At 64.6% G+C, this 57,025-nt stretch carries 49 protein-coding genes and 10 pseudogenes (1 of these 59 cut by a window edge); 30 read left to right on the top strand and 29 right to left on the bottom strand.

Features of this window, described 5'->3' with window-relative positions; translation table 11 throughout:
* Window positions 1-100, top strand: the final stretch of a protein-coding gene (locus ACFYYF_RS35025) for a S8 family serine peptidase (protein WP_388781948.1). 3,539 nt of this gene lie to the left of the window's left edge; the window shows 100 of its 3,639 coding nt (coding positions 3,540-3,639); the start codon falls outside the window, past its left edge; the stop codon is at window positions 98-100.
* Window positions 101-200: 100 nt separating this feature from the next.
* A pseudogene (locus tag ACFYYF_RS35020) lies at window positions 201-998 on the top strand (IS5 family transposase); the annotation flags it as partial.
* Window positions 999-2,847: 1,849 nt separating this feature from the next.
* Here the strand turns inward: ACFYYF_RS35020 and ACFYYF_RS35015 are convergent.
* Entirely contained in the window at window positions 2,848-3,471 is a 624-nt protein-coding gene (locus ACFYYF_RS35015) for a TetR/AcrR family transcriptional regulator (RefSeq protein ID WP_388781945.1), read from the bottom strand.
* Between the two features lie 61 nt (window positions 3,472-3,532).
* Here ACFYYF_RS35015 and ACFYYF_RS35010 point away from each other — a divergent pair, with 61 nt between their 5' ends.
* Window positions 3,533-4,195 carry a hemerythrin domain-containing protein gene (locus ACFYYF_RS35010; RefSeq protein WP_388781942.1) on the top strand — a complete coding sequence of 221 codons (663 nt, stop codon included), beginning with the start codon at window positions 3,533-3,535 and terminating at the stop codon, window positions 4,193-4,195.
* Window positions 4,196-4,541: 346 nt separating this feature from the next.
* On the top strand, window positions 4,542-5,111 hold the full coding sequence (locus ACFYYF_RS35005) for a sigma-70 family RNA polymerase sigma factor (protein WP_388781939.1): 570 nt from the start codon (window positions 4,542-4,544) through the stop codon (window positions 5,109-5,111).
* On the opposite strand, the gene ACFYYF_RS35000 is transcribed toward ACFYYF_RS35005, so the two are convergent.
* Window positions 5,063-5,311, bottom strand: a complete 249-nt coding sequence (locus ACFYYF_RS35000; protein WP_388782211.1) for a hypothetical protein — start codon at window positions 5,309-5,311, stop codon at window positions 5,063-5,065. The two genes, ACFYYF_RS35005 and ACFYYF_RS35000, sit on opposite strands and share 49 nt — an antisense overlap.
* Before the next feature lie 404 nt (window positions 5,312-5,715).
* Entirely contained in the window at window positions 5,716-6,876 is a 1,161-nt protein-coding gene (locus ACFYYF_RS34995) for an IS701 family transposase (RefSeq protein ID WP_388781936.1), read from the bottom strand.
* Window positions 6,877-7,528: 652 nt separating this feature from the next.
* On the opposite strand from ACFYYF_RS34995, the gene ACFYYF_RS34990 reads away from it, so the two are divergent.
* Window positions 7,529-8,029: a hypothetical protein gene (locus ACFYYF_RS34990; protein ID WP_382796817.1), complete on the top strand. Its 501-nt coding sequence runs from the start codon at window positions 7,529-7,531 to the stop codon at window positions 8,027-8,029.
* A gap of 131 nt (window positions 8,030-8,160) precedes the next feature.
* Window positions 8,161-8,406: pseudogene (locus ACFYYF_RS34985) on the top strand (transposase); the annotation flags it as partial.
* 338 nt (window positions 8,407-8,744) lie between these two features.
* On the opposite strand, the gene ACFYYF_RS34980 reads toward ACFYYF_RS34985, so the two are convergent.
* Window positions 8,745-9,347 (bottom strand): TetR/AcrR family transcriptional regulator, encoded by a 603-nt coding sequence (locus ACFYYF_RS34980; RefSeq protein WP_388781932.1) that lies wholly within the window; start codon window positions 9,345-9,347, stop codon window positions 8,745-8,747.
* Between the two features lie 78 nt (window positions 9,348-9,425).
* Here ACFYYF_RS34980 and ACFYYF_RS34975 point away from each other — a divergent pair.
* Window positions 9,426-10,205 (top strand): annotated as a pseudogene (locus tag ACFYYF_RS34975) (SDR family oxidoreductase).
* A 145-nt stretch (window positions 10,206-10,350) separates the two neighbouring features.
* Here ACFYYF_RS34975 and ACFYYF_RS34970 read toward each other — a convergent pair.
* Entirely contained in the window at window positions 10,351-10,800 is a 450-nt protein-coding gene (locus ACFYYF_RS34970; protein ID WP_388781929.1) for a hypothetical protein, read from the bottom strand.
* Window positions 10,801-10,870: 70 nt separating this feature from the next.
* Between ACFYYF_RS34970 and ACFYYF_RS34965 the strand changes: the two genes are divergently transcribed.
* Window positions 10,871-11,752 (top strand): IS701 family transposase, encoded by an 882-nt coding sequence (locus ACFYYF_RS34965; protein ID WP_388781926.1) that lies wholly within the window; start codon window positions 10,871-10,873, stop codon window positions 11,750-11,752.
* Window positions 11,753-12,392: 640 nt separating this feature from the next.
* Here the strand turns inward: ACFYYF_RS34965 and trxA (ACFYYF_RS34960) are convergent.
* Window positions 12,393-12,746 (bottom strand): thioredoxin, encoded by a 354-nt coding sequence (gene trxA / locus ACFYYF_RS34960; protein ID WP_388781923.1) that lies wholly within the window; start codon window positions 12,744-12,746, stop codon window positions 12,393-12,395.
* 661 nt (window positions 12,747-13,407) lie between these two features.
* Here trxA (ACFYYF_RS34960) and ACFYYF_RS34955 point away from each other — a divergent pair.
* From ACFYYF_RS34955 to ACFYYF_RS34945, 3 genes are all read left to right on the top strand, one after another.
* Window positions 13,408-14,235 carry an alpha/beta fold hydrolase gene (locus ACFYYF_RS34955; RefSeq protein ID WP_388781920.1) on the top strand — a complete coding sequence of 276 codons (828 nt, stop codon included), beginning with the start codon at window positions 13,408-13,410 and terminating at the stop codon, window positions 14,233-14,235.
* Window positions 14,236-14,910: 675 nt separating this feature from the next.
* Window positions 14,911-15,354, top strand: a complete 444-nt coding sequence (locus ACFYYF_RS34950) for a VOC family protein (protein ID WP_388781917.1) — start codon at window positions 14,911-14,913, stop codon at window positions 15,352-15,354.
* 131 nt (window positions 15,355-15,485) lie between these two features.
* Complete coding sequence (locus tag ACFYYF_RS34945) at window positions 15,486-16,121, top strand: VOC family protein (protein ID WP_388781914.1); 636 nt, start codon at window positions 15,486-15,488, stop codon at window positions 16,119-16,121.
* 273 nt (window positions 16,122-16,394) lie between these two features.
* On the opposite strand, the gene ACFYYF_RS34940 is transcribed toward ACFYYF_RS34945, so the two are convergent.
* Complete coding sequence (locus tag ACFYYF_RS34940) at window positions 16,395-17,840, bottom strand: aldehyde dehydrogenase family protein (RefSeq protein ID WP_388781911.1); 1,446 nt, start codon at window positions 17,838-17,840, stop codon at window positions 16,395-16,397.
* A 906-nt stretch (window positions 17,841-18,746) separates the two neighbouring features.
* On the opposite strand from ACFYYF_RS34940, the gene ACFYYF_RS34935 reads away from it, so the two are divergent.
* Window positions 18,747-19,529 carry a ZIP family metal transporter gene (locus ACFYYF_RS34935; protein WP_388781908.1) on the top strand — a complete coding sequence of 261 codons (783 nt, stop codon included), beginning with the start codon at window positions 18,747-18,749 and terminating at the stop codon, window positions 19,527-19,529.
* A gap of 694 nt (window positions 19,530-20,223) precedes the next feature.
* Here ACFYYF_RS34935 and ACFYYF_RS34930 read toward each other — a convergent pair.
* The 3 genes and pseudogenes from ACFYYF_RS34930 to ACFYYF_RS34920 form a co-directional block, all read right to left on the bottom strand.
* Entirely contained in the window at window positions 20,224-20,871 is a 648-nt protein-coding gene (locus ACFYYF_RS34930) for a hemerythrin domain-containing protein (protein ID WP_388781905.1), read from the bottom strand.
* Between the two features lie 456 nt (window positions 20,872-21,327).
* The gene (locus ACFYYF_RS34925; protein ID WP_388781902.1) at window positions 21,328-22,089 is read right to left on the bottom strand and encodes a pirin family protein; all 762 of its coding nucleotides are present in this window, start codon (window positions 22,087-22,089) and stop codon (window positions 21,328-21,330) included.
* A 924-nt stretch (window positions 22,090-23,013) separates the two neighbouring features.
* Window positions 23,014-23,510 (bottom strand): annotated as a pseudogene (locus tag ACFYYF_RS34920) (transposase); the annotation flags it as partial.
* Between the two features lie 849 nt (window positions 23,511-24,359).
* Here ACFYYF_RS34920 and hutH point away from each other — a divergent pair.
* Entirely contained in the window at window positions 24,360-25,973 is a 1,614-nt protein-coding gene (hutH, locus tag ACFYYF_RS34915; RefSeq protein WP_388781899.1) for a histidine ammonia-lyase, read from the top strand.
* Between the two features lie 1,394 nt (window positions 25,974-27,367).
* On the opposite strand, the gene ACFYYF_RS34910 is transcribed toward hutH, so the two are convergent.
* A complete protein-coding gene (locus tag ACFYYF_RS34910; RefSeq protein ID WP_388781896.1) occupies window positions 27,368-29,104 on the bottom strand; it encodes an AMP-binding protein in 1,737 nt (578 codons plus the stop codon).
* Between the two features lie 631 nt (window positions 29,105-29,735).
* Here ACFYYF_RS34910 and ACFYYF_RS34905 point away from each other — a divergent pair.
* From ACFYYF_RS34905 to ACFYYF_RS34865, 9 genes and pseudogenes are all read left to right on the top strand, one after another.
* Window positions 29,736-29,894, top strand: a pseudogene (locus ACFYYF_RS34905) (transposase family protein); the annotation flags it as partial.
* A 158-nt stretch (window positions 29,895-30,052) separates the two neighbouring features.
* Window positions 30,053-30,256: a hypothetical protein gene (locus ACFYYF_RS34900; RefSeq protein WP_388782229.1), complete on the top strand. Its 204-nt coding sequence runs from the start codon at window positions 30,053-30,055 to the stop codon at window positions 30,254-30,256.
* 568 nt (window positions 30,257-30,824) lie between these two features.
* Window positions 30,825-31,205: a putative quinol monooxygenase gene (locus ACFYYF_RS34895; RefSeq protein ID WP_388781893.1), complete on the top strand. Its 381-nt coding sequence runs from the start codon at window positions 30,825-30,827 to the stop codon at window positions 31,203-31,205.
* A 95-nt stretch (window positions 31,206-31,300) separates the two neighbouring features.
* Window positions 31,301-32,365, top strand: a complete 1,065-nt coding sequence (locus tag ACFYYF_RS34890) for a zinc-binding dehydrogenase (protein ID WP_388781890.1) — start codon at window positions 31,301-31,303, stop codon at window positions 32,363-32,365.
* Between the two features lie 28 nt (window positions 32,366-32,393).
* Window positions 32,394-33,020 carry an NADPH-dependent F420 reductase gene (locus tag ACFYYF_RS34885; protein ID WP_388782208.1) on the top strand — a complete coding sequence of 209 codons (627 nt, stop codon included), beginning with the start codon at window positions 32,394-32,396 and terminating at the stop codon, window positions 33,018-33,020.
* A gap of 185 nt (window positions 33,021-33,205) precedes the next feature.
* The gene (locus tag ACFYYF_RS34880; RefSeq protein WP_388781887.1) at window positions 33,206-33,553 is read left to right on the top strand and encodes a VOC family protein; all 348 of its coding nucleotides are present in this window, start codon (window positions 33,206-33,208) and stop codon (window positions 33,551-33,553) included.
* Between the two features lie 229 nt (window positions 33,554-33,782).
* Window positions 33,783-35,294 carry an FAD-dependent monooxygenase gene (locus ACFYYF_RS34875; RefSeq protein WP_388781884.1) on the top strand — a complete coding sequence of 504 codons (1,512 nt, stop codon included), beginning with the start codon at window positions 33,783-33,785 and terminating at the stop codon, window positions 35,292-35,294.
* Window positions 35,295-35,415: 121 nt separating this feature from the next.
* Window positions 35,416-35,922, top strand: a pseudogene (locus ACFYYF_RS34870) (IS5/IS1182 family transposase); the annotation flags it as partial.
* 56 nt (window positions 35,923-35,978) lie between these two features.
* Window positions 35,979-37,253, top strand: a complete 1,275-nt coding sequence (locus ACFYYF_RS34865) for an IS701 family transposase (RefSeq protein ID WP_388782205.1) — start codon at window positions 35,979-35,981, stop codon at window positions 37,251-37,253.
* A gap of 312 nt (window positions 37,254-37,565) precedes the next feature.
* On the opposite strand, the gene ACFYYF_RS34860 is transcribed toward ACFYYF_RS34865, so the two are convergent.
* The 3 genes and pseudogenes from ACFYYF_RS34860 to ACFYYF_RS34850 form a co-directional block, all read right to left on the bottom strand.
* Complete coding sequence (locus ACFYYF_RS34860) at window positions 37,566-37,973, bottom strand: hypothetical protein (protein WP_388781881.1); 408 nt, start codon at window positions 37,971-37,973, stop codon at window positions 37,566-37,568.
* A gap of 63 nt (window positions 37,974-38,036) precedes the next feature.
* Window positions 38,037-38,968, bottom strand: a pseudogene (locus ACFYYF_RS34855) (IS5 family transposase).
* A gap of 399 nt (window positions 38,969-39,367) precedes the next feature.
* The gene (locus ACFYYF_RS34850) at window positions 39,368-40,336 is read right to left on the bottom strand and encodes a TDT family transporter (protein WP_388781878.1); all 969 of its coding nucleotides are present in this window, start codon (window positions 40,334-40,336) and stop codon (window positions 39,368-39,370) included.
* 499 nt (window positions 40,337-40,835) lie between these two features.
* Here ACFYYF_RS34850 and ACFYYF_RS34845 point away from each other — a divergent pair, with 499 nt between their 5' ends.
* Entirely contained in the window at window positions 40,836-41,384 is a 549-nt protein-coding gene (locus ACFYYF_RS34845; protein ID WP_388781875.1) for a DoxX family membrane protein, read from the top strand.
* A 92-nt stretch (window positions 41,385-41,476) separates the two neighbouring features.
* Complete coding sequence (gene trxA, locus ACFYYF_RS34840; protein WP_388781872.1) at window positions 41,477-41,845, top strand: thioredoxin; 369 nt, start codon at window positions 41,477-41,479, stop codon at window positions 41,843-41,845.
* Between the two features lie 339 nt (window positions 41,846-42,184).
* Here the strand turns inward: trxA (ACFYYF_RS34840) and ACFYYF_RS34835 are convergent.
* A protein-coding gene (locus tag ACFYYF_RS34835; protein ID WP_388781869.1) for an IS5 family transposase occupies window positions 42,185-43,002 on the bottom strand; the annotation gives its coding sequence in 2 pieces (ribosomal slippage) (window positions 42,185-42,654 and window positions 42,654-43,002; 819 coding nt in all).
* A 58-nt stretch (window positions 43,003-43,060) separates the two neighbouring features.
* Between ACFYYF_RS34835 and ACFYYF_RS34830 the strand changes: the two genes are divergently transcribed.
* Window positions 43,061-43,540: a hypothetical protein gene (locus ACFYYF_RS34830; RefSeq protein ID WP_388781866.1), complete on the top strand. Its 480-nt coding sequence runs from the start codon at window positions 43,061-43,063 to the stop codon at window positions 43,538-43,540.
* Window positions 43,541-43,781: 241 nt separating this feature from the next.
* On the opposite strand, the gene ACFYYF_RS34825 is transcribed toward ACFYYF_RS34830, so the two are convergent.
* From ACFYYF_RS34825 to ACFYYF_RS34810, 4 genes and pseudogenes are all read right to left on the bottom strand, one after another.
* On the bottom strand, window positions 43,782-44,087 hold the full coding sequence (locus ACFYYF_RS34825) for a DUF6510 family protein (protein ID WP_388781863.1): 306 nt from the start codon (window positions 44,085-44,087) through the stop codon (window positions 43,782-43,784).
* 2 nt (window positions 44,088-44,089) lie between these two features.
* Window positions 44,090-44,845 carry a ferredoxin reductase gene (locus ACFYYF_RS34820; protein WP_388781860.1) on the bottom strand — a complete coding sequence of 252 codons (756 nt, stop codon included), beginning with the start codon at window positions 44,843-44,845 and terminating at the stop codon, window positions 44,090-44,092.
* Complete coding sequence (locus ACFYYF_RS34815) at window positions 44,815-45,414, bottom strand: sulfite oxidase-like oxidoreductase (RefSeq protein WP_388781857.1); 600 nt, start codon at window positions 45,412-45,414, stop codon at window positions 44,815-44,817. Before ACFYYF_RS34815 ends, ACFYYF_RS34820 begins: the two co-directional genes overlap by 31 nt.
* Window positions 45,415-45,687: 273 nt before the next feature.
* Window positions 45,688-46,143 (bottom strand): annotated as a pseudogene (locus ACFYYF_RS34810) (peptide-methionine (S)-S-oxide reductase).
* A gap of 112 nt (window positions 46,144-46,255) precedes the next feature.
* On the opposite strand from ACFYYF_RS34810, the pseudogene ACFYYF_RS34805 reads away from it, so the two are divergent.
* The 3 genes and pseudogenes from ACFYYF_RS34805 to ACFYYF_RS34795 all read left to right on the top strand — a co-directional run.
* Window positions 46,256-46,828, top strand: a pseudogene (locus ACFYYF_RS34805) (transposase); the annotation flags it as partial.
* 198 nt (window positions 46,829-47,026) lie between these two features.
* Window positions 47,027-47,617 (top strand): malonic semialdehyde reductase, encoded by a 591-nt coding sequence (locus ACFYYF_RS34800; protein WP_388781854.1) that lies wholly within the window; start codon window positions 47,027-47,029, stop codon window positions 47,615-47,617.
* A 1,165-nt stretch (window positions 47,618-48,782) separates the two neighbouring features.
* Complete coding sequence (locus ACFYYF_RS34795) at window positions 48,783-49,208, top strand: nuclear transport factor 2 family protein (RefSeq protein WP_388781851.1); 426 nt, start codon at window positions 48,783-48,785, stop codon at window positions 49,206-49,208.
* Window positions 49,209-49,481: 273 nt separating this feature from the next.
* Here ACFYYF_RS34795 and ACFYYF_RS34790 read toward each other — a convergent pair whose 3' ends face one another.
* From ACFYYF_RS34790 to ACFYYF_RS34765, 6 genes and pseudogenes are all read right to left on the bottom strand, one after another.
* Window positions 49,482-49,829 carry a winged helix-turn-helix transcriptional regulator gene (locus ACFYYF_RS34790; RefSeq protein ID WP_388781848.1) on the bottom strand — a complete coding sequence of 116 codons (348 nt, stop codon included), beginning with the start codon at window positions 49,827-49,829 and terminating at the stop codon, window positions 49,482-49,484.
* 339 nt (window positions 49,830-50,168) lie between these two features.
* Window positions 50,169-50,564 carry a hypothetical protein gene (locus ACFYYF_RS34785; RefSeq protein ID WP_388781845.1) on the bottom strand — a complete coding sequence of 132 codons (396 nt, stop codon included), beginning with the start codon at window positions 50,562-50,564 and terminating at the stop codon, window positions 50,169-50,171.
* A gap of 44 nt (window positions 50,565-50,608) precedes the next feature.
* Window positions 50,609-50,884: a hypothetical protein gene (locus tag ACFYYF_RS34780; RefSeq protein WP_388781842.1), complete on the bottom strand. Its 276-nt coding sequence runs from the start codon at window positions 50,882-50,884 to the stop codon at window positions 50,609-50,611.
* Between the two features lie 56 nt (window positions 50,885-50,940).
* Window positions 50,941-51,120 (bottom strand): hypothetical protein, encoded by a 180-nt coding sequence (locus ACFYYF_RS34775; RefSeq protein ID WP_388781839.1) that lies wholly within the window; start codon window positions 51,118-51,120, stop codon window positions 50,941-50,943.
* A gap of 227 nt (window positions 51,121-51,347) precedes the next feature.
* A complete protein-coding gene (locus tag ACFYYF_RS34770; protein ID WP_388781836.1) occupies window positions 51,348-51,476 on the bottom strand; it encodes a winged helix-turn-helix domain-containing protein in 129 nt (42 codons plus the stop codon).
* Between the two features lie 139 nt (window positions 51,477-51,615).
* Window positions 51,616-51,747 (bottom strand): annotated as a pseudogene (locus ACFYYF_RS34765) (transposase); the annotation flags it as partial.
* 240 nt (window positions 51,748-51,987) lie between these two features.
* On the opposite strand from ACFYYF_RS34765, the gene ACFYYF_RS34760 reads away from it, so the two are divergent.
* Window positions 51,988-52,557 (top strand): hypothetical protein, encoded by a 570-nt coding sequence (locus ACFYYF_RS34760; protein ID WP_388781833.1) that lies wholly within the window; start codon window positions 51,988-51,990, stop codon window positions 52,555-52,557.
* Window positions 52,558-52,793: 236 nt separating this feature from the next.
* Here ACFYYF_RS34760 and ACFYYF_RS34755 read toward each other — a convergent pair whose 3' ends face one another.
* From ACFYYF_RS34755 to ACFYYF_RS34740, 4 genes are all read right to left on the bottom strand, one after another.
* Entirely contained in the window at window positions 52,794-53,426 is a 633-nt protein-coding gene (locus ACFYYF_RS34755; protein ID WP_388781830.1) for a hypothetical protein, read from the bottom strand.
* 146 nt (window positions 53,427-53,572) lie between these two features.
* Window positions 53,573-54,508, bottom strand: coding sequence for a hypothetical protein (locus tag ACFYYF_RS34750; RefSeq protein ID WP_388781827.1), 936 nt, complete (start codon window positions 54,506-54,508; stop codon window positions 53,573-53,575).
* Window positions 54,505-55,068 (bottom strand): RNA polymerase sigma factor, encoded by a 564-nt coding sequence (locus ACFYYF_RS34745; RefSeq protein WP_361687557.1) that lies wholly within the window; start codon window positions 55,066-55,068, stop codon window positions 54,505-54,507. Before ACFYYF_RS34745 ends, ACFYYF_RS34750 begins: the two co-directional genes overlap by 4 nt.
* A 564-nt stretch (window positions 55,069-55,632) precedes the next feature.
* On the bottom strand, window positions 55,633-56,316 hold the full coding sequence (locus ACFYYF_RS34740; protein WP_388781824.1) for a hypothetical protein: 684 nt from the start codon (window positions 56,314-56,316) through the stop codon (window positions 55,633-55,635).
* 348 nt (window positions 56,317-56,664) lie between these two features.
* Here ACFYYF_RS34740 and ACFYYF_RS34735 point away from each other — a divergent pair, with 348 nt between their 5' ends.
* Entirely contained in the window at window positions 56,665-57,021 is a 357-nt protein-coding gene (locus ACFYYF_RS34735) for a hypothetical protein (protein ID WP_388781821.1), read from the top strand.
* Window positions 57,022-57,025 lie beyond the last annotated feature (4 nt).

The following is a 57,025-nucleotide window of genomic DNA, read 5'->3' as shown; positions in this document are numbered from 1 at the left end:
CCCTGCCAAAACGGCATACGCAACCCTGCGAACCTCCGCGCACGACAGCCAGGGCAACAGCGTGACCCAAAGCATTACCCGCGCCGTCGGGCTGAAGTAGCCAGCCCGAACCCGTCGGGAGGGCCGCTTGACGCGGCCCTCCCGACGGGCAACCCGGACTCTTAAGAGGTCATCTCATCTGGCTGGGTGGGCTGTTGACCGTGGTGGGGATCGTTGAGCGGCTGGTGCCGGACGAACTGTGGGAGCTGGTCCAGCGGGTGGTGCCGGAAGCACCGTCGCGGCCTCAGGGTGGTGGCCGACATCGCCACGGTGACCGGGAAGTGCTGGCGTCGATCGTGTTCGTGGCGACGTCGGGCCGCACCTGGCAGCAACTGCCGACGGCGTCGTTCGGGCCATCCGGTGCGACAGCCCACCGCAGGTTCACGAGTGGACGAAGGCCAGGGTCTGGGCCAAGCTCCACTGCCTGGTCCTCGATGAACTCGGAGCCCACGGCGATTTGGACTGGTCGCGGTGCGCGATCGACTCGGTGAACATGCGGGCGCTGAAAGGGGGGAGCTGACAGATCCGAATCCCGTAGACCGGGCAAGTATGGGTCGAAAATCCATCTGATCACTGAGCGGACCGTTCTGCCCCTGTCGATCGGTATCTCCGGGGCCAACGTCCATGACAGCCAGGCTCCGATCCCGCTCGTGAAGGGCATACCTTTGGTCCGGTCCCGCCGAGGCTCTCGTCGACGCAAGCCCGGAAAGCTCCATGCCGACAAGGGCTATGACCATCGCCACACGCGGCAATGGCTGTCACAGCGCGGCATCCGGCACCGCATCGCCCGCAAGGGCGTCGAGACTTCACAGCGGCTCGGTCGACACCGTTGGACCATCGAACGGACGATGGCCTGGCTCGCCGGCGGCCGCCGACTCCACCGCCGCTACGAGCGCGAAGCCGAGCACCTCCTCGCTTTCACGAGCATCGCCTGCACCCTCATCTGCTACCGCCGCATGAACCCTGAGTGCACGCCACAGACGCTGCATGTACAGGAGTATGGTCAGATGATCAGATCCGAACTGACGCGGAAGGCAGCCCATCTCTGGCAGGAACACCTCGACGCCGAATTCCCGGTCAACCTACGAGGCGTCGAGCTCGAAGACATCGACATGGTGCTGCTTGATGCGGATAGCGCAGGTTGCGCCTACGCGTGGATCAACAACGGCGGCATCCTCGATCCAGAGCGCAGACGCATCCTGCACACCTGCATCGAAGACCTGGACCGAGTGATTCCGCAGATCAGCGACCCATCAGACCGCCAGTACTATCAGCGGCTGCGCCAACTCGCCCGACTCGTTTCAAGAGCCGCGGACACCAAATGAGATGACCTCCAAAGCACTGGGCGGCCAGCTGTACAGCAGCGAAGTACAGCAACCATCGCGACCAGCCCCGACCACCACCGGCCCTGAACGACCGCCTGACGTGTCCGGCAGATCTCAGTGACCGTCGTGCCCATGGTTCGCATCAAGCGGGTAATCGGCCGGCGGGGCTTGGGACGGTCTTGAGAGGTGCGGCCGTGCCGCGCAGGTCTCGGCATGCACGATCCAGCGGTCGAAGTACTGGCCCCTCGCTTCTTCGGCAACCGTAGGGAACTAGCCATACCGCCTGATCACACTCATCATGAGCGGCATGCAGAGCGTTCAGGCAGGAGTAAGGATCGGCAGGCCACGGAGATCGCTTGGTAGAGCCTCGGCGTGCCTTTTCGCGGTGGGGAGCTTCAACGCGGCGATCTACCTCACCGAGTCGATCATGGGTGGGGACCGCTACGTCCCCATGCTCGAGTCCGCTTCCGGACTGCTACTCACGAGCTAGATCACCGGAGCCGTGCACCTCCTCCAGATCGGGAAGGCGGAGAGGCAGAACCGTACGGGAGACCGCGTGTCACGACTGACGTCAGCGGCTGACACCAACAAGCGCGAACAGCGGTGGTCAAAGTCGAACCTCGCCGGCCACTCGCCCCAGACTCAGGCTCGGTTGGTCGACGTTGACAGCTCTCGGTCATCGACCTGATAAGGATGAGGTCAACTCGCAAAAAGCGCGTTCTGCGTCGGCGCCGGCCTTCCACGGCGGCCCGCCAGCTGAGACAGTAGCCAGTCGGTTTGAGGCAACCGTGCTCGCCACGGGCGGGAGGAAGCCATGAAGCGGTCCGTAGGAACTTGGGTGCGAGTCCGGCGCGCGCGCCGACAGCGCTGGGATGTAGACATCATCCGCGCCCTCCAGATTCCCGTCCCAAGGCTCACGCAGGAACGAGCACGACAGCTGATCCAGCAGGGGAAGTGGCGGGAAGCGAGCGCCGAGATCACGGAAGCGACGGGCTACGACCGCCGGGATACGAGATGCGTCGTGCTCGCCCTGGCGCACAGTTGCAAGGTCCCTACCCCTTGCCGCCTTCCTTGGACTCGGAGACGACCGACCCCGAGCGTCTCCAACTCTCATAGGTGACATCAACGGCGCCGGACGTAGACATCCATGCACGGCCCGGCACGTCTGCCCTGATCAGGCTGGGCCCTTGCGGGCCGCGCCCGGATCAAACTTTCAAGGCGGCTGTCTCCCTCAACGCACGAGCGCCCTCCCGGGCCGCCCTGGGGCCGTGGAAGGGCGCTCGATGGCGACCGGCACCGTCGTGCGCCTGCAGCACCTACTCAGTCGTTCGGGCCGGCTTTGACTCACCCGATTGTAACAACTAGCGTTACAGCATGTGGAACGTCAGTCCCTGCTGTACGGAAGCCGAACCGGTAACCCCATGAAGCGCTTACAAACATCCGGCAAAAGTGCGGTGCCTGCGCGCGACTGGAGGTGGGGTTGTCAGGGGTTTTTCAGCAGAGCGCGGCTGGCGGCGCGGGCGATCCATGTTTCGGTTCGCTCGAAGGACCATCCCCGTTCACCGACCAGTGTCATCCAGGCATGCGGGCCTAGGTAGAAGAAGAGCAGGTCGATGGCAGTGGGGTGACCGATCCCGGCTTGCAGGGCGTCGAGGCGGACGAGGCGGTCAACGACATGAGTCAGGGCCTGCGTGTAGTCGTCGGCACCCCTGTCCAGGACTGCCTTGACTGCCGGCTCGCCAGGCGGATTCCGGTAGAAGATCCCGTACACCAAGTCCCAGTGGCGTTCATGGGTGAGCCTGGTGCCGTGGGCCGTTGCCGCGATGACAGCACGCGGGTCATCGGCTGCTGTAACCGCAGCCAAGGTCTCCGTGACAGCCGGGTCCTTAAGAGCAGGCTCCAGCAGGGCCAGGAGGATGGTGGGTTTGTTTCCGGCGCTGGTGTACACGGTCGGCACAGCCACTTGGGCTGCCTCTGCGATCTCCCCGATGGTCACGCTCGCATAGCCGCGAGCCGTGAACAGCGCCCGAGCGCTGGCCAGGATGGCTTCACGGGTTGCGGCAGCAGAGGTAGCGCGCCGCTGCGAGGTGTATTTCCGGACAGTCACGCGCGCAGTATACCCCCTACACCATAAGCGACTGTCTTGACAATAGACACATATAATCAATATGCTCGACCACGTGAAAAGGGATGCACTCGGTGACTCGACAGCCGCCCTGGAGACTCGCCTGAAGCACGACGTACACCGAGTAGCCACGAGCCTGCTGGCCGGTGCGGCCGCTCGCCCTGCCGTCCCGCTTACGGCGCTCGCGCAACTGCGCGACTTCGTGGTCCTGAACCTGCGTCACCATCACGAGTGGGAGGAGCATGCCCTGTGGCCCTGCATCCTCACCGCAGCCCCCGACGCCTTGCAGCGGCTCGACAGGCTCTGCAATGAACATCGTCAACTGGAAGACGCGCTTGCCCACCTGGCTTCCCTCGCCCTCACGGAAAGCGACGTTCCCGAAGACGCTGCACGGGCGCAGCTGAAGGGGGTGGCCCGAGAAGTGCGCAACATTGTGCTCATCCATCTCGACAACGAAGAGTCGCTCCTGATTCCAGCTCTGCGCAATCACATCAGCCCCGAGGCATGGGCAGACATATCCCAGCAAGTGATCGCCACCACCCCTCCCACGGCCGGCCATCTGATGATCGGATTCCTCGACGAGGTCGGGACTCCGGCAGAGGCCGAGGTAGTTCTGGCAAGGCTGCCCGAACCGGTGCGTTCGATGCTTCCCGCCATGCGCCGTCAGGCAAGCGAGGACCTGAGCGTCCTCCGGGATGGGTCATGACGCCTGTCCCACCATTGCCCGTACCTTGACCCTCGCGTGAGCGTGAGGAGTGTTCCGGATGGCTGAACGAACCCGGTCTACCTCGATGGCGGGGCGCGCTTGCGTCCCGCAGGAGTGACGATCAGCCGGGATCGAACTCCGGTTGCCCCACCTTTGCGATAGTGCGCACGGACTCCTTCCTACCACCCGAGGAGAAGTCCAACTCGCCGACGTGGAACCGAATCCATTTCTCTCGCCATAACAACACGACCGCAATCCCGATGGCTGCGGTGAAGGACGGCGTTCGTACCCGAGCTGAACCAGCGTCTGCAATGTTCCGCTCGGGCCCTCTCTCTGGAGACTACGGATGCAAGTCACTCCACAATCCGCACATGCCGACGACGTCGAGAGCTCGGCTGCCTCGTACGCCGTTCCTGCAGAGGCCCGCTCCGAGCGCCTTCTGCACCGGCTGATCACCGACCACGCCAAAGCGCTGCTCGCCTACGCGGAGCGCCTGCTGAGCGACCGTCATGCGGCCGAAGACATAGTCCAGGAAACACTGATACGAGCCTGGGAACACACCGACCGCCTATACGGCAACGCGGGCTCCGTCCGCGGCTGGCTGCTGACCGTGACACGAAACCTGGTTATCGATCAGGCGCGAAGCGCCAGTGTCCGGCACGAGTTGGTGAGTGCGGATCATCACGAGGTGATCCAGCCCGACCACTCCGACACCGTGCTGGCAGCCGTTCAGGTGAAAGCGCTCCTGCGCCAGCTCTCCCATGAGCACCGAGAAGCGCTTGTCCACACCTATATCTGCGGCAAGACCATTCAGGAAGCTGCAGAGATCCTCGGCGTTCCAGAGGGCACAGTGAAGTCGCGTCAGTACTACGCATTGAGACATCTGCGAACCCGAGTCGTTCCGACGCGCAGGTGATCGATCGACATATGCACTAGCGGGACTCCATTACGTCTTCCACTTGTCGCCGTTTGGGGTGATTTGCGGACCATCCGCTTGGCGATGCCGTCCGGGCTTCGCTCGATAAAACGGCGCCACCAGGTGTGGTTCTTGTCCGGAGCGATCCGCAGCCGGCGCGACACCTCCATGATCGAGTGGCCTTCGGCGCACTCCAGCACGATTGGCGACCGCTGACCTCGAGCCGTCGTTCGCCGCCGTAACCAGTTATCCAGTACCGCCCGCCGGGCATCAGTGACCGGCACCGGCGAAATCCTCGGACCTGGACGAGTCACCCGACTCACGACGAATCTCTGACCACAGGCCACTCATACTGCAACGGTGTTTGTTCTGACTGCTGGACGGGTCGTTGGTGTGGTTATGGGTGAGGACCTTGCTGATGTGCCTGCATGGGCGAGTGAGCTGGAGGCCGTGCATGGGCGGTCGTGCACCGGTTCAGCCGGCCTGAGCCACGGGAGTCGGCTCTGGCGTCTGCGGCGCCTGATCGGCCGGCGCAGGATGCGATCGATAGGGGTGGGGCAGCGGTCGGTGGGGCGGGTGATCAGTTGCCGGATATCGGCGAGGCTCAGCTGGATGAGCCGAAGGGATCCGTTTCTGCTTTCTCCGCGTCCAGCTGGCGGGCACGCAGGACGGTGAGGCAGGCGTGGGTGGCCATGGCTAGGGTCATGTGGCGGTGCCAGCCGGGGTAGCGGCGAACCTGGTAGTCGTCCAGGCCGCACTCCTGTTTCGCGCTCTGGAAGCATTCTTCGATGGCCCAGCGGCTGTCGGCGATGCGGACCAGTTCGTCGAGTGTGGTCTCGGCGGGGCAGTAGGCGATGTAGTAGGAGATTTCTTCGGGGCGGCTGACGCTGCGGCGGGCGATGGCCCAGTGCCGGCGGTCCTCACGGTGCCAGGGACGGACCTCGACGCGAGCCCAGTCGTAGGTTCTTTGTCCGTGGGCGCCCTTGCCGCAGGAACGGCGTTTCCATTTCTGTTGAGGCAAGCCGGGGAACAGGTCGTGGACGGGGTGGTCGATCGCCCAGCGAGTGACGACGGTATCGTGCCTGGTGGCGGCCATGACATGAAAGACATCCGCCTGCTCGAGCTCGAACCGCCAGCCCTTGCTGAAGCCGTATGCGGCATCCGCGGTCACCCACCGAAACGGGATCCGGTCCGCGATGGCCTTGCGGACCATCGCTTTGGCCATGACCACCTTCGTCTCGAACGCAATCTCGTCCGCGATGCCGGCCCGCCGGCAGCGTTCCCGGTCGTCCGTCCAGGACGTGGGCAGATACAGCCGCCGGTCAATCAGGGTGCGCCCTCGGTCCGTGGCGTAGGCGAGGAAGACGCCGATCTGGGCGTTCTCCGTGCGGCCTGCCGTGCCCGAGTACTGCCGCTGCACTCCTGCCGAACGGGTGCCCTTCTTCAAAAAGCCGGTGTCGTCGATGATGAGCACCGCCTCCCGGTCACCGAGGTTGTCGACCACGTAGCGGCGCACGTCGTCGAGGACCTCGTCAGCGCCCCACTCGATCCGGTTCAGCATCCGCTGGATCCGGTCCGGTCCGCCGTGGCCCGCCTCCTCGGCCAGCGTCCAGCCGTTCTTGCGCTGCAACGGAGCAATCAGCCCCCGCATATAGGCCAGCGCCGACTCCCGTGGCTCAGACCGGCTGAACCGATGCACGAACCGCCCATGCACCGCCTCCAGCTCACTCGCCCACGCACCCACATCAGCAAGGTCCCCACCCATAACCACACCAACGACCCGTCCAGCAGTCAGAACAAACACCGTTGCAGTACTAGGCCGGCACTATCAGGCCCATTCCGAGAACGGGTATGTCGACGGTGCCGTCGCTATTTGCGTGCCAGCGCCCATGCGCCCCGTTCACGTCGCCGCAGACCAAGCTCAGGGCTGCCTGGCCGCCCAGAGCGTCAAGAGCGCCACAAGGGTCCCCTCAAAGCCTTCCTTCGGGTGGTGCCAAGCCCCGCGGACAGAGGCTGCTGCAACAGCATCAGGCGCTCATCCATCGTCTCCACCATGTCGTCGTGCCGTCTGCCGGGCTTCGGCTCCTTCTCCCTACACGGGTCAACGAGGGGAAAAGGTTCGAAGGAAATCTGAACCCTGCGCTGACCAGGCAGGACCCGCCCTTACGGATCCGGTCCTGAGGGAGTAGCGCCGACAACCGGTTACTCGTGATTGCAGGCACGGACGGAGACTCCACCCTCGCTGTCTCAACATTCCTGCGGGTGGGCTTGACCGTGGCTGGCGCACGGGACGCCGTCGCCCACGACTAAGCTTGTTCTTTAACTTCGTCCTGCTCCTGGCAGGGTGGCCAGCGGCCCTGGGCGTGATCGGTCGAATCGGGATGCGATGGTCTGCGGTGCAGTTGCATACTCACCAGATGGCCTTGTTCCCTGGTCGGTTCCGCGATCCGCGCAGCACCGAGTACGACTTCATCAGCTCGATCATGGTGCGTTGCCCAAGTTGCGAGAAGGCCGCTCGAGTCGTTCTAGCGTCTGAAGACTGCGGGCCCAGCGGGCGGATGCTTTTCAGGCCGCGACGTCTGGTCTGCGGTAGCTGCGGACTGTCACGGGTGTGGAGCGGTCGTCATGTCACGCTCTCCCGTGGCACCGCTCAACCCGCGACGGATCCGTATTTCGGTGTGCCGCTGTGGCTCCAGATTGAGACCCGGCACGGGTGGTTGTGGGCCTACAACCTCGAACATCTCGACCTGATCCGCCGTTTCGTCCAGGCATCGCTGCGCGAACGAGCCCCCTGGTACGACACCGGACAGAAGATGACGTTGGCGGCCCGCCTCCCGGTATGGATCAAGCGCGCGAAGAATCGAGACGAGGTCTTGCGTGCCGTCAGCCGGATCCATGCCTCACTGGTTGCCGCCTGAGCTGTACAAAAGGCGTCCGAACGCCGCTCGAACTTGATCTCTGGCTATGCGGTTCAGCTGACGTGGGGGCGGCCTTCGTCTGATCATGTGCTCCGGCCAAGGTGCACGTGACCGAGACGAAGGCCGTGAGGGTGAGTCTGCTGCTTGATGCTGTTCGGAGGGAAGCGTTCGCTGAAGCGGCACGCTTCCGGGGTGAGTTCTACGAGTGTCTGACGGCCCGGCGCGATGAGTTGTTCGAGCTCGTGGACGCGGTGCTGTGTGCGGACGGGGCGGTGAAGTCCCCGGTGGATCTGACGCTGCTCCCCGAGCATCGTCGCGGGCACGGAGCGATGTACGGCGGCCTGAACCACCGCCGGATCGACGTTGGCCGGCTCCAGTTTCCCGGAAAACGCATCCAGTCAACAGGCCAGATGGGCGCTTGAGATGCGGGGACCGGGCACACGCAGGTCGTGCCCTTCGGTCGCCGGCTCCCGCCACGCTCCGAAGTGCCTCCGGCGCGGTGTGCGCGGCGGCCTGCGCGGGTGGGCGGAGTGAAGTCGGGGCACAATCGGGCCAGTTGCCGTTGTACCAACTGGGGGCGTGCCACCAGTTGGTCCCTGAGCACTCGAGCGCCTGTGATTCATGCTCCGCCTGCCATGACGTACCGGAGGTGCGCGGACCAGCGCTCCGCGGACCTGCCCTGGTTGAGCACCGGGATGCAGCGTGCCACAGACAACTACTGTCGGCTCGAGGGGCGTGAAACGGGCAGTGCGATGCTGTCGATCGCGGCGTCGGCGATGCGATTTCTGGTCTTCGTTTCGACCCCAGCTTTGGCAAGGGCCTCCAGCCCGCGATGCGTGGCGAGGATCAGCCCCCCGAGCGCCTCAGCATCGGCCTCGGGATCTATGTGGCCGGCACGCTGAGCCTGTTCGACAAGTTGGCGACAACTGTCGAGTAGTACTTCGTGTGCTGCGAGCGACCTGGCTGCGATGGCGTCGTTCTCCCACGCTAGTTCGGCTGTGGTCTTGGCCAGCAGGCAGCCGCGCCGGTCAGTGCTGCCCTCCGGGGCCTGGAGCCAGTCGCGAAGGCGGTCGAGAGCTCGGTCTTCTGGCCCCTCGAGCCGAACGGAGGCGCTCTCGTCGGAGGCCGTGCAGTACTCGTCGAACACTCGCTGGAACAGGGCCTCCTTATCGCCAAAGGCGCCGTAGAGGCTTCCCTTGCTGAGCCCTGTCGCGCGAGAGAGGTCGTCGACCGAGGTGCCGTGGTAGCCGGTTTCGTTGAATTGTCGGTGCGCAGCAGCTATGACGTCTTGCTCGTTGAATTTCCGTGGTCGCGCCATGTCTCGATGTTACGGCGTTCCGAACGTCCGGTCCAGAAGTTCTGGACGATCGGTCCATAACCTGTTACGGTGAATCACATGTTCAGAACCCTCCCTTCACCCAGCACCTCCGAGTTCGCCGGCAAGCGCGCCATCGTCACCGGAGGTTCCCGCGGAATCGGTGCGGCCATCGTGCAGCGACTGCTTGACGGCGGCGCGACGGTAGTCACCACGGCGCGCAACGCTTCCCCCGAGACGCCGAAGACCGCCAGCTTCATTCGAGGCGACATCGGCACGCTTGAGGGCGTGCAGGCGTTCGCAGCAGCGGCACTCGATGAACTCGGCGGGATTGACATCGTTGTCAACAATGCCGGTGCCGCACGCGCCCACCTGGGGGGTATCTAATCCATCCCCGACGAGGAATGGATCGACGCACTCGACCTCAACTTCCTGTCCGCCGTGAGAGTCAACAATGCGCTGCTGCCGGCGCTGCGTGAGGCCGGGGCGGGCAGCGTGGTGGTCAACATCTCATCCGGAGTGGCCCTCACGCCGGCGCCGTCAGTGGCTCACTACGCTGCAGCCAAGGCCGCGCTCAACACCTACGGCAAGGCGCTCGCTTCGGAGCTCGCGCCCGCAGGAATCCGCGTCGCCACGATCATGCCCGGCAACGTGCTCACTCCAGGCGCCGATGCGATCCGTCAGGACGTCGCCGACGCAATGGGTGTCCAGCTTGCCGACATCACTGCTGACATCCCTCTGGGTCGCCCCGGAGATCCTCGCGACATCGCCGAGGCCGTCGCCTACCTCGCATCGGACCGGGCTCAGTGGATCACTGGAGCAAGCCTGGTAGTCGACGGCGGCGAACTCCCGGCTATCTAGCACTCCAGCTGTAGATCGCTCTTGAGCTGCTGGTGCCTACGCTTTTCGTGGCTTACGCCGCTTGCTCCAGCTGCCTTGCGGGCGGTTCCGGTCGTGGGCCAGCATCGCCGCGTCGAACTGGGCTTTGCTGCTCACTGCTCGGGGTTCAGGTACGAGCGTGGTCGCCGTCGATCGCCACGGGGCGGCCGAGGCCCAACCGACCAGGGGCATGGTCTCGTCGTAGTGCGGAGCGAACTGCGCGACGGTGATGGTGGGCATCCGGGGGCATCCGGTAGTTCAGGCTGCGGACGTGTTCGAGGAACGTCTGGGGCAGCGAGACGTGGTGGGTTTCCAGGTAGTGCGGGAAGTCCTGGCGCCACAACCAGGTGCCGTCGGTCACCAGTGACGAGCATCCCAGAGAGTGTCGGTGGGTGCTGCCGGTTATGACGTCGTGGCCCGCTTCCATGACGTCGATCAGGACGTGGCCGGCGTCCAGGTAGGCCACCAGGTCCGCCTCGTCCGGCTCACCGACGGACCGGAGGGCGTCTCGGATCGATCCGTTCGGCTGGCCAGAGGGGGTGTCGAGTTCGTCGTAGAAGCCCAGCAATCCCAGCACTGCGTCTCCTTCGACGAGCCGTGCCGCCCTGCTGGCACTGGCAGGTGCGGCCACCGTTGATCATCGGTGTGTGAAGACAAACGATCACGCGGTGGCCGCAGGTCACAGCGTTGACGCTGTCCCCTGGCAGGAAGCGTTCGAGGGTCTGATGGACCGCATCGCGGGCAGGTTCGCCCGGATCGAACCCCGACGGCGAATACGGCACCTGGTCCTGGGACTGCTCGCGGATCTGCCTCGGAAGAACTGCTGGACCATCGCCGAATGGGCCGGCGAGGCCACTCCCGACGCCATGCAGCACCTGCTGAGCCGCGCCAAGTGGGACGCCGACGCAGTCCGCGACGACCTGCGCGACTACGTGGTTGAGCACCTGCACGACGCCCAGGCCGTGCTCGTGGTCGACGAGACCGGCGACGTGAAGAAGGGCAGCCACACCGTCGGCGTCCAGCGCCAGTACACCGGCACCGCCGGCAGAATCGAAAACGCCCAAGTCGCCGTCTACCTCGCCTACGCAGGTCGGCGCGGACATGCCGCACTGGACCGGGAGCTGTACATCCCGCGCTCGTGGACCGACCAACCCGACCGCTGCCGGGCCGCCGGACTTGACCCGGACACCGCGTTCGCCACCAAGCCCGAATTGGCCGCCCGCATGATCACGCGATTCCTGAACTCCGGCCACCAGACATCCTGGGTGGCAGGGGACGAGGTCTACGGCGGCAACCCCACACTGCGCGCCGCCCTGGAGGACCGCGCTACCGGATACGTGCTCGCGGTCGCCCGCACCCACGAGGTCACACCGGGGCCGGGAAGTTCCGCGCGGACATCCTGGCCAAGAAGCTCCCCCAGCGGGCCTGGCAGAAGCTGTCCGCCGGAGCCGGAGCCAAAGGACACCGCTGCTACGACTGGGCCCACATCGACCTGCCCAGCACCGCGCCAGGCCACCGCCACCTGCTGATCCGCCGCAACCGCACCACCGGCGAACTCGCCTACTACCGCTGCTACTCACCCGAGCCGGTACCCCTGACCGCTCTGGTGCGGGTCGCGGGATCCAGGTGGAGGGTCGAGGAGACGTTCCAGTCGGGAAAGGGTCTGGCTGGACTGGACGAGCACCAACTCCGCCGCTACACGTCCTGGTCCCGCTGGGTCACCCTCGCGATGCTCGCCCACGCCTTCCTGGCCGTCGTCCGCGCCGACGAACACCGTCTCCGTCCCAGCCCCGACGACCTGATCCCGTTGACCTGCAACGAAATCCAGAGACTCTTCATCGCCCTGGTTGGCCGGCCTGTTCACGAGGCAGACCACTGGCTCCGCTGGTCCCACTGGCGACGGCGTCATCAAGCACGTTCCCGGGCCAGCCACTACAGGCGTCAAGCCGCGAGCAGAGCATGATCGTTATCTACAGCTGGAGTACTAGGAGGGCTTCCTTCGAACTGAAGCGCTCCTCTTGGCGCGGTCCCGCTGTGAGCGGGACCGCGCCAGAAGGGGCGAACGCCAGCAACGGACGCGCGGGAGGCTTTTCACTGCCTTGTATTCGAGGCCGGTCGCCAGGGTCACGCGATCTGCCGAGGTTTGTGGCTCGATTGCAGGGACCCCCATTACTCAGCTGCCCGCGGGGTCGAGTCAACCTTGAGCTCACGGGCTTGAAGGATCACTTCAGCAAGCGCGTCTGCGGGAAGCGCGCCTGCTTGCGAGAGGACAGTGGTGCGGTCTCGTATGATCATCAGTGTCGGTATGGAATGGATGTTGAAAGCAGCAACGAGTTCCGGCTGCGCCTCGGTATCGATCTTTCCGAAGACAACGTCCGGATACTGCTCCGAAGCCTCGTCATAGATTGGGGCGAACTGCCGACAAGGACCGCACCAGTCTGCCCAGAAGTCCAGGACAACAAGATCATTACTTGTGACTACATCATTGAAGTTTTCCTTCGTGATCTCCACGGACTTCGACATGCCTCACTCCAACCAACGATGGTGACCAACGCAGACAGTCCATGGTTTCATCGTGGACTTTCCGGACACCGCGCGAGAACGTTGGTTGAGCAAGCCAGGACCCCAGATGAGAAGGCGCCGGCAAATCCGGGGCCATACCCGTGGCCTTGGAACAGGAGGGGCATCGCCGTATACCCAGGGCGATGAGGAACGACCCGCAAGCCGTGACCCACGAGGTGAGAGCGCGCGCATCTTAGACTCAGTGCCTTTGCACCCACGCGCAGCGTTCACTGTCAGAAGGCGTCCCCCCTCTCCCGCAAGCTAGGTCAGGCGTCAACACTCCGCGCCATCTGGGGTGTTACGTTGCGCGTAGTTGAGCAAATACATGGTGTTGCAGTGGTCTCGCCGTGGCCGAAGACTTGCAACTCACTTGTGTCGACGAAAGAGAACCCCTCCAGCCAGGCCAGTAAGGGCGCAACGTGCAGCCGATATAGCGTAGTTGGCGAGCAGAAGTCAGCGCTGCAAGTCGCCTCCAGGCTCGCTAGACCGACTTTGTTGTTTTCAGCGCGCTGAAGTGGAACCTCGGAGCTAAGGTGAATTCCGCACGATGTACCTCCTCCGTCACAGTCCCGGACGGCGTGACGTGTGAGGTTGCAAGCCAGCTCCGAGAGGACAACAGACCATGCCTTTCGCAACCGCCAAGGACGGCACGCAAATCTTCTACAAGGACTGGGGGGCTGGGCAGCCCGTGGTCTTTTCCCACGGCTGGCCGCTGACCGCGGACGCATGGGACCCGCAGATGAAGCTCATGGCGGACAACGGCTTCCGAGCTCTCGCGCACGACAGGCGCGGGGGAGGTCGTTCCGGACAGACCTGGGACGGCAACAACCTCGACACGTACGCCGACGACCTGGCCGCAGTCATCGAAGCCGAAGACCTCCAGAACGTGATCCTGGTCGGTCACTCCACCGGCGGCGGCGAGGTCACCCGATACATCGGCCGTCACGGTACGAGCCGAGTCGCGAAGCTGGTTCTCCTGGGCGCGATTCCGCCGCTCATGCTCAAGACAGAAGCCAACCCCGAGGGTCTGCCGCTCGAGGTATTCGACGAGATCCGCGAAGGCGTTGCGACGGACCGGTCTCAGTACTACAAGGACCTGAGCGCCCCGTTCTACGGCGCCAACCGCGAAGGCTCCACCGTCAGCCAGGGCACGCGCGACGAGTTCTGGCTCTGGAGCATGACCGTCGGCATCAAGGGCGCCTACGACTGCGTCAAGGCGTTCTCCGAGACGGACACCACCGAAGACCTCAAGAAGGTCGACGTACCGACCCTGATCGTGCACGGTGACGACGATCAGATCGTTCCGATCGTCTCTGCAGGCGCCAAGTCCTCGAAGATCGTCAAGGACGTGGTGTACAAGGTCTATGAGGGCGCGCCGCACGGTCTCGCCATGGTGCCCAAGTACGCCGAGACCTTCAACAAGGACCTCCTCGAGTTCGCCCGCGGCTGAAGTCGGACCGCTGTCCCCCGCTGCTGCAGGCGGAGGGATCCCCAACCTTCGCTCCACACCGCAGCGGCTCCCGGACCCCGAGTTCGCAACTGAGCTCGGGGCCGGTTCGTTTCAGGGGATGCTCGAGAGAACGGCTCACGAAGGCCGTATTTCTGCTCGTCACGCATTCCAACTATCACTGAGGTTGCCGCGGCCTGGATGCTTGGAGGAGCAGCCCAAGTCCTCTGTGACCGAGCCGGCGATGCCTGCCCTCGTCTAACCAGCCCAGCAACTTCTGCACTCGAGGCGCAGTCAAGCCCCCTCCAGCAGCGAGGCGAAGCATCAACAGTCTCTGTCTACGTCAATGGGCTGCTTGGCGTCGGCATCCACGTACTTGCGATCTCGTCCGTGGCTCGGCTTGCAGCAAGTCTGTGAGCCCATGCCTTTGCGCTCCCTCAGACGAGTGGTACTCGCCCCGAGGGAAGGAGCCCGCTCCGGCCACGCACGACTTCACCGCAGATCGAATGTCCGGAAAGTGGCGTTAGGCTAATTTTGAATGGACACTCCAACACGGCTGCTACGCCAGATGCAGGAAATCAAGGCTGGCATTTAAGGCAATGCGGCCCCCAACACGTCCGTGGACGTTCCATAACTCCGATCCGTCACCGCCCGCTCTAGATCAAATGAGGGATCAGCATGAGTGCAGCCGATCAACCGCCCTTCGCCTACAGCCTGCACAACGTCACGACCTCTGTGAGCAACCTCGATGCCTCCATCGACTGGTGGCGCAGAGTCTTCGGTCTCACCCTTCTGGCGAAGTCCCGCTTCGAGGCCATCGGAGCCGATGTCGCGTTCCTGGAGGGACCCGGTTTCCGTCTCGAGCTGCTCCAGCCTGCCAACAGCATGCGGATCCCTGAACTGACGGCGGATCCTCCTGACCACGTGCGCCCAGTCGGCAACAAGGCCCTCGTATTCCGTGTCGAGGACCTGGCAAGCGTGACGCAGACCTTCCGCGACCTGGGGGTGACGATCGTCTGGGAACAGATGGATCTCGGAGACGGCAGCATCTCCACCGCGATCCGGGACAACGACGGAAACCTCATCAACGTGTTCCAGGAAGGCGCGAGCCCCATCGGCTAGGGACGGGCACACCGACGCGCCCAGCGTGCACTGCATCCGAACGGGCGAACCCTCTTCGCCGCTTCCGGGAACGAGCCCCAAGTACCCGGAGGAGCGGCCACGTAGCCCGGCTCCCCGAAAGAAGTTCATCCATGGAACCGCACATCACTGAAGTCGTAGGCGACGTGCAGAACATCAAGCCCCAAGACGACGGGATGAGGGTTGAGGTTGTCGTCATTCCCGTCTCGGACGTCGACTCTGCCAAGCAGTTCTACGAGCAGCGTCTGGGGTGGCGGCTCGATGTGACACCACCCGGGGTCGTCCAGTTCACTCCACCCGGGTCCGACTGTTCAGTGCAGTTCGGGACAGGGCTGTCTGATGCTCCGCCTGGGTCGGCGAAGGGCTACCTCATCGTTTCGGACGTCGTCTCGACCCGGGACAGGCTCGTCTCCCACGGCGTCGACGTCAGCGAGGTCTTCCATAAGCAAGGAGAGTCCACGGTTACGGGACCGGACCCGGAGCGGCGGAGCTACTTCTCGCGCGCCACCTTCGACGACCCGGACGGCAACGTGTGGCTGCTGCAGGAAGTGACAACCCGCCTGCCGGGCCGTATTGACACCGGTCGTACATCGTTCGGGTCAGCTTCGGAGCTGGCCAGCGCCATGCGTCGCGCGAAGGAAGCACACGGCGCCTATGAGGAAAGTAGTGGCCAACCGGACGCCAATTGGCCCGAATGGTACGCGAATTACATGGCCAGAGAGCAGACCGGTGAAGCACTTCCGGGGTGACGCCGGCGCCGGACGGAAAGGTCGTGCTTGCCGAGATCTCGTGCGGGCGGTCACCGCACATCCGATCGAGGATCGACGCGACAGGCCGCCGTCAGGCCCTGGGCTTCTGTCCCACGCTGGGGGACCGCCAACGCCTGCCTGGTAGCGCCGACTTGCCTTCTGTCAGGAACTCAGCCGGGCACGGATTCCAAGTTGTGCAAGTGCTTCACCATCCACGGTCGGCGGCTTGGGGCTGGGCAGCACCCAAGTCGCCGGCACTGGGGGCGTTTGCTGTCAGAGGGCAAGCCCGGTGAGGACCAGCACTCGCTCGTAGGTGTAGTCGTCCATCGCGTACCGAACGCCCTCGCGGCCGACGCCGGACTGCTTCACGCCGCCGTAGGGCATCTGATCGGCCCGGTAAGACGGAACGTCACCGATCACGACGCCGCCGACCTCCAAGGCCCGATGAGCCCGGAAGGCGGCCTGCAGATCGTGGGTGAACACTCCAGCCTGGAGGCCGTACTTGGAGTCGTTGACGGCGGCGAACGCCTCTGCCTCGGAGGACACCTTGACCACGGTGAGGACCGGCCCGAAAACTTCCTCGCACGCGAGGGTCGTACTAGCGGGTACGTCGGTGAGTACGGTGGGCGCGTAGGAAGCACCGTCTCGCTCGCCGCCGGCGTGCAGCGTGGCACCCGAGACAACGGCCTCCTCCACCCAGGTCTCCACTCGGCAGGCGGCGCTCTCGTTGACCAGCGGACCGACGTCTGTTTTGTCGTCCGAGGGGTCGCCGGCAACCTGCGCCTCAACGGCGGCGACGATGCGGGGCAGCAGCCGGTCATAAATTGCTGCGTCCGCGATGACGCGTTGCACCGAGATGCAGGACTGTCCTCCCTGATAGTTGGAGAACGTGGCGATGCGGGTTGCAGCCCAGTCCAGGTCCTCGTCACTGGCAAAGTCGGCCAGCACCACAGCCGCACCGTTTCCGCCGAGTTCCAGCGTGCAATGCTTCCGCGGGACCGAGTCCATGATCGCGTAGCCGACCTTCTCGGACCCCGTGAACGATATGACGGGCAACCGCTCGTCCTGTACCAGCGCAGGCATCCGGTCATTGGCGACCGGCAGAATGCTCCACGATCCGGCCGGCAGGTCGGTCTCTGCAAGCAGGCTGCCCATCAACAAGCCGGACAAGGGGGTGTTCGGTGCGGGCTTGAGGATGATGGGGGCACCCGCTGCCAGAGCCGGAGCTACCTTGTGCGCGCCCTGGTTCAGGGGGAAGTTGAAAGGCGTGATGCCCAGCACGACGCCCTTGGGAAACCGCCGGGTCAGAGCGAGCCGCCCCTGGCCGCCGGCATCCGTGTCGAGCCGCTGCGCCTCGCCGCTGTTGAAGCGGCGCGCCTCTTCCGCGGCAAACCGGAACACCGACGCCGCTCGGCCCACCTCGATGCGGGCCCACTTGATGGGCTTGCCATTTTCGGCGGAGATGAGCTGCGCGATCTCCTCTCGTCGCTCCAGCAGGCGCTTGCTCACATGGTCGAGCGCCGCTGCGCGAACGTGCGCCGGGGTTGCAGCGAACTCTTCGCGTACTGCGTAGGCGGCGGCTACTGCTTCCTCGACCTGGTCTTCGGTCGGCACGCTCACCTCACCGACTGGCTGACTGCTCCAGGGTGAGGTGACAGTGAGGGTGGTCTCACCGAAGGCCTGGCGGCCGGCGAGCCAAAAGGCATGCAGAGATGTCATATCGGGATCTGGCCTTACGTGAGAGGGAAACTGGTGGGCGGCTAGCGCCTTCGGCCCTACGCTAGGCCACCGTTACTACTGGCGGCTTATCCACAGCGCAGCGTTCAGGTATCGAGTTACGCCTGATTGGCATAGCCGAAAGAGCGATGTTTATGGTGGCAGGGACGAAGGTTGCGCAGCCGTGGTGTCGTTGCCTGACAAAAGTATGAGGAGCGGCACACTTGTGCTGCGCCGTGGTCGGTGTCGGTGTGCCCTGTGATCCATTCTCCGGACACTGTCCTGTTTTGATTGCAGGGAACGTCTTCATCGTGTTCAGCCCGAGCAATTGCGCTCTCGGCAGGCCACGAGAGACGGTATGCAATGGTTCGGGGCTCTGTCTCCCAGCAGAACTCTGACCGCATGCGGGCCGTGAGGGCGCATCGCCGGCGAGTTCCGTCCCGCCGAGCACTGGGACGGGACTCGCGGCGGGGCGATATTGCGCATGGTACTGGCGGGCGTCAGAGCTTTGCCTGTGCGGAGACGGCGTCAGCGGGCTACCTCCCCCCTCACAGCCGAAGGCTCGATAGGCTCAGCCTGCATGGAAAGGTTCTACGTCCGCGCCAAGTGCGTGCGTGCCCGATCGGCGGATCGCGGATCGGGCGTCGGTCCCAGCAGATGATGCCGTGCGTCGGTACTGCCTGGGCAGCAGAGAGTTTCCAGACAACGGGGCTGCCACGCGAACGGAGTAGTGGCAGACTCGGTTTACATGCGAGTGACTGCCTGAGCTTCGGAGGGCCATCGCTGAAGGGCGCCAACTGCCAGAAAGCCTGAGCCATGGCCGCTGTGTCCATGCCTTCTGGCAACGCTCCTTCTGCAGGGATGTCGAATGACCTGTGGCACTCGACCCCCATCTGATGGGAGATCATGATGGCCGCTCCTCTGCTGATAGCAGCCGGCGCCACGGCCACAACCCTGCTCGGGGGCTGGGTCGCGCAACATGTAGGTGACCGACGACATCTCGTGCTCGGACTCACAGCGGGACTGATGCTGGGAATAGTCGGGTTCGACCTGCTACCCGAAGCACTGGCAACGAACAAGACAGAAGTATTCGGGGTCCAGGTCCCGCTGCTGCTGTTCATAGCAGGTTTCCTTGTACTGCATATAACGGAACGCTGCGTGGCTATTCACCGCGCACACGAAGAAGAGTACGGGCCTCATTCTCACCCCTTCTCGCCGCCTCATCATCATGGTCACGCATCCTCAGATGGGCCCGTCCACGGGTTGGGAATCGCCGCTGCAGGCGCGCTGGTGGGCCACAGCTTTCTTGACGGATTCGCGATCGGCGCGGCGGCTCAGGCGGGCGGGACCACTGGCACTGTTGTCGCCATCGCCGTCATCTCTCACGACTTCGCCGACGGATTCAACACGTACACCATCACTCAGCTATACGGCAACGATCGCCGACGAGGCATTGCACTTGTCGTTGCCGATGCTGCGGCTCCCCTCGCCGGCGCGTCGGTGACTTTGGCATTCACCATCTCTGAAAACATTTTGAGCGTGTTTTTGGGCTTCTTCGCTGGTTTCCTGCTCTATCTTGCAACTTCAGACATTCTGCCTGAGGCGCACAGTCCGCATCCAACCCGAGCGACCCTCCTGTTCACCCTAGTGGGAGTGGCATTTATGTGGCTGGTCATCGGATTGGCCAGCTGACTCGGGCCTCAGTTGCCATGAGTCCGCAGAGCTGGCTCTGTTCCAACCCGCGACAGAAAGTTGCCTCCCAGGCAGGGGGAAACATATGTGTCAATTTCTTTACCGCGCTCCCACCAACTTGATGCCGGTCAGCCAGCGGTTGAACGCCACGCCATGAATGGTCGAACCTCGCTATGGTTGTTTCGGCGTCGGACCATCGATTCGCCGACGGCGGGCTGAAATGACGTCAGCGAGTTCAGCCATCACATAGCGCAAGGCCCGCCGATCCGCACGTCACAGGGATATCTCGCACCTTTTTCAGCAAGTCCCGTCGTCGACGCTGGCGACGGGACGACCGCGGGGGTCGGCCGGCTCCGCGATCCCGAATCCTGTTGCCAGCTCCCCCAGCCGCTGCGGGGATGGGCTCAGGTCGACCGAGACCTTCCTCCGGGCAAGAACGAGGCGTTGCCGGCGGCGAAGCCGTGTTTCCGTGTGTGGTCGGCGAGCGCCACGTGCGGATCGCGCAGTCTGCGTTCGAGCTTTCCGGGAAAGCCGAGCGAGGTGGTGAAGCCGACAAGACGGCTTCTCGGTCTCCCAGGCCGACGGGCGCCAGTGACCACGGCACCGCCGACTGGCGTGACGTAGGCAGCGGCAACCGGGAGATCGCCCCTGATGACGGCATCGGCTGCGTCCGGTCACTTGAGCGGAATGCGGATCATGATCCTTCCTGGAGGATCCTGAGGTCTGCGATCGCCTGACTGCGCATCACAGGGAGTAGCGGGTGAACCGGTTCGGGAAGCCCCTTGAGTACCTGCTGGACCTCTGCCGGGGTGCCGACCTGGTCAAGGAAGCCGATCATCAGGTGGCCCGCCACGGGCGGCGTGGTGGCAATGACTCGCTGAGCGAAGTCCGTCCATGCTTCCGGGCTCACGTGGGCACGCAGGGCTGGAAAGAGGACGGGCTCTTCGTGGTCGAGGTGGCTGTGCACGACGTCCCGCACAACGATGGCCGCGTCCTGCAGTTGAAGGCGGACCTTCTCTTCGGTCTCGGGTTCCGCGGTGACGGCGGCAGCAGCGAGGCGGTCCAGCGCCTCGTCGAGCTCGTGATGCTCGTCGGTGAGCGAGTCGAGTCCCCGTGATATCTCCGGAGCTGCGGCGAGGATCTGCGGCCACAGGTCGTGGTCTTCAGTCTCATGGTGGTGGCGCAAGTTCACGACCAGGAAGTCCCGCAGCTGCCCGAGCGCGGAGAGGGGAACTGCGGGGCGGATGGCCGCCTGGGCCAGGAGAGTCGTGGCCACGCGGTGCACATCGTGGGCCAGGCGAGTCTCGGTCACGGATGCCGTGTCATTCAGCTCTGTCGTCATGCACCAACAATATTCAATACACATGCCTATAGTCAAAAGAATTACTTATAGTAGGGAGGTGCACTGTTTACGTGACTGTCCGGAAATAGCACGTCACCTCGCCGCGCCGCCGCTGCCGCTGCCACCCGGGAAGCAGTCTTGACCAGCGCTCATAGCCTCTTCCTGGCCCGCTGGTGCGCATGCGTCACCTGGCAGCGAAGGTTGCCGTGCCGACCGCGTACTCCAGCGTGGGCAACAAGCCGACCGTTCTCTCACCGGCCTGCTGGAGCCGGCTCTAACCGATCCAACAGTCGCCTCCACGTTGGCCGCGGTCGCGCCAGGCGCGCGGTCCGGCAACTCGGTGCGAATGGCTTCGTCGGGACGTTCGCCGGCGTTGACCTCGCTTCCACGGATCCGCTCGCGCACCGCAGTCTCGGTCCGGTCGAAGCCTTCAAGGCCGTCGGTCCGGACTCGGACTCACTGGAAACTGATGGTCGCGTCCATCTCCCACATCAACACCTCCGCACCATCTGCACCCGCAGTGATGCGCTGCCCCTCGGAAGCAGTGATACGTGCGGCATCGCCTTGGCCGAGCAGGCCGTAGCTCTCTAGAGCGATGGTGCCTCTGGCCACGAAGAGATGCACGAACGGTGCTGTCGCCGCCTGCACCGTCTCGTCCGGGCGAAGTCGGGCGACGTGCAAAGCTGCGTGCTTCTGGCGGACGGAGATGGCGCGAACGCCCGAGTGCTTGGCCATGCCCGATGCCAGGGTCACCCACCCGCCCTGCTTGAGCGGCGCATTGATGTCCAGTTGTTCGTACCCAGGAGTCACATTGGCCGTGTCGGGGAGAACCCACATCTGGATGAAGTGCACAGGGTCCGCATGTTCCCGCTCACCCGTCAGCGTCCACGAGTCATTGCGTTCGCTGTGCAGGATGCCGGCGCCTGCTGTCATGCGCTGGGCGAGCCCGGGATAGATGATGCCGTTGTGGCCGGTCGAGTCCTTGTGGACGAGGGCACCTTCAAGCACCCAGGTGACGATCTCCATGTCCCGATGAGGGTGAGTGTCGAACCCTGTGCCGGGCTTGACGGTGTCCTCGTTCGACACGAGCAGCATCCCGAAGTGGGTGTTGCCCTTGTCCGCATCGGCCCCGAAAGAGAAGGAGTTGAGTGAACGCAGCCACTCGGTGCGTGCGAGGTGGCGGGAGGAGGAATGGCGTACGTCGATGGCGGCGCGCAATGTGGCTTCCTTCAGAGGTGTACACGCGGACAATCGCGAGGTGTCAAAGAGGGGCTGGTGCTCCGTTACGGAAGAAGGCTCCGAGTCACCGTTGGTGGGTCTCCTTGGAGGGGTAGCGGCATCGTCTCGAGAGCACTACGGCGCATACGCCTGCGCGACCTTGACAGTGCCTTCGTACAGGTACAGTCCCCCGCGAAGAGCGACATGGAAGTGCAGGACATCGGCACCTCGTAGAAGCGGCCGACGGATTTGCGATTCAGGTGAACTCGCCCAGAAGCACGGCACCTTCACCGTCCACGATCAGAGCTTCGGCCTTGTTGACCTTCGCTTCAGGCAGATGATTTCACTAAGGAACTTGAGGCAGGCGGCGGCCTCAGCCGACGTCGTGCGTCGCACCGCTCAGGCATTCGCGGGCACGTCACAGGTGATGTGCTGATCATCCCGCGGAGGCCCGGTACCGCGCTGTCCCGGGCCGCTGGGGAGTCGATGTCATCATCGACACCGGCCGGTCTGTGATCGGCACACTGGTCGAGCCATCCGGTTCACCGTCCTGCTATCTGCCCCTGATGGGAACTCCGCGTCGAGCTAGGCGCCAAGAACAGACCCCGCCCGCCGCGGCGCCGAAGCCGTCAAGGACGGGATCACCACCCTGCCTGAACACCTGCGGACACACCCCTAAACGTGAGGTCCATCCGTGTTGACCTCCCAAGGTTGCAGGGCATAGACAAGCGGCGATTTGGTGCGTCAGCCTCATGGGACAGCCACTGCCGCCCAAAGAGCCTTCAGCAAGACACTGTAACTCTAACTGTTACATCCAGAGCGGTCAAAGGTGGCCTTCAAAGGCGGGCTCGCCGCGTAGGTGACCGACCTGGACACATCAGTGTCCCCAGTAAGGCCGGACAGTGAGCAACGTGTCGGATCGGGGATCAGGTGCTCGACGGTGCTGCGTCTCTCGTAGAGATCGGCGGCATGGCTGACAGGCCGGCCGTCCCCGGCGTCCTTTTTCTTCCGATTGGCGGGCTGGTCCGTCTCCTCGGGAACAGCCGCTTCGATGTAGCGTCTGCGCAGGTAAGAGCGGTTTTCGCGTGGACGAGTAGGCCCACCCCCCAACGACCGCGCTGGGCTTGGCAAAGGGACGCCCGAGGGGCAGTCGGACCCGCACCATTTGCAGGACGGGGATGACTTGGTAGCTGTCGGCCGCCGGTCCTGCGGTCAGGACGAGCGCGAGCGAGCAGCATCTGAGGTCCGAGGCGAGATGGACGACCCGCCCAGGACCTGCCGTGCAAAACCTTCTTCAAGCGGAGCCGGTGTCGAACACGCCGCCGCTGGGCCTGCACGTTCTGTTCCTGCCCCCCTTCCCGGGCCCGTTCCTGCGATCGCGCGGCCTCCTCCAACACCATGGGGTCATCACTCACCCGCAGCCAGCACTGTCATCGCCAGTGATGGCGACCTGAAGGCTGTCCTCACCTGGCAGTACCGTGCACTGCGGCCAGGGAGCCAGCCGTGCTTCATCGGCACAACAATCGGTCGACGTCCTGCAGTTGTTGACAGCTCTGGCACGGTGATCAATGATCGCTGCTACCTGAGCGGAGCTACCACCTCCACTCCGCGCCTTCCCGTGCAGCCAGAAGCAGCTCCTTCGCGGAGTTGCCTCACGGCAGAAATCTGAGGCTGTTCACGGACGTTGGGCCTCTCTCTGACGGCGCCATCCCCCATCCACCTCTCCTCCAGTCGACCTCTCGGTCAAGCAGACGGGAAGCCAGGTACCACTGGTGATACACAACCATGCCGAATTTTCGCCGCACGTATGGACGGGTCTTCCACCTCACCTCATGTCACGACCAAGAACCGGCGTGCCCTGGCACGCCGGTACGGGGCAAACCTCTTCGTTGTCGCACTGACCATCTGGACGATCTTGCTATTGTGGTCGCCCAGCTGGGTTGACATCGTTGTCGTTCGTTGGGTAGCGAACCGGCGCGGGCCCGCCACCACAAACCTGATCAACTTTCTCGTTAACGGTCTGGTGCTGCGTGACGACATCTCCGACTCTCCCTCCGCGCCAAAGCGCTAACCCGGACGCGGGAGCAGTGCGCGGCAGCCAGTGACGCCCGGGAGGGCCCGGCCGCCCGACACCAGCACATCAATTTCTGATACATCGTCAGGTTACGCCGGGGGGAAAGCCGACCTGACAGATCTGACGAGCACGGGGACCGTGCGCCCGAACGGCAGCGCACCAGTCAGCAACCACCACCCTCGACAAAGAGATCACAATGCAATTCACCACCCCCGGCCTTGAGCCGGAAATACATCTCGACGGTTACCACCTGACCCTGCAACAGGTCCACCGTGTCTCCACAGCAGAGGATGACGTGCTGCTGCAACTGTCCGACGCCGCCCTACTGAGCATGCAGAAGTCACTGCAGCTCAAGGACGACCTCATCGCTTCAGGCATACCCATCTATGGCGTCACCACGGGCTTCGGCGACAGCAGCAGTCGGCAGGTCAGCCCCGAGAAGACGGTGTCGCTGCAGCAGAATCTGCTGCGGTTCCTGAGGGTAGGCACCGGTCCGATCGCCCCTGACGAGATCATCCGCGCGACCATGCTGATCCGCGCCAACTGTGCCGCCCGAGGCAACTCCGCCATCCGGCCGGAGCCGATACGTCTCATTCTGGACATGCTGCAGCACGACATTCTGCCCCAGATCCCGGAACGGGGCTCTGTAGGCGCGAGCGGCGATCTGGCCCCCTTGAGCTACCTGGCCTCCGCACTCACCGGCGAAGCCACCGTCACCTACAAGGGCACGGCGATGCCAGCAGCTGAAGCACTACAGGCTGCAGGCCTCGAACCAGTGCAGCTGCAGGCCAAGGAAGGTCTCGCTCTCGTCAACGGCACTTCCTTCATGTCCGCCTACCTGGCCCTGGCATCTGCAGAGGCGAGCGAACTCGCCTGGTGCGCCGAACTGTGCACGGCCCTTGCCGCCGAAATGCGAAGCAGCAGCATGGACCAGTTCACGGGCTTCGCCCACGCACACAAGCCTCATCCCGGCCAGATCACCACTGCGCAGAACATCTGGCAGCTACTCGAGGGGTCCACGCTAATCGGCTCCGACGCCGACCTGCGAGGAAGCGGCATGGCCAAAGGCATTGGCTACATGGAACTCGAACGTGGCATACAAGACCCGTACTCAATTCGCTGCGCCCCCCAGGTGATCGGAGTTCTGCGAGACACTCTCCAGTGGGCAGAACAGTGGGGCACCGACGAGATCAACTCGTCCAACGACAATCCCCTCTTCGACGCCGAGACGGGAACCGTCCACAACAGCGGCAACTTCTATGGCGGTCACGTGGCGCAGGCCGCGAGCGCACTGGCCGCTGCCGTCGCCAGTGTGGGCGACCTACTGGACCGCCAATTGCAGCTCCTGGTGGACCCCAAGTACAGCCTCGGGCTGCCCCCCAACCTCATCGCACCGATCGCGCCCACCGACCCAGCCGCGGGACTGCACCACGGCTTCAAGGGAGCGCAGATCGCCGCGTCCGCCCTGACCGCCGAAGCTCTTCACCTAACCATGCCGGTCAGCTCCTTTTCTCGGTCGACCGAGGCGCATAATCAGGACAAGGTCAGCATGGGAACCATCGCCGCCCGTCATGCACGGACCGTCGTCCGTCTGATCAGCGAGGTGACCGCGATCCATCTGGTCGCGCTCTGTCAGGCAGCTGACATCCGAGGGGCAGAGGACCTCAGCCCGCGTACTGCTCAGGCCTACCGATACCTGCGCAGCATCGTTCCTTTCGTCGGGGAGGACCGTCCACTGGATGAAGACTTCCAGGAGACCGCGAAGCGGCTCATCGACGGTTCACTGCGACGCGCAGTCATGGGCAGCTGATCAGTGGTGGGTCGTACAACAATTCGTCGTGAACGACCCCACCATTGGTCAACTTGACCCGGCCGCAAAAGCCCGATTTCCGCAGAGATGATCATGGTGAAGCAGTGGCTCCTGAGAGTTCGGAGCCACTGCTGAACTGTTGAAGGCCCTGGGCCCACACTCGTCACAAGGCCAAGGTCGACACAGTCACCTTGCTCGGGAAGCCGCCACCGGTCAGTGCGGGTTGTATCAGGCCGGGCGCCGCTTGTCCGACCTGCCTGCGGTACGTAGTCCCGACAGACCGACAGCCGCTAACTGCGAACACTCCTCGATACCGCTGTCGCCGGGCGGGCGGCCGACATCGAGCAGAGCGACCAGCGCTTCTTCTGCGACGGCAACGGCGTGTGAGATGCGGATGCTCGCCAAGCACGTTGACAGGCTCACGGTCCAGTACGGTCGGCGCACCCCGGCTTTGCACGGCTGCTGGAGCGCGTCGCGCCGCCACTCGGCGGCCAGGCCGGGGCGCGGCTCCCCGCGCACAGGGCCGTACAGACATGCGGTTCGACGCTGCCGCGTGTAACCCCGACGGGAGCCGTGCGCCGTTCCGGGGCACTGTATGTACGCATCATCACTATGGGTAGCCGACACTTTCCTGCCGCCTAGATACCTGTGGCCCGGTCCTCAAGGCCGGGCCACAGTCGCAGCATTGCTCGTGAAGGGCGGTCGCCTACGCGGCGAAAAGCTATACAGGGCTTCAGCCGAACGATCGTCCCTGCATGCCATAGATGAGGCCCGGGGACACTGTCCCCTCCACGATCACGTCCACATAACCAGACCGACCCTCCAGTCATTCCCGCTGCATTCGATTCGGGGCGGGCCGTCTGGTCACCATCCGTAGCCTGCTTGAGGACGCGGATCGGTGGCGGGGAGAGGGCGGCTTGCTTCCGGCGCTGGCGTATCGGTCGGCACCGCCACTTTGGCTACCCCTGTGCACGGCCCGATAGCCACGCCGACATAACTGCGAGCCGTGAAGGGTGCCCGAGGCCCGGTCGGGTTGGCTTCACGGGTCGCCGCAGTGGAAGTGGCGTAGCGCTGTGAGGTGTGTCGCCGGACGTTCATGCGCGCAGAGCATCCTCTGCGCGATAGGTGGCTATCTCGACTTTCGTGGCCTGCTCGCGCTTTGACAGGGCAAGGCTGCTCGTCCGCACCTTCCAGCTGCGATGTGTCAGCCGGCACGCGCACACTCACCGGCCGGCTGGAGGCCGTCGGCTACAGGACCGTTGTCTACGCGCTGAACGGGCTGCGGCAGACGTTCATGCAACGAGCTGTGCGCAGCACCTGGAGACTCTCGCCTCAGGTGCCGCGCGCTGCGAGAGCTTCTACTCAGCGATCGGTCTGCGCTCGCCCAGAAGCGGTCACGAAGCCACGGCGTCCTCCAGGCGGCCGTCCTTCAGCTGGGAGCGAAGTATGTCTTTACGGATCTTTCCGATGGCGTTGCGGGGCAGTTTCGTCACCAGTTCGAGTCGGCTCGGCTGGTACCACTCGGTCATGCCCCGGGCGGTGAGGGACTCTCGCAGGCTGGCGAGTGTGGGTGTAGCGGCACCCGGCACGACGACCGCACAGGCGAGTTCATTGCCGAGATCGTCCAGGTAGCCCACCAGTGCTACGTCCTGTACATCGGGATGGGCTAGCAGTTCCGTCTCGACATCACTGATCGGGATCATGAACGAACTGCCGATGCGGTCAGCGACCCGTCCCAGAATGCGCATCCCTCCGCGGCCGTCGGGAATCGCCAAATCTCCTGTGTCGTACCAGCCGCCGTCAGAGTCTGCAGTCATCCTCAAGCGGCCGATGTCCCGGCCGAAGGTTGCGAGACACACGCCGCCACCGCGCACGAAGAGCCGCGCCGGCTGTTCGGCCGTGGGCGGTACTCCGGTATCGGAACGAAATGCGAGTTCCAGTCCCGGACCCGGTCTGCCGTCACTGTGTGCCCCCCACGACGCCGGGTCATCATGGCGGGTCCACGTGTGGCCGGGCACCTCGGTCATACCCCACAGAGCGCGCAGCGGCACGCCCCAGGTGTCCGGAACGGCGGCCACTAGTTGTCCGGGAACCGTGGTGGCACCGCTGAGCACCATACGCAGCTGGGGCACCGCTCGTGTCCCTGCCTGTCGCTGTGCCGCGAACGTCAATTCGCCGACAAACGGCGGCGCACCGGCGAGGACGGTGGTGTCAGTGTCGGCGAGGATGCTGAGCGCCTTCTCAGGATCCCAACGGTCGGACAGGACTGAGGTGCCACCTACCAGCATGGGGATCATGATGTTGTACATCAGCCCGAAGATGTGCGTCATCGCCTGAGTGGTGAAGAACCGGTCGCGGGGACCAAGTCCTTCCTCACGGGCAACAGCCGATGCGCCGGCGTAGATCGTGTTGAAGGTGTGCAGCACGCCCTTGGGCTCACCGGAGGTGCCGGAGGTGAACAGCACTACAGCCACCCGATCAGGGTCGTCACCGCGCTCTTCCGGGAGTGCCTCCGGCCGCTGCTCCCAGGGCGTCTCCTCGAAGTGACGACTGAAGTCCACTGCGCCTTCGGAAACTTCGCCCTGAGTCATGACCACTCGGTGACGAAGATGCGGCAACCGGGGCTCCATGGCGGCTACTTCATCCGCGTACGCCACGTCATTCCACTGATCGACTGTGACGCACATGCTGGCGTCCAGTCGTGCCAGGACACGCTCCAGTTCGCGTGGGCCGATGGTCATCATGACGGGTGCGACGACCGCTCGGATGCGTGCGCAGGCCAGAAGCAGTGCGCTCACCTGCCACCAGTTGGGCAGCTGCATCACGACTACTTGGCCGGGCCCGACCCCCAGCTCGTTCAGGGCGCCGGCAAACCTTTCCACATAGGTGCCGAATTCCCGGAAGGTGAGGCGACGTTCCTCTTTGTCGTGCCGGTAGGCAATGAGTGCCGTGGCGTCTGGAGTCTCGACGCTCCACTTCCGTAGATCCGCCAATGGCCCCTCGTTCCGCCACACACCTGTGGTTCGGTATGCCTGGCTTTGTTCTTCGAGGGGTCGGAGTTCGGTCAGGAGCAACCGTGCCTGCCCGTTGTGAGGCTGATCGGGATCCTGACACAACTGTTCGTTTGTCACCTCGGCAGGATAGGGGTTCAAGATCGATCGGAGGATGCCGTTCCGCCTCGCGAGTGGAAACTGCGGCGGGCAATCAGGTGACGTGGTGGAGTTGGCCTTGTGCCAGAGGCCCGACAGTGAGCCTCTTCCGACCTGACGAGCGGTTGGACTGTCGCCCCCCGTGGCGGGCATGGAGAACGCTCGCAGGTCACCGGCGTCGGATCGGCTCTAGCCGGCGGCGCCTCGCCTGTGGCCAACAGGCCCTGCTCGTCTTCGCACATCTGCGCCGCGGTGATAGCTCCGCCCGCCTCGCGGCGGTTTCCGCATCGGGATCGCGACGGTCTTCCGCTACATACGCGAGGCCGTCGATCACCTGGCCTCGCTCGCTCCGACGCTGGAGCAGGCCATGGACACCGCCCGCAGGAAGGCGTACGTAATCCTCGACGGAACACCCCTGCTGACCGACCGCATCGCCGCCGAACGCCCGTACTACTCGGGAGAAGCGGCACCACGGCATGAACGTGCAGGTCCTCGCCGACCCAGCCGGACGCCTGATATGGGCATCGGGCGCACTGCCGGGAACCATCTACGACCTGGCCGCAGCCCAGATCCACGACATCAGCCGCTCTGACCCGCCGACGACATCAAGTGCTTGGCGGACAAGGCGTATCAAGGTGCAAGCCCTGCCATCCGCGTCCCGTCCCGGGGCAGGAGCCTGCGTGGCCGGCGCCTGCGTCACAACCGGGACCACGCCAAGATCCGCAGCCTCGGCGAACGCGCCATGGCGGTCCTGAAAGGCCGGCGGATCCTGCGGGAGCTCCGCTGCAGCACCACACGGATCGCCAACATCGTTCGAGCCGTCGTCACCCTCGAACCCGCCAACCGGTCAGGTTGGGAAAGTGTCGCCGGCGGCGAGGGGCTGGGCCTTAACGCCAAGAGCAGGAGGAGAACACCGTGTAGAGCAGGGCCGTGCCGATCGCGGCGAAGAAGCCGCCGTCGATGGTCTTCCAGACGGGCCGCTCAAACTCCCCTGCTGAACCGAGGCCCAGGCGCTCGTTCAGACTGGAGCTCGAGGCCGAGATCTTCGACTGTGCCAGCTACATCCCGACCGAGGAAGGCCGGCTCTGCCCGGCCACGGTCATCGACATCGCCTCACCTCACGTCGTCCGCTAGGCCACCGCCGACCGTCTGCGGACCAAACTGGTCGCCAGCGCCCTGCGGGTAGCCTGCCGGAACCGCCGCCCATCGGGTCCGGTGATCTTCCGCCCCGGATCGCGGCCGCCAGTACACCAGCCGTGAACTCGTCGCCCTGGCCGGTGACTTCGGCGCCTGCCTTTTAGCCGACCCAACTGGGAAATGCCGGGACACACACGCTCGCCGAGTCTTGCGTGTGAACCATGGCGAGAGCGCAAATTGCAGAGTACTTCCTGGGAACTTGCGGGGCGGACCCTGCCCGCTCCGCACCAAGGGCATTGCAGGAAGGCCTCCAGAGCATGACCTGGCGAGGCGGAAGGAATCCGAGGGGACGGACGGTCTCAGGGAGGTCCACCCAGCCTCGCGGGCGACGATCTTTCCAGGTCAGCTGGGTGCCCAGCGTTCTGGGTCATCTTTGACGCTTCTGGATGTAACCGTTATGGTTACATCCATCTGGTGAGGACCTACGGGAGGCGATGACGCCTCCTTGAGAGGCAAACGCGCCCATTCGGTGCTTACCTGTGCTCTGCAACCATGGGAGGTCAAGATGGATAAGCCGAAGAACAGGGAAACCCGTACTCGGATCGTGTACAGCACGTACTACCGGGTTCACCCTGATGACCGACAGAAGTTCGTCGACGCTGTGCTGCCGCACCTGGAGTACACGGCCGCTCAGCCTGGCTGTGTCTTCTATGTATTTGCAGCCGACCTCCTCGACCCGAATGTCATCCACCTTTCGGAGGGCTGGGAAAATCAGGCGGCTCTCGATCGCCACAACACTTCGGAGCCCTTCCTCAAGGCGCTGCGAGAGGTCATGGAAAACGTGCGAATCCTTGACCGCCAGGGCCAGAAGTATGAGATCGCCTCTCAGGGCGCCGGGGACCCTCCCGGCGGAACTGAGGGCTTCGGTGTCGACGGCGAAAGCTGACTCGCACTCGCTTCACCCCGATATGTGACGTGACATTCTGCCCTCGATCGCGCATGGAGGGCGGAGTGCCGTCCTGGGAATAGGTCAGCCCTGAAATGCCGTGCCCTCTCCGTATTTCACGGTGCCGCTACGTTGGAGGAACTGTGCGACGCATCACATACGAAAGATTCGGTGAGCCGTCCGACGTTCTGCAGGTACACGAGGTGCCGGACCTGCAGCAGCCAGGACCTAACGAGGTCCTCATCAGGGTGGCGGTTCGCCCGATGCACCCGGGGGACCTCGCTGGTGTCCGCGGGCGGTACACCAGCGACTCTGGGCCTTCAGAGCCGGCTACTCCAGGCCTGGAAGGCATGGGCACGATCCAGGCCCTGGGATCCGGGATCAACGCAGATTCGGGTCTGGCGGTCGGGGGGCGCGTGGCGTTCTTCCCGGTACCGGGTGCATGGGCGGATCAGGTTGTGGCGCCCGGCTCGTTCGTCGTGCCCGTCCCGGACAGTGTCTCGGACGCCGTGGCGAGCCAGGTTCTGGTCAAACCCATCACTGCAGCACTGCTGATGCGTGCCGCCGAGGATGCGGGACTGAGCGCCGGCGGAGTGCTGGTGCAGACTGCTGCCGGTTCAGGAGTCGGCCGACTCCTGACGGCGATGGCAATTTCGCGCGGCTATTCCACGATTTCCGTCGTCCGCAGCGCCGCGAGTGCCGCCTCTCTCAGGACGTCAGCGGACGTGCCCGTAGTGAGCACTGATATGGACAACTGGGCCGACAAGGTGCGCGAGGCTGCCGGCAGTCGTCACGTCCAGGTGGCGTGCGATCCCATCGGTGGAGCCATGTCGGTCACCCTCACACAGTTGCTGGCCGACGGTGGCAGTCTGCTGACCTATGGCGGACTCGCACAGGGCGAACCCATGGGCTTGGATGCAATGGCCCTGACTTCTCGGGGCTTGACCGTGCGCGGCGTCACCATCGGGCGCTGGCTCACCGACACGTCTGCCGCTTTGCGCAAACAGGACATTGGCACTGCTCTGCGACTGGCACAGGAGCAGCCCGACGTCTTCGGTATCGCCGGACAGTACGACCTTGCCCAGGTGGCCGAGGCGGTCCGGGTTGCGGAACGACGCGGCAAGGTCGGCACTGTGCTCCTGACCTCTCAGCACGCGTGAGACAAGCCTCGCTCCCCCACTCCCCGGGATTGGACGTGACACGTTGAAGATTGGATTCCTCGGAGCCGGCGACGTCGCGCTTGCCTTGGCCCGGCAGGCACTGGCGACGGGACACGAAGTAGTGCTGAGCAACAGCCGTGGACCGGCCAGCCTCCAGCCGATCGTGTCAGACCTCGGCAGTGGTGCGTCTTCGGGCACACGCGAAGAAGCCGCGTCAGCCGATCTCGTGGTTCTGGCCGTGCCGTGGCCGGCTGTTCCAGATGCCTTGGAGGGACTGCCAGCCTGGAACGGCCGCATTCTTGTGGACGCGACGAATGTGTTCGCGTCGCTCAATCCTGTGACCGTAGCTGACCTCGGGCACCGCACCGGAAGTGAGATCGTCGCCCATCTGGCCCCTGGAGCAAAAGTGGTGAAGGCTTTCAACAGCCTGTTCGCCCAGTACATTGCTGCACCACGGCAGCCAGGGGGGCGCGTCGTCCTATTTCACGCTGGCGACGATGCTACGGCCAAGGCCGAGGTCGCCGCGCTTGCAGAGTCCTTCGGATTCGCGCCACTTGACGTCGGCAACCTGCGCGACGGCGGTCAACTACTGCAGCTGGGTGGCTCACTGTCGGGCCAACACTTGTTCAAGCCTACGGGTGATGCTGGCCAGTGAATACGCGGGAAGCGGCCACACGAGTCCGCTGGCACCACCTCGCCCTGCCCTAGGAGTGCGCGTCAGTGCCGGCCTTCCCGCTGCAGCAAGGACCCGACTACACGCTCGATCATGATGCACAGTCCGGTCGCATACCAAAAAATACCCGTTCACAATGACTCCGAAGCGAAAAATCAGGAGAGATGATGATCAACAACATCCAGGCAATGATCGCAAATGTCAGAGTAGGAGACCTTGAGCAGGCGATTCCTCTCTACAAGGAGCTGGCCGGAGATCCCGAGGTACTCCGGTTTCCTTACAAGGACTTCCAGTTGGCTCTCGTAGGCCCCTTCCTGCTCGTATCCGGCCCTCACGACGAGAACATCGCCCAGAACGCCACGGTGCTGGTCGACTCTCTGGATGCGGTTCTTGCGGCTCTCGAGAAGGCCGGCGCCAACATCATCGATGCCCCAACCGAGGTGCCCAATGGGACGAGGCTCGTCGCGCAGCACCCGGACGGTTCCGTCTTCGAGTACCTGCAGCCTCGCACCTGACAGCTGCTGCCCGGAGCGCTCCCCTACGATTCCGTCATCACTGCTGTGACACTGCGACCAGTTCCGAAGGGCTTACCTGATGCGCAAGTCGCCGGCCGTGCAGCTTGCTTGTTCACTGCGGCACGCCGGCCGACTCAGGCTTCGGCAAGAGTGACGTCCGCCCCGAGTTGAAACGAGGCGGCGCGGGAGCGTCACTTCTTGCACCGGCAAGGCACACCCGTCTGGATCATTGAACGTCGCGGAGACAAAGATGATGAGTTCCGGAAGTGAAGTTGTGATCGTCGGTGCCGGCCCGGCGGGGTTGCTGCTGGCTGGTGACCTGGCCGAGGCCGGTATCGCCTGCACCGTTATCGAACGGCGCTCCGGAGAGTCGGAGCTCACCCGAGCCTTCGCTGTTCACGCGCGGACCATGGAGCAACTCGACGCCCGTGGCCTTGCCGATGACCTCATGGTCACCGGCGTCCGCAATCCGGTGCTGCAATTCCTGCGCATCGACCTGTCCCAGCTGCCGAGCCGATACCCCCACGTGCTGGTGACACCGCAGTACAACACTGAACGGCTGCTGCTGGCGCGTGCCCTGGCTCATGGCGCAGAGATCCAACGGGGCTGTGAGGTCGTCGGCCTTCATCAGGACGATGCGGGCGTGACTGTAGAGGTCCGGGCCGCGGATGGCACTCTGCACACTGTTCGCTCGGCGTACGTTGTGGGCGCAGACGGACGCAACAGCACCGTTCGCCGTTCCCTCGGCCTGCCGTTTCCCGGCCGGTCCGCGGTCCGCTCGATGATGCTGGCTGACGTTCGACTGGCTAAGCCTCCGCAGAAGCCACCGACCGTCGGTGCGGTTGGAGACGCTTTTGCCCTTATCGTTCCATTCGGTGACGGCTGGTTCCGTGTGATGGCTTGGAACCGTGAGCACCAGGCGTCCGACAAGGCACCGGTCGACCTGGACGAGATCAGGAACGTGGCGCTCCGGGCACTCGGCAGCGACTTCGGGATGCAAGATCCGCGCTGGCTTTCCCGATTCCACAGTGATGAACGGCAATCTCCGCGCTACCGGGTGAATCGGGCTTTCCTCGTCGGGGACGCTGCGCACGTGCACTCCCCCGCCGGCGGCATGGGGCTCAACACCAGCATCCAGGACTCTGCCAACCTCGGCTGGAAGTTGGCGGCAGTCCTGCGCGGCCGCGCTCCGGATGCCTTGCTCAACACCTATGAAAGTGAACGCCACCCGGTGGGACGGAAGGTCCTGCGGATGAGTGGTGCTCTCTTGCGCGGGGTCCTGACTACACCTCCGTCACTGTGCGGTGTCCGCGATTTCCTTGCCCGTACAGTCGTTCAGGTTCCTCGCGTGTCCAGGCGACTGGCGCAGGCGATCTCGGGAATCGACATCGCGTACGCCGCTCCGGCCGGTGCGCATCCCCTCGCCGGCAAACGAGCTCCGGACCTCCCTCTGACCGACGGACGACGCCTCTACGAGGCGCTGCGTGGCAGGCGTTTCGTGCTTGCCATCCCGGCCGACACCGAGGTGCACCCGACGCTGGTCGCCGGATGGGGCACCGACGTGGAAATCGTGTCGCCGAAGGGTCTGACAAAAACAACCGTGCTGGTCCGGCCAGACGCCTACATCGCGTGGGCCACGTCCGAGCAGTCCCCCGAGCGCCGCACAGGCCAGGTCAGAAGCGCGTTGACCCAATGGTGCGGTCCGGAGGGCACCAACAGCAAAAATCCCACGTCCCCCTAATACGGCCCAAGGCTGCCCAGGGCGAATCGGCCCCGAGCGGTTGGCCCCGGGCTCACCTCCTGCTACCCGCCGACGCCACGCGAAGTGAACGTGTCCCAAGCCGCCTGTGCCAGCAAGGTCCGCCTGGCAGGCCGTGCCGACCTGCTTCGGTGTCTCGAAGTCGACCGCCCACCGCCGCTTCCTCATCTGGTTCAGCTCCAGCGCGTGAGGCCGGCTGCACGAGGCGATCCTGCACCAACTCGACGACAAGAAGCTGCTCGGCCTGTCCCGCGCCGTCCTCGACTCCTCTCACGTACGCGCTGAAAGAAGGGCGAACACACGGGTCGAATTCTTGTGGACCGGGGCAAGCCGGTTTCCAAGATGCGTATCGTGTCGGCCGCAGGCGGACTGCCCCTTCTTCTCGGCATCTCCGCGGCCAACGCCGCGACAGCCAGGCCCTGAAGGCCATGGTGCTCGGTCATCAAAACGAGACACAGTAGCTACGAAGTCCGCTACTCCAAGCCTCTGCGACTGCACGCCGGCAAGGCTCGCGGCGTCCCTGAGCCGCCGATGGGTGATCGGACGGATCACGTCATGGCTAACCGGCTACCGCCGGCACAACCACCGCTACGGACGCGACCCTCGCAACTAGTAGTGCTTCGTTAGGTCTTTCCGTTGATGCTGATCAAGCGCATGTTGGAGCGTGTGGATGCGTATGAAGTGAGCCGATTACGGGCGGCGTTGGTGATGTTCGTGGCGGATGTCTTCGCCTCGGTGCCGCGTAAAGACCAGCGGGCCAGAGGTGAGTGCTATCTGCGAGGCCTGATGCTGGATGGCCGGCGCAAGTCGATTCAGCCGATGGCCGAGCGTCTGCCGGACGGGAACATGCAGGCCCTGCAGCAGTTCGTGAACCAGTCGCCGTGGGATCCGCTGCCGGTCAGACAGCGGATCGCCGAGCGGCTGTCCCAAGTCGTCAAGCCCGAGGTGTGGGTGATCGACGACGTGTCGTTCCCCAAGTGTGGCAAGGCGTCGGTCGGGGTGGCCCGCCAGTACTGCGGAGCGGTCGGCAAACGGGCGAACTGCCAGGTCGCGGTCAGTGTTCATGCCGCCACCGACACCGCCTCGTGCCCGCTGGAGTGGCAGTTGTATCTGCCGCGGGAGTGGACGGACGAGCCGGACCGCTGCCGCAGGGCAGGAGTCCCCGCCAACGTGGGACACCAGGAGAAGTGGCGTCTCGCGCTCGGCCTGCTGGACACACTCGCCCAGTGGCAGTTGACAGCGCCGGTCGTGGTCGCCGATGCCGGCTACGGCGTCAGCACTCCGTTCCGGCTCGGGCTCAAGGAGCGAGGACTGTCCTATGTCCTGGCGCTGAGCGGGAAGGAAGTCGCTCATCCGGAGGATGTCGAGCCGCACCTGCCCGCCTATGGCGGACTTGGGCCGCCCACCCTGCCCCGCTACCGGACCCCGCCCCGAGCAGTCTCCGTCCTCGCGGCGGAGGCGGGTGAGGCACGGTTGGCCGAGGTGACCTGGCGGCAGGGCAGCAAAGGTGTGATGACCTCACGGTTCGTGGTGCTGACGGTGCGGCCCGCAGGCAAGCAGTCCCTGGCCGCCGCCCAGGCATCGGGCGGCGGCCGCAACCGGTGGGACGGCATCTTGCCCATCCAGACCCTCCTGGTCGAATGGCCAAACGGCCAGGACGCACCCACCAACTACTGGATATCGAACCTGCCGGCCACCACACCGATCACCGACCTGGTGCGATGGGCGAAGATGCGCTGGCGGATCGAACACGACTACCGCGAACTCAAACACGGCCTGGGACTCGACCACTTCGAGGGCCGCACCTGGCGCGGCTGGCACCACCACGTCACGCTCGTCACCGCAGCTCAGGCCTTCCTCACCCTCCGCAGGCTCGACCCAAAAGCCCTGGCACCGGCCCGAGCCTCTACCAGACCCTTGATGCACTCCAAGACCTACTGAGGTGCTGGACCGGCACCTGCATCACCTGCGGCCGCCCCCTCACCGCCAGCAGATCCAGACCACGAACCTAACGAAGCACTACTAGGACTTGTCCGGTCGATCACGTGACAGCGGCAGGTGGAGACGGCGGTCTTGCCTGTTTGCTGAGGGGTTACAGAGGGGCCAACTCCACCCTGCCTGTGAATCGGCCACCCACTTGATCGGCGAGCCAATGGACGCGGCTGATCTGGTCGCCGTTCCGGTTCCGGACGTGCACGTGGACGGTATGGTCCTGCGACGGCTCGTTCTGGTAGAGGTCCCGGGAATTCACTGTCAGCGTGAGGTATGCGTACTTCTGCGAGATCGCCTCCAGCCCAGCTTCGGGAACCGCAGGCCATGCGTCCAGATCCCACCTAACAGCCGCGGGGCTGGCCCCAGAGCGGCGATGAAAGGCTCGGCGCGGTCCAGCGGACGACCCCAGTCGAACACTCGGATCGGCAGGCAGTCTGCCGGGTTGTCGCCGGCCTCCGACGAACCGTGCTCCTTGCCAGCCGACGCCCACCATTCGAGGTCAGGGAGTACGTCACGTACTTGCGCCAGGACATCCGGCGACCTGATCACGGCTTCGAAGTCGACTTCGCCCTGATCGATGTCTGCCATGCCCAGCAAGGTCCGCACCGCACGTATCGCTTCAGACAGGTCGCTGGTTGTGAGGACAGCAGCCGCAGCAGAGTTGCTCATTCCGGAACCATAAGACGGCACCCACAGGCCGGTCCGTGCGGGTGCTGGCCTGCATCGCATTTGTCAGGACCGGAGCCATATTGCAAGTGCCGCTGCGGTGGCGGTGCCGAGGTAGACGTAACCGCGCTTGTCGTACCGCGTGGCCACCGCTCGGTACTGCTTGAGCCGATTGATCGCCCGTTCCACGGTATTGCGTTTCTTGTAACGCTCTTCGTCGAAGCCCGGTGGCCGCCCGCCGCGCGAGCCTTTGCGCAGGCGGGCTGCCTGACTCTCGGTCTTCTCCGGGATCGCGTGCCGGATGCCCCGGCGCCGCAGGTACTCGCGGCACGGACCGTTGCTGCATCCCTTGTCGGCCGCGACGCTGTCGGGCTTCGTGCGAGGCCGTCCCCAACCGACCCGCGGAACGCGGATCTGTGCCAGCACCGTCTGGAACTGGGTGCAGTCCGCCCGCTGCCCCGGTGTGACGACCAAGGACAGCGGGCGACAACGGCCGTCGGCGCTCAGGTGGAGTTTGCTGGTGAACCCGCCCCGCGAGCGGCCCAGTCCCTCACCTCCTGCACCACCTCCACCAGCCGGGCGAACAGGCTTTGCCACGGTGTTTCGCCCTGATGTTCTCCTGCTTCGGCCCCCTTTGACGCGGGTGCCGGCGGCGGATCGGTCCGGGCACCGGCCGCGTGCTGATGGGCTCGCACGATGGTGGAGTCCACCGAGATGTCCCAGTCGATCTCGCCCGCGACGTCGGCAGCGGCCTGGACCACCTGGAGGAGACGCTCCCACGTGCCGTCGGCCGACCACAGCCGGTAGCGTTCATAGACGGTCTTCCAGGGACCGAACCGCTCAGGCAGATCCCGCCACTGCACCCCGGTGCGCACCCGATGCAGGATCCCGTTGATCACCTGCCGATGATCCCGCCACCGGCCACAACGTCCATTGCTCACCGGCAGGAATGGCCGCAGCCGTTCCCACTCCACATCCGCCAGATCACTCCGCCTCATGCCCGCAACAACGACCCAGGCACGGAAGCGGTCACATGATCGCCCGGACAGTCCTAGCTGGCCTTTCTCGGTCTGGGTGCCGCCCCTCTGCTGCCATAAGTCGCTTCTCGAACGCACCGCATAAGACACCGTCCAAGCTTTTCGAGTTGCCTTGCGTGGTGACGCTGGGTGATCCTTCCGCATGCTGGTGTCAAGCGGTATGCGGATGCCCGGGCCTGGCCGCCGCGCTGGCCGGGGGCGTGGAAGTACTGCAACGGTGCTCTGGGCTTGGAACGTCTCGAGGACGGGCCGAGGCTCGAGACGAGTGCGGAGACGTCCGAGCTGAAATGTTGTGGCGGCTGTCGCCGAGCGGCCACGGTCGCCGCATGACTCGCCGATCACCGTGCGAGGTGGTCACAATCATGCCGAGGCAGTTACAGGAGCCTTCGCAAAGAAGGCACCACGAGTAATTTTGATAAACGTGTAAAGACACAGCGCCGCGTAGGAAACCGTTGCGGCTGCGAGCAGTGCGTAGGTAACCTCTCTGCGACCATCCACATTTTCGATGCTGAGCCAATGAATCAAGTCAGTAACGGCTGCCGCATAGGTGAAGCCGAAGGCCCAATAGGGTGGCCCGAAAGGAGCAGTTCGATAGGTAGGAACGAGCGATACCTGCACCAGCGCCATCAGGATTGCGTAACCTGCCAGTGCACTGGCGACAAAGTCTACTCGTCCGCCATTCATCGCGAACCAAACGTTTCCTGCCACAACGGGCGGGGCCAGTTCGATGGCGATCACAGGCAGGAGTGGCTTAGGCAGTGCAGGCTGAGTGAAAAGTCTGAGAAGGAGGATGGACCCAAGAACGACCCAGCACACCACACCCCACCCGAACATCAGCTGAGCCAGCCTGGTCCACCCGAACGCAGCGGCACCACCAGCTGAAATCAGGCCGCCAGCGGCAGTCGGGATGAAGTAGCCCGGGTGCCAATCGACCAGTTTCATCTCGACACGGATCCAAGCTGCAGTGATCCACCCACCGAGGATCACTGTGCCAACTAGAGCAATAATGTAAATAACTTTTCCAGCCTCTTCAGCATACGGCTTCAGGGCGACACCGAAGAGCATCGGAGTGATCGGAATTAGTGCCGTGAACGGTCCGGTTACAGGGTGCGTAAAGCCTCGCCTAAACCGCCTCTGGGCCAGCGAATTTACCGTATAGGCCACAAGAGTTGCCAGCCACAAGACCGCAGCGAACAGCCACAGCGTGACTCCTACCCACTCTGGCCCATCCACTGTGCCTCGTGCCACTGTCCATGCCTGGGCTAGTCCTGCAGTGCCAAAACTGATGGCGAACAGGTTGGGGGTCAATTGATATTTATGGCCCGTCACGAGAGGATTCCAATCAAGATGACGCCAAAGCCCCCTGCGCGCGTCCACGGTCCGCGAGCGCGAATGATGGCGTCTGGACGACGTTCATCCAGCAATGTTCGCCTCCTTGAGCACATGACGCGAGTCCAAAAAGTCTCGCCCTGGCAGGGGCGGCTACAAGCTTCGGCCCACTCCCGGGTTACGAGCTCCGGACTCGGGTGGATGGAATGCACTTCAACCGAGAGCACGATGTCTGAGCGATCACTGCGGCCGTGCCGGTAGCCGAGGACAGAGCAGGGTGATCGATCCACAGCTTTTGTGTCCGGAATCAGTAGGCAGCATCCTGTAGCGAAGACCGCGAGCCGCTGTTGGCGATTTCTCGCGCCGTTCGTGGGTGTGCTGGTGCACCGTGTTGTGCCGTGCGGGCGTTCGTCCGTGAGTACCCGCCATAGCGCGGGATGAGCTTGGTTCCCAGCCGACGAGGTGGCTCCGCATTCCGCTGTCTGGCTCGGGAGTTACGGTGACCTCTTTCAAGCGAAGTGATTTCGGCCTGTTGCTGCTCCGCCTGAGCACTGGAGGGGTGCTCGCCGTGCACGGGGCGCAGAAGTTGTTCGGCTGGTTTGGCGGCGGTGGAATTTCTGGGACCGCCGTGGCTATGGAGGCGATGGGTTACAAACCTGGCCGAGCCAGTGGGCTTGCTGCGGGCCTCGCTGAGACAGGTGGTGGCGTACTTCTGGGACTCGGATTGGCAACGCCGGCTGCGGGGGCAGCCGCGGCCGGGGGCATGGTCGGAGCCGCCTCGGTACTGGCTCCTAACGGCTTTTTTGCACAGAACGGCGGCTTCGAGCACGCAGCAGCCCTGGGAGCGACGGCTGCCGGAATCGCGGTGTCGGGACCAGGCCGACTGTCACTGGACCACCTGCTGGGGCATTCGGTGAACCGGGATTGGATGGTTCCCGTCGGGTTCGGCATAGCGGCAGCAGCGACCTTGGTCGTCGTGGGAACACGCAACAGGCGGGTTCGGCGCGCCTCGGCAGCCGTGCCGGAGTCCGCTGCCAACGAGAGTTAGCGAGAGCCGCCCAGTTCACCACCCTGATGTCTACCGCCGATCGCGGGAAACCGTAGTCGGGTCGAGTAGCGGCACGTGGTATCGCACAACTGGTGTCCGGGAAATCGACGGTAAAGACTGTCGTTGCAGAAGAAAACTTCAACGAGGTCATTACAGCAAATGACCTGGTCCTTCTCGACTTCTGGGCTTCTTGGTGTGGACCTTGTCGCCAGTTTGAGCCCGTCTACGAGGGCGCGGCTGAGCGCAACCCAGACCTGGTATTCGGAAAGATCGATACTGAAGCCCAGCCGGAACTGGCCGCCGACTTCAACATCCGGTCCATTCCGACCCTGATGATCATGAAGGAGCAAGCGGTCGTCTTCGCGCAAGCGGGGGCACTGCCGGCTGATGCGCTGGCGGATTTAATCGCTCAGGCCAGAAATTTCGAGGTCGACAAAGCCGATTCCGTCGACGGGGAGTAGCGAGCACCATGACAGCCGCGGCTTGCCCTCCGTCGTGAGTTAGTTTGGCCGCAACGGAAGCTGCAGCGGATCGTGTGCCGGGGCAGTGCCAGTTCGGTGCGTTACCGGCGGGCAATGATGTTGTTGGCCTCGGCCGGAGGGCACCGGGTGTCAGGATTGCATCCGCAGTGAGAGAGGCATCCACTGGGGCGGACGCCCCCTCAAGGCCGCAGCCTGACCGCAACTTCGCGAACCTGCGTGGTCACAGCACCGTCCCGCCGGGGGGTGGTGGTCATGTCTACGCTGACGGCATGACAGTGGTGTGGGTGACGGGCAACTCAGGCACGGGTAGACCGTGTCCTATGTGGTGAGGCGGACGAGTCGCTTGTAGCAGCAGAGGGCGGCGGCGAGGCCGAGAAAGGCCAGGTAGTTGCGGGGATGGCGTTCGTAGCGGTGGTTGAGCCGCCGGTAGCCGGTCAGCCAGGACATGGTCCGTTCGATCACCCACCGCCGGCGCCCTAACCGCTCGCTGGACTCGACTCCCTTGCGGGCGATACGGACACCGATGCGCTTGCCCCACAACCATTTCCTCAGGTGAGGGATGTCGTAGGCCTTGTCGGCATGAAGACGGCGGGGCTTGAAGTAGCGGCCGCGGTGGGGGTCGTGTTTCGTTTGGAGGCCGGTGATCATGGGCTTGAGGGCGAGGCTGTCGTGGGTGTTGGCGGCCGAGATGCCGACGAGGAGGGGCAGTCCGTTCGCGTCCGACAGGACGTGCATCTTGGAACCCGGCTTACCTCGGTCCACGGGACTCGGACCTGTGAGTTCGCCCCTTTTTTCGCCCGAACGTGGGCGGAGTCGAGGACGGCTCGGGAGAGGTCGAGCAGGCCGGCGTCGTCCAGGCGGTGCAGAATCTCCTCGTGCAGCCGACCCCACACGCCTGCCCGCGACCAGATCAGGAACCGGCGATGCGCGGTCGACTTCGATATGCCGAAGCACGGCGGCAAAGCCCGCCATGAACAGCCGCTGACCAGAACGTAGATGATTGCTGCGAACAGCGTCTCATCAGGCGTGTCCTGCGTCCCGCCGCCCTGCGGCCGCACCTTCGACGGCGGGATCAGCGGCTCCGCTATCTCCCACAGCCCGTCCGGAACAATCCAACTCCACGTACCCCGCCCCATACCCGATTTCAACGACCCAGCCCCACATAGGACACGTTCTAAGTCCACGGTCTGCGAGGTGTTGCGAGCGCGCGGCTATGTTGCGCTCGACGCCGATGACGGCTTCAGTCGCTGGATCGACCGAACAACGGGCGAGGTTGTGGTGGATCCTCCGGATCCGGTTCCGGGGGGCTGGCTCGACCGATACGGGTGGGCGATCGTCCGTGAGCACGTCGAGACCCTCGCCGAGGAGTCTCGTTTCCGAACCGCGTTCCTGTGCGGGTCGGCGGAGAACGAGGCAAGCGTCCGCGCTTTCTTCGACCACATCATCTGCCTGGTCATCGACGAGGACACCCTCCGCCACCGGCTCGCGACCCGTACGACAAACACATTCGGTCAACATCCCGAAGAGCTCGCAGCGGCCCTGAAATGGAATCCTCGGATGCGAGCAATCTACGAAAGCCTTGACGCGACGATCATCGATGCGTCCAAGCCGGTGACCGAGGTGGTGGACAACGTGATCGACGCCATTCAGGGACTGACAGGGACCACCCGATAACGCGGATTACGTCTGCGCGCCGCGTGGTCGCTCAGCGGCGGTCCAGCCGCCACGCCGGTCGACCCGGCGAACCTGTGCGGCCAGGGCACTAGCCAGTAGAGCGTAGTTCAGCGCGCTAAACAGGGGACGGTTTGGAGATCTTTGGCGGAGGGGCTGGTCTCGAAGGACGGCAGGGTGGCGTGTTCCCACGGTCTGGCTCGAGGTCTGCATGACGTCGGTGGCACCGCCGCTCGTTGTCCGCTCAGTTGTCTTCGAGCGCTATGCGCAGGCTGACCGTCCCCCGCAGGTCCAGCCAGGCAGTGCCAGGGCTGCGAACAAGCCGGAGCACGATGTGGGTGCAGTTCGGGCAGCGGGCGATCAGCCCGGGCCCACGACCGTAGACCCGAAGCCGGGCGACGGGGCCCGCGGTGCCGCAGTTGGTACAGGTAGCAATCGCTGCAGTCAGGTCGACAGCGAACACCTCAGAGAGGGGTCCGGCCAGGACGTTGCCGTCCTCATGGGCGTCGTCGTAGGCGTCGTTGGGTGTGTCGACGGGGAGCGTGGTCATGGTCAGCCTCCGCTGGGACCGAAGCGTTCGGTGCGGACGAGTCCGGGGTCGTGGCCCAGCCCGACCAACTGGTCGGCCGCGTACTCGACGAAGCCGGTGGGACCGCAGACGTAAACGGTCGGCTCGAAGTCGGGCGGCCACCCGGATACCACGAGGTCCTCGGCGCGCAGCCGTCCGGCTGGGCGCCGCGAGCTCTCGGGGGCGGTGCGTGTGTAGACGTATGCCACGTCCACCCCCGGGTCGGTGTGTCGCAGTTCGTCTTGGTAGAGCCGGTCCTCCGGGGTGCGCACGGAGTAGATGAGCCGGAACGGCGAGCGACTACCGACGGCACGGCGTGCGCGAATCATCGCCATCAACGGGACGAGGCCGGAGCCGCCGGCGACCAAAAGCACCGGCTCCGTCTGCTCCGGGCGCCACACGAACCAGCCGCCGACTGGTCCTCTCAGCTCTACCGCGTCACCGGTACCGAACACATCGACGAGGTATGGCGAGACCTCCCCGTCCGTGACGCGCTGGACCGTCAGCTCGACGTGCTCCGCGCCCGGTGCAGAGGCGATCGAGTAGCTGCGCTGGGTGCTGTAGCCGTCGGCAGCCGTCAGCCGCAGGTCCACGTGTTGGCCGCCGAGATGTCCGGGCCAGCCGTGAACGTCCAGGAGTAGGGTGCTCGCCGTCGGCGTCTCCGGCCGCTGTTGCACCAGCGTGGCTGCACGCCAGCGCAGCCGGTCGCCTAGTCGCCTTGGTACCGCTGTTCGCGCCATGGGTCTCCGTAGTCGTGGTAGCCGGCGCTCTCCCAAAACCCCGGTTCGTCGTCTTGAAGCAGCCGGATTCCGCGCACCCACTTCGCGGACTTCCACAGGTACAGGTGGGGCACCAGCAGCCGGGCGGGGCCCCCGTGTTCAGGTGGCAGGTCCTCGCCGTCGTAGCCGTAGGCGATCCATGCCTGGCCGTCGAGCAGGTCCTCCAGGGGGAGGTTGGTGGTGTACCCGCCGTATGCGTGGACCAGGGCGAAGTCGGCGGCCGTCTCGACATCCGCGAGTAGGAGGTCTAGCGACACGCCCTGCCAGCGGGTGTCGAACTTGGACCACTTGGTGACGCAGTGCAGATCCACGGTCGGCCGCTCGGAGGCCAGCCCCATCAGGTCCTTCCAGGACCATGCGTGGTCGGCTCCGGTCTCGGTGGTCACCGTGAACTGCCAGGTGTCGCGGCTGACCCTGGGTGTGGGTCCGGCGGACAGCACGGGGAAGTCATATGCCTCGTACTGTCCGGGTGGTAGCCGCCCGTCGTAGGATCTCGGCCGTCCCCGGAAGCCGGGTGACATGATTTCCATGGTCAGGTCCTTCCTACCGCAGCTTGTCATCATCTGCCGCGTGCCACTGCAGGGGAGGGAACGTGCTGCCTTCGGTATCCGCCGTCTTGTCTGCTTGTCTGGGCTCCGCAGGAGTACTCAGCCTGCTGTTGCGCGGTGCCGAATCGGCGGCTGCGCAATGTCGGACCGCTCATCTGGCAGCGTCGGATCGAGCCTTTCTCCCTAGGTGAAAAGCTTAAATCCGCTGGGCGTGACCGCCACTTTGGCCGCTTTCAGAAACCGTGAGCCTCGTCATCAGGCCTGCGTGCGCTTCGCCAGCCACCAGTTTGGGCGGACGAACGGGCGGGTGTATCCGTCGGGTAAGTGCTCCGACTCCCAGAACGGATCCTCGGGCACGACCTCGGTCACAACCTTCGCTGACCGCAGTCCGGAGGTGTCGACGCCCCCGTTGGTCTCCTCGGTGACCCGCTCTGCTCGTCGTCGACATAGAAGACGGCGAACCGGTAGCTGAGGCCGATGTCGTTGCCCTGGCGGTTCCTCCTCGACGGGTCGTGCATCTGAAGAAGTACTCCTGGATCGTCCGGTGGTCGGTCTTCGTGACATCGGGAGTGGTCTCGATCGCCTCGCGTGCGTGCCATCGTTCCGGTGCGTCACGTTCGGGACATAGCCGACGCTACATCCGACCCCACCGGGAACGTCCTGATCAGTCCTTTCACGTCGCATACAGCAGATACCCGCCAGCAGCGCCATCTCTTCACGCCGGCTCGTAGCACGTCACGGTTCACTGTGAGTCACCATCTACATCTGAAGGAAGATCTTGAGACGCCATCTCGGTTGGCGTGATCTTGCGGCAGCCCGGGTGATGACTGCTGCGCTTGTCGAGCGCCTAGCGCCGGATGAGTTGTGGGCGTTGTTACAGCGGGTGGTGCCGCTGCAACCCCTCCGCCCGCAGGGTGGAGGGCAGCGCCGGCAAGGAGACGAACCGCGAGGTACTGTCCACGACGCTTTCGTGGCCACCTCGGGCTGCATCTGGAACCACTCCTGTTGGGCTTCGGACTGTGGGGGTGCCCCCTACCGACCGCTCACCGAGTGGGCAGAGGCCAGGGCATCGACCGAGCTCCACCGCCTGGCCCTGGACCAACTAGGTGCCCAAGGCGAGCTTGGCTGGTCGCGGTGCGCAATCGACTCAATCAGGCAGGGGCGCTGACGGGACCAAAACCCACCGACGGTTGAAAATCCACCTCGTCGTGGACCACCAGGGGCTTCCTTTGTCCGTCACCGTCTCGACCGCCGACCTCCACGACAGCCGGGCCCTCATCCCACTGGTCCGCGGCATTCCGCCCGTTCGTACCTGCTCCGGCCTGCAGCATCGGCCCGGCAGCTGCCTGGCGACAAGGGGTACGGCTACCGCTGCCGGCGTCGCTGCGCCTCACGTTGAGCGACCGCGCTACGGGGCTGGGGCGACGTCGACTCGGTATGAGCCTGGCGCGCGCCAAACGCCTGCGGCTCGGGTTTGATCTGTTAAACGGATCACTATCCCCCACTTTTGGTTGAACATTAAATTTTTTCGCGTACTGTCGACGTTGCCAGATGATCCTTCGGGATCCAACGCAGATACTTGAGAAGGTTCTCCATGTCTCTTGTCCTTGACCCCGCCGCCCAGGACCTGCTGTTCCGCGAGGCCCGCACCGCGAACACCTTCACCGACGAGCCGGTGACCGACGAGCAGGTCCAGGCGATCTACGACCTGATCAAGTTCGGCCCGACCGCCTTCAACCAGACGCCGCTGCGCATCACCCTGGTCCGCTCCCCCGAGGCCCGCGAGCGTCTCGTGCAGCACCTCGCCGAGGGCAACCGCGCAAAGACCCTTTCCGCCCCGCTCGTCGCGATCCTCTCCGCGGACAACGAGTTCCACGAGGAACTGCCGACGCTGTTCCCCCACTTCCCCGCCGCCAAGGACGTCTTCTACTCCGAGCGCCCGGCCCGTGAGGGTGCCGCCTCGCTGAACGCCGCGCTCCAGGCCGCGTACTTCATCATCGGTGTGCGGGCCGCCGGCCTCGCCGCAGGCCCGATGACCGGTGCCGACTTCGCCGGCATCCAGAAGGAGTTCCTCGACGACGACCACAAGCCCTTCGTCGTCATGAACATTGGTAAGCCGGGCGAGGACGCCTGGTTCCCCCGCTCCCCGCGTCTGGACCTCGACCAGGTCATCACGACCATCTGATCAACTTCGCGCATCGCACCCGTACGCGAGACGACGGTTGCACGGCTAGCTCTTCTAGTCGTGCAACCGCGCTAAGCGGAGCCAGCGTGAGAACACACTCGGTTCTGCTGCTATCGGAATGGCTTCAGACGTCGCCAGTCGATGAGTGAGCAAGCGAGGCTGAGGAATGCGTCGTGGATGTCGTGGCGCACTTCCCAACGGATCCTCAGCCGGCGGGACCAAAAGGAGATGAGCGAAGGCGTGCCCTACGCCTCATCAATCCGCATCCAGGACCGGAGCTGTGCGGGACACCACGGCGAGCGATCCCAGGTTTGACACAAGAGGACGCCGACAGAGACGACCGCGTTTGCCGCGCACCGAGGGCAACCTGAAGCCGGGATGAACTGGGTGACATCGGTGCGGTTGGCGGAACGGCCGTGGCATCGGTGATCACGTGGTGCTTGCTGCCATGTGGGCAGGATCGGCTCCTGCCCACAACTGGTCCCCAGAGCTTCCCGCGGCTTCCGCCGAGCCGCCGGACCTTTTCACATCCGCCCCGAAGGCCACCCCCGCGATCCCCCAAGATCATTTCGCTGAGGGTTCTTGCAATGAGCGAAGGCAAGCAGGACACGTGGGCTGAGCCGATGGAGCTACGGATTGCCTCACGAAGGCGCGGAATCTCGTTGCGAGGGCATGAACGGTAACTGCGACGGTTGCCCTGTTGCCCGGGGCCGGCGCAAGCGTTCCCGCATGACCTGAAAGGGTGCCGGCGGCTCGTCAATGCAATGACGGTGGGCAAGGATGGTGTCTTACAACGAAAAGGCGCACCCCCACCGCTTGCCAACATAGGGAGTGCGCCTCTCGTGGCCCCGCCCGCAAGAGGAGCCACTGACAACTATACCTCCCATTTCGCACCTATGGATCCCAGTGTGCGACACTTAACATCGAGCGGGTTGAGGGAGCGGCATTTATCCGCTCGGAGCATGGAAGGCTTCCAGACTGCGACCCTCGGACCGCCTTGCTCATTTCACCCACGACAGACGCATGCCAGACCTGAAAACTCGTCACAAATGGTAGCAACCAAAGACGCGGAGTAAATATCAGAGCGATCTCTGCGTGGCACCCCTAGCGATCCATTTCGCCTTGCGGCTGAATCGTTTCGTTACTTTCGATCAATACTGAAGTGGTGACTGTCATAATGATGAATGCTCGCGAATTGATTCTCGCCTATACCGCCAATATTGCGGACCCTGTGGCCGCTTCCACACTGTTCGCCGATGACGGAGTCATCGAACTTCCATACCTGGAATCATTGGGAATCCCGCCGAGAATCGAGGGCCCTGATGCAATCCGAGAGTTTATCACCGGATTGCTGGAGCGCGTTCCGGACTTCGGATTCGACGAGGTAAACATTTTTATCGAAACCGACGACCAAATTTTCGGCGAGTGGTCAGTTGAGACAACGACCGTCGATGGGCGCCCGTTCAGCCAGACCTACGCTGGCCGCCTGGTCGCAGAGAACGGGAAGATCAAGCTTCTTCGTGAGTCGCTGGACCTGGTGCGAGCCGCTCGGGCGATGTTGCCTAACGGCGTTGCGGACATTCCCCAGTGACCGCTGATAGGACGGCCTGAAGATCTATTCAGCCGTTCAACGCCTCATACGGCACGAACGATGTCGTGTATTTTTTCTCCAATAAGCCAACTCAAGGGCGCCGCCGATGATGCATCGGTCTCTCCGAGGCCAGCGAAGGCTTCATAAAGGCCGGGCGTCCAACAGACCAGCATGTCCGGGATCTCGCCACGTGCCCCTCAAGGGTAGTGGCCCTGGATATCCCGAAATCTGCGCCAGGCTGGCGCCCCGGGCGATCACCTCTGAACCATGGATTCAGTCGACCCGGGACCGGTAGGCATGCGCCCATAGGCCCAGCGCATCAAAGGCTGGCCGCAACGCCGCACCGGCCTCCGTCAACCGGTACACGACTCGTAGCGGGGGCCCCGCATCTACCTCGCGTACGACCAGTCCGGCCGCGGTAAGGTCAGCGAGCCTGTCAGACAGCATCCGCTCACTGATTCCCGGGATTGCGCGACGCAACTCGGAAAAATGAGCGGGGTGTTGCATCAGGACCGCCACAATCAGGCCTGTCCAGCGCTTGCCCAGCAATGCAAAAGCTCGAATCATGCTGCTATCGATCTCCCTGCACGGACCCGGTTCGCTTCCTTCGATTTCAGCCATGACCTCTGTGTCACCTTTCCATCACACGTGGCGAGCTGAGCCACGTGCTCAAGTGCACCGCACATCACCTCTACGCATCCCGCGATCGGAGGGACGGGCTGAGTCTGTACCCACAGTGCTAGAGAAGCCCGATGCAAGCGACATCACCAAAAAGCGCCTACTCGCGAGTCCATTGAGTGGTGTACACATCGAGAAGAATGATGTTTAACAGTCAATACTGAACTTGAAAGCGTGATGTCGGTGACGATCACCCAGCCAACGCGCGTGTTGCGGTAGCTCTAACGATCTACGAGGGACGCCGGGCGGTGGGCTGACCGACACGGAGACACACGGGAGCGGTCATGGCTGTGGGCCGTGGACAACTTCGATTTCCAGCCGCGGGGCCTGATGGGAGTCCACCTGAATCCGGCCCCAGTCTCCGACGAGCGTGAACTCCCCGGCCATCCAGGTGAACTCGTCGATGGCGCCGTAATCAATTTCCCCGCTCGCATCCCGGGCCGGTGGACTCCCCTGGTCAGTCCAGGTGAGGCCGCGGACGGCTTCGAAACAGAGCAGAGCCGTACGGAAGCAGGCCCGATCACCTCCCAGCGGCGGGCCAAAGTCGGGATGCCCTGGAAGGAGCAGCAGGTCCAGCCTGAACACCAGCTTTTCCGGACGGGCTTCGATCCCCAACACGTAGCTGCCTTCGAGATGAATCTTCTCGAAGGCCGGCAGGCTGCGATAGTCCGCCCGCATCCGAGACCTCCCTGGTGCCCACGCCGTTCTCCGACGACGACACGCTACCGGTCCCGCCCCGGCTGCCCAGGATCGAGATGAGCACGCTCACCGTTGGTCGCGAAGGCGGGGGCAGCAGTCGAGGGTGCTTCACTGAACCCCAGTCCCGTTTCTGCGAGGCATCCGTCAATCACCTGCGGCCTGTACTGCAACATCTTGAGCTTGCGCCTGACCGCGCGGGTGATCTGGCCGAGGTCGGCGGCCGCGAGGTTGCCGAGATCGCGCTTCACCAGCGACCAGATGCCCTTGGTCGGGTTCAAATCGGGGGCGTAGGTCGGCATCTGGAACACGATGAGCCAGTCGGAGTTCGCGGAGATGAAGTCCTACATGCCAGCGGTCAGGTGGAGGCGGAGTTGTCCCACACGAGCACGATCGGCCCGCCGAGCTGGATACGAGCGCGGACGATCAGATCGCGGAAGTCGCGCCAGGAGAAGCCCTTCGGCTCGGCCTTGCGGCCCCGGTACTCGCGGATCGCGTAGATCAGCCGAGACCGCTCGCCCGGCCTGTAACAGGCCATGCCCGCCATCGAAACCCGGCCTGATCCCCGTCCGCGCACGCGGACGACGGGCGTGTGCCCGATGCGGCCCCAGGTCTTGGCGCGAGGCGGCGTCATCGACTGTCCGGCCTCGTCCTCGAAGACAATCCAGGCCCCGCGAGACGCCGCGACGCTTTTACCCGCGGCCAGACCTCCTTCTTCCACAACTCCACCGCAGCGTCGTCACGCTCGATGGCGCGGCGGACCGACTACTGCCACGACCAGCCGTGCCGCTTCAGCAGCCGCCACGTGCCCTCGATCGTGTACGACACGTGGAACAGTCGGCCGATCTTCACCCGCGCCAGCGTCCACCGCTGGTCCGCCCAGCCATGGATCAAAGGCCCGCGCTACAACTCTCGCTCCAACCCGGCGATCTGCATCTCGCCGAGCCTCGGTCGCCCCGGCGATCCCCCTGGACAGAACTCCAGCCTCACCACGCGTACGCCACTGCCGGCGCCACCGTTCCACCGACCGCTCGCTGACCCGCAACACGGCAGCGATCTCCCGGTTCTTCTCCCTGCCCTCGAAGCGTTCAACGGCCTGCAGTCGGATGCGCTCCCGCGCGGCCCTCCCGGCATCGGTCAACCCGCCACCCTGCGCGTATCTCACAATCCAGAGCTACCGGAACGGCCCTGCCGCCGTCAGACGAACAGCCCCGACATCACCCGATCAAGTTCAGTAGACGCTGGGGCCGACGCTCACCCCCACATTCCGCTGACAGGCGGACAGGCCTCGACAGGCCGCCGCGGAAGCTGATGCCCGATGGGCTATACAGTCCGGCATGAGCATCGTCGACACGTCCATAGCAGCGGGGGCAGCAGCGCTCAGCGGCGTTGCCGCCTACGGGGCATGGAAGGCCTCCCACCCGTGAGGCCAACAAGGCCGCATGGCACGCGAACGAGACTGCGTGCGGCCTCCGTCGCACAGATCGAACGCGACCGGTGGCACAAAGAGCTGACACCCCGGCTCCGGATCAAGATCCAGGACGACCCCCACGACGTGCTGTACATCCGGTTCGACGGCCCCGGCGCCCTGGGCGAACTCGCGGTCCAGATCACCATCCGGGACGACTTCGACCGCTCGCGGCCTCCCCACTTGGCCGGCACTCCGACAGTTGACCAACGAGCTCAAGTCATCTGGGGGCCCTACCGGTTCCGCTCCGGCGTCGACGATGCCGACCCGATGGGCCGGTTGGTGCCCGCCTTCCCCCTCACCCCCGGCGACCGCCACCGACTCGCTCTCGACCCCTCCCTCAGACCACCCTGGTACGAAGGCAACGACCGAGAACAACGGTGGCGTGACGAATACCGCCACTCCCCCATCCGGCTCGTGGCGCGATGCACCGCTCACGGACACAAACGATGGGACCTTGCCTTTGCCGTACCGCCAGACGGCACGTGGGCCCACGGCGGCGAGTGATCGTCCAGGCCGTGTTGTGGCCGAGGTCCCAGACGAGCCCGGTCGGCTGACGTCTGCATCGGGATGGATTGAGACTGGGCGCCGCCAGGGCCGGCACCTCCGGTGATTCACTTCGCTGGATCCGATGACTGTCCGCCGGTGGCGGGGTCCTTGTGGATGAACCTCATCGGGTTGGTCCAGCACGAATGAAGACGAGAGAAGACCCCGTACCGACGCAAAGCGGCTCCCGTGCCGGCTTACAGGCTGATCAGTTCCGCGCTGAAGTCGCCGAGTTCGAGCGTCCCAGAGGTGGGGGTCTTCGCGTGGTAGTGGGCTCCTGGGATCTTGGCCGCAGAGCGGGTCAGCAGGTCGACTACCTGGTCGTGGCCGGTTTCAGGGCGCGCTTCCCAGACCAATTGGTCGGGAAGGGCGCCACGACCCGGGACCCAAACAGGTTCTAGATCGAAGCGGTACCACAAAGGCATGGAACGCATCGGAAGAGCGCTGCGTAGCGGACTGCTGGAGGTGTACTCCCAGTGCGTGCGGTGCGCAGCTTCCTCATCGGTGAGGTCCTGGCCAAGCCACAAGGGGGATCGTCCCTCGCTCTCGTGCCAGCCCGTTTCTAGCTTGAAGAGCATGCTGGCCATGCGTTTGTCTTGCCAGCGATGCCAGTCCACGAGGTCGAGTCGGGCCCCGGTGGGTGTGTGAATCAGTCGTACACGCCTGTCGGTGAAGTTCATCAGCCGAAGGCCGGGGATGCCGCACACCACCTGGTCCTCGTGGCGAAAGGGCAGGAGGCGGCTGGCGATCCGGTAGGCCGTGTTGGTGTGGATCTCCAGATGGCGCCGCTGGAGGCAGATGACGTTCAGGTAGCCGCTGATGCGGGCCAACGCGCTCTTTCCCGGCTGCTCCAGCGGGTGCGGGCGGTGCGCCCAGCCAGAGCGTGGAGCAGCCACGATCGGGGACGTCCTGCGGAAAGGTGAGGTCGAGGCGGGAACCGCCGGTAGCCTGCCCCGCGGTTCCCGCTGACGACGGCTCAGCGCAGGCTGTCGGCCGGGCCGACGTACAGATACGTGTCCCGTTCGGTGACGTGGGCCGCGTCGTCGTCCCGCACGTGGTAGATCTCGAGGAGCTGCCCGTCGGACGGGCGCACGATCCACTTCGGATCGTGCGGGCTGTGTGCGAAGTTCTTGGACCACTTCCAGGAGATCTCGGTGCCGATCCGGCCGGCTCCGTCCTTCACCCTTTCCGTCACCTCGGCGCCAGGCGTGTCCGCCAGAACGCGGTAGAGCGCGGCGCGCAGGCGCGGAGAGGCAGGTGAGTTGGTCAACAGCTCGCCCGACTGCCGGACGGTCTGCTCGGCGGCGGATGCTCCCTGTGCGCCCGCCGACAGGAGACGACGCAGTGCGTCCGGTCGGGTGGGGAGCTTGTCGAGGTTGTCCCAGCTCACCTGCCGGTTGCCGACACTCCAGCTCGTGCCACCCCGCGGACCCTTCTTCGCGACGGTTCGGCCGTTCTGGGTCTTGATCACGAGCGCATTGCGGCTCAGGTAGTACTCGTCGGTGTGGGTCCTGTCGCCTTCCACCCAGGTCTTGACCGTGGTCTTCCAGTACGGGGTGTTCCGCTGGGTCCCGGAAGCGGCCCGGTCGGCCATGGAGTTGAAGAGATCGGCCGCTGAGACACTGGCTGCCGGCTCACTGCCGGCACCGACCACCGGGAGGATGGCCACACCCGCAGCGACGGCTGCGACTGCGGCAGCGCCGGCGAGAAGCCGGCGCCTGCCGAAGCGGGGCGTCACCACAATGGCGGTGGCGGGTACGGCATGCTTGGTGTCCGCCGCCATCGCCTGGCGCAGAAGAGCGTGGGCCGCCGTGAGCACCGCCGGGTCCGGAGGTTCGGTCCGGCCGGCGTTCTTGAGGGCAGTGGCGCCCGGGAAGTTGAGTACGTAGGTGTCCTGCTCCTCGTGCGTCATGCGAAGTCTCCCGTCAAATTCGTGAGGGTGGTCCCTGTCAGCGCGACACGAAGTCGGGTGCGGGCCCGGTGAAGGCGAGAGCGGGCGGTGCCAGCGGGGATGCCGACGACGGCCGCGGCCTCGGTCGGCGTCAGTTGCTCCCAGGCGACGAGCAGGAGCAACTCGCGCTCCGACTCGGGAAGCCGGGCGAGCCCCTCGCGCAGCTCGGGCCCCATTGCGGAAGCGTCCAGTCGCTGGTCGACAGCCCGCCACGGGTCGCCCTCCGGGATCTCCGACGCTGCCTGCGAAGCGTCCGTCGCCCGGGACACGGTCTGCCAGTGACGGGCCAGTACGTTCCTGGCGACGCCGAACAGCCAGCCTCTGGCGGAACCCCGTGCGGCGTCGTAGGTGTGGCGGGTGGCATAGGCCTGCAGCCACACCTCGGAGAGCAGGTCGTCGGCCGCTGTCGGTGCACGGCGTACGAGATAGCCGTGCAGGGCGACGGAATGCCGGTCGACCAGGGGCTCGAATGCCGCGGGCTCGCTTGCGGCGCGAATCAGCAGATCCTCGTCCGGGTCCATGGAATCTCCTGTCCGAGGCCGCCAGGGTGGCGGTCTCATCCCGTACTTGCACGGAAGCGGCGCAAGCGTTCGCACGACCACACGATGGCGGGTCGGGCCGTACGGCCCAAGAGTTCGCATGCGACCGGCCGCACGGGGTGTCAGGCGAGGAGCCGTCCGGCTCCAAGACACCGACAGCGACCCCGCGCAGACCGATGAGCCGGCACTGGACATGGACAAAGCAGAAACGTATCCTCCCAGCTCATCAACCTCAGCCTTGCCGAGATCCGATGACTGATCACCCGCCTCACCGACAGCCGCCCCACCTCGGTCGACCACATCCTGCACTGGTCGACCTGGCACCGCAGATGCCAGTACCAGGCCCGCATCAGCCACTACGAACGACGCGGACACAGCCCATGAACTGCCCAACAATCAGAGCAAACACCGTTGCAGTACCAGCGGATCTTGACGGACCCCAAGGTCGCCGATGACCCGCGGCCCACTGCCGGTACGGCTGTGCGGGCGGTGAGCGGACGCCCGCACGACAGGCGTCGTTCGGGCGCCTGCGCGCAAGGGCCACTGTCAGGGGGTAAAGACCTCGTCGAGGCGGTCGATGGCACCATCGGCGCCCAGGTGGTAGGTGAAGACGAGTCCCGAGTTCGGGTGCACCTCCAGCCAGTCGAGGAACTCCTGCACGCCGATGTGCTGGTTCTCGGTGCTCTCCACGATGGGGTTGGTGACGGTGACGTACGCGGCCTGGTCCATCGGGATGAACGTCTCTTTGCCGACCGTCTCGAACGGCGCGCCATCGGAGTCGGGCGATCCGCAGCCCCAGTTGCCGTGCTTGACGATCAGGCTGAGCGATTCCCCTTCGGGGGTGTAGCGGTAGACCGCGACCTCGTCGGGGGAGATCGGCATCTTGTGGTCGCATCCGTCGTCGGCGCCCCCCGCACCCGACCCCGCGGCAATGGGGGACGAGGACGCGGTCGGAGCTGCTCCGGGGGACTCGGCGGCGCTGCCCGAGCCCGAAGACGGCGTGGCGGCCGGCTTCTTGCTCGCCGTACCGGTGCCCGTCCCGTTGCCGGTGTTTGTGCCGTCACCGGTGCTCCCCGCCTTCGTGGGGCTCGCGCTCGTGCCGACGTCCGAACCTGTCACGTCGTCGCCGTTGCACCCTGTGAGGACCAACGCGCCCGCCACGCAGGCGCCCAGGACGGCCACCCGGACAACGCCCGGTCTGCGTCGGTTCTTCCTCAACATCGTGTTCATAACGTTTCCCCCTATTGTCCCGATTCTCGGTGTACCTCGTCGGCTCGTCGCAGAGGACGACTTCCGGCCACCGTCAGTTGCACGTTCGGATCAGGTGTTCACTCACCACCGGTCGTGCGACGCACATCGCGTGTCCCGCAGGTCGTCTTCACGTCTGGCCTTGGCCTGTTTTCGCCTGCCGACCTTAGCGTGCGGCGCGGTCGTGACGGGACGGTACCGGGGCCGCGGGCACCGCGCGGCCGGCCCCCAGAACTTCCCTCATTGGCGCCATCCGGACCGTGCCCGCGTCAAGAACCTGATCCCGCCGGACGCAAGCATCGGCCATTCTGCATGCCCACCGTGCCTGCGGTGTCCGGCAGCGCAGCGAACGCGCGCTGCCGGACACCGCAGGACAGGCGGGACTTGCGGCTCATCGGGCCATACCGCGGGGCGGCGCATCCCGCGCTGGTGCGCGCGGCGCTCGAAACCGGCGGAGACGTGCCGGCCGAGGCGCAGCGGCCGGACTTCAGGAGCATGGTGCACGTGGCAGCCGCGATCGGCCTGAGAGCGCAGGAGGTCGAGGCAGACGCGTTGACCGAAGCGTTCGTAGTGGTCCTGTGGCACGACGAAGGCTTAGAGGTCGTTTTCTCCCGTTGTTTCATCCCGGAATCTGATGTTTGGTCTGCGGTGCCGGGTTGCGCCAGGAGACCGTGTTTTCGCTGGTGAGGCG

It is taken from the genome of Streptomyces sp. NPDC001914 (assembly GCF_042891215.1).
Taxonomy (GTDB): Bacteria; Actinomycetota; Actinomycetes; order Streptomycetales; family Streptomycetaceae; genus Streptomyces.
Note: the sequence above shows the minus strand (reverse complement) of the source record. Positions and strands in the feature narration are given on the sequence as shown.

What these genes read in the sequence shown, in the direction of transcription:
- ACFYYF_RS34790 (WP_388781848.1), bottom strand. Translation starts at nt 49,829, where the DNA reads ATGGCTGAAATCGAAGGAAGCGAACCGGGTCCGTGCAGGGAGATCGAT.
- ACFYYF_RS34740 (WP_388781824.1), bottom strand. Translation starts at nt 56,316, where the DNA reads ATGAACACGATGTTGAGGAAGAACCGACGCAGACCGGGCGTTGTCCGG.
- ACFYYF_RS34785 (WP_388781845.1), bottom strand. Translation starts at nt 50,564, where the DNA reads ATGCGGGCGGACTATCGCAGCCTGCCGGCCTTCGAGAAGATTCATCTC.
- ACFYYF_RS34950 (WP_388781917.1), top strand. Translation starts at nt 14,911, where the DNA reads ATGAGTGCAGCCGATCAACCGCCCTTCGCCTACAGCCTGCACAACGTC.
- ACFYYF_RS34775 (WP_388781839.1), bottom strand. Translation starts at nt 51,120, where the DNA reads ATGGCCTGTTACAGGCCGGGCGAGCGGTCTCGGCTGATCTACGCGATC.
- ACFYYF_RS34800 (WP_388781854.1), top strand. Translation starts at nt 47,027, where the DNA reads ATGTCTCTTGTCCTTGACCCCGCCGCCCAGGACCTGCTGTTCCGCGAG.
- ACFYYF_RS35010 (WP_388781942.1), top strand. Translation starts at nt 3,533, where the DNA reads ATGCTCGACCACGTGAAAAGGGATGCACTCGGTGACTCGACAGCCGCC.
- ACFYYF_RS34760 (WP_388781833.1), top strand. Translation starts at nt 51,988, where the DNA reads ATGGAAGGCCTCCCACCCGTGAGGCCAACAAGGCCGCATGGCACGCGA.
- ACFYYF_RS34930 (WP_388781905.1), bottom strand. Translation starts at nt 20,871, where the DNA reads ATGACGACAGAGCTGAATGACACGGCATCCGTGACCGAGACTCGCCTG.
- ACFYYF_RS34945 (WP_388781914.1), top strand. Translation starts at nt 15,486, where the DNA reads ATGGAACCGCACATCACTGAAGTCGTAGGCGACGTGCAGAACATCAAG.
- ACFYYF_RS34890 (WP_388781890.1), top strand. Translation starts at nt 31,301, where the DNA reads ATGCCGTGCCCTCTCCGTATTTCACGGTGCCGCTACGTTGGAGGAACT.
- trxA (WP_388781923.1), bottom strand. Translation starts at nt 12,746, where the DNA reads ATGTCGAAGTCCGTGGAGATCACGAAGGAAAACTTCAATGATGTAGTC.
- ACFYYF_RS34750 (WP_388781827.1), bottom strand. Translation starts at nt 54,508, where the DNA reads ATGACGCACGAGGAGCAGGACACCTACGTACTCAACTTCCCGGGCGCC.
- ACFYYF_RS34820 (WP_388781860.1), bottom strand. Translation starts at nt 44,845, where the DNA reads ATGGCGCGAACAGCGGTACCAAGGCGACTAGGCGACCGGCTGCGCTGG.
- ACFYYF_RS35005 (WP_388781939.1), top strand. Translation starts at nt 4,542, where the DNA reads ATGCAAGTCACTCCACAATCCGCACATGCCGACGACGTCGAGAGCTCG.
- ACFYYF_RS34955 (WP_388781920.1), top strand. Translation starts at nt 13,408, where the DNA reads ATGCCTTTCGCAACCGCCAAGGACGGCACGCAAATCTTCTACAAGGAC.
- ACFYYF_RS34940 (WP_388781911.1), bottom strand. Translation starts at nt 17,840, where the DNA reads ATGACATCTCTGCATGCCTTTTGGCTCGCCGGCCGCCAGGCCTTCGGT.
- ACFYYF_RS34745 (WP_361687557.1), bottom strand. Translation starts at nt 55,068, where the DNA reads ATGGACCCGGACGAGGATCTGCTGATTCGCGCCGCAAGCGAGCCCGCG.
- ACFYYF_RS34935 (WP_388781908.1), top strand. Translation starts at nt 18,747, where the DNA reads ATGGCCGCTCCTCTGCTGATAGCAGCCGGCGCCACGGCCACAACCCTG.
- ACFYYF_RS34825 (WP_388781863.1), bottom strand. Translation starts at nt 44,087, where the DNA reads ATGACCACGCTCCCCGTCGACACACCCAACGACGCCTACGACGACGCC.
- ACFYYF_RS34780 (WP_388781842.1), bottom strand. Translation starts at nt 50,884, where the DNA reads ATGCCGACCTACGCCCCCGATTTGAACCCGACCAAGGGCATCTGGTCG.
- ACFYYF_RS34815 (WP_388781857.1), bottom strand. Translation starts at nt 45,414, where the DNA reads ATGGAAATCATGTCACCCGGCTTCCGGGGACGGCCGAGATCCTACGAC.
- hutH (WP_388781899.1), top strand. Translation starts at nt 24,360, where the DNA reads ATGCAATTCACCACCCCCGGCCTTGAGCCGGAAATACATCTCGACGGT.
- ACFYYF_RS34880 (WP_388781887.1), top strand. Translation starts at nt 33,206, where the DNA reads ATGATCAACAACATCCAGGCAATGATCGCAAATGTCAGAGTAGGAGAC.
- ACFYYF_RS34860 (WP_388781881.1), bottom strand. Translation starts at nt 37,973, where the DNA reads ATGAGCAACTCTGCTGCGGCTGCTGTCCTCACAACCAGCGACCTGTCT.
- ACFYYF_RS34990 (WP_382796817.1), top strand. Translation starts at nt 7,529, where the DNA reads ATGGCCTTGTTCCCTGGTCGGTTCCGCGATCCGCGCAGCACCGAGTAC.
- ACFYYF_RS34995 (WP_388781936.1), bottom strand. Translation starts at nt 6,876, where the DNA reads ATGGGTGGGGACCTTGCTGATGTGGGTGCGTGGGCGAGTGAGCTGGAG.
- ACFYYF_RS34895 (WP_388781893.1), top strand. Translation starts at nt 30,825, where the DNA reads ATGGATAAGCCGAAGAACAGGGAAACCCGTACTCGGATCGTGTACAGC.
- ACFYYF_RS34980 (WP_388781932.1), bottom strand. Translation starts at nt 9,347, where the DNA reads ATGGCGCGACCACGGAAATTCAACGAGCAAGACGTCATAGCTGCTGCG.